The organism is Paracoccus sp. (in: a-proteobacteria) (assembly GCF_030536915.1).
GTDB lineage: Bacteria > Pseudomonadota > Alphaproteobacteria > Rhodobacterales > Rhodobacteraceae > Paracoccus.
Map to the genome: position 1 here is coordinate 1 of NZ_JAUNPC010000008.1, position 50,286 is coordinate 50,286.

At 68.0% G+C, this 50,286-nt stretch carries 52 protein-coding genes and 1 pseudogene; 25 read left to right on the forward strand and 28 right to left on the reverse strand.

All coding sequences use genetic code 11. The annotated features are described in order from the left end of the window. Window positions 1–36: 36 nt before the first annotated feature. From Q4F04_RS02740 to ilvC, 4 genes are all read left to right on the forward strand, one after another. On the forward strand, window positions 37–789 hold the full coding sequence (locus Q4F04_RS02740; RefSeq protein WP_303368301.1) for a pyrimidine 5'-nucleotidase: 753 nt from the start codon (window positions 37–39) through the stop codon (window positions 787–789). A 15-nt stretch (window positions 790–804) separates the two neighbouring features. Then, complete coding sequence (locus Q4F04_RS02745) at window positions 805–1,035, forward strand: hypothetical protein (RefSeq protein ID WP_303368302.1); 231 nt, start codon at window positions 805–807, stop codon at window positions 1,033–1,035. A gap of 8 nt (window positions 1,036–1,043) precedes the next feature. After that, a complete protein-coding gene (locus tag Q4F04_RS02750; RefSeq protein ID WP_303368303.1) occupies window positions 1,044–2,231 on the forward strand; it encodes a UbiH/UbiF family hydroxylase in 1,188 nt (395 codons plus the stop codon). A 126-nt stretch (window positions 2,232–2,357) separates the two neighbouring features. Continuing rightward, window positions 2,358–3,380 (forward strand): ketol-acid reductoisomerase, encoded by a 1,023-nt coding sequence (gene ilvC / locus Q4F04_RS02755; protein ID WP_303368304.1) that lies wholly within the window; start codon window positions 2,358–2,360, stop codon window positions 3,378–3,380. Window positions 3,381–3,494: 114 nt separating this feature from the next. Here ilvC and Q4F04_RS02760 read toward each other — a convergent pair whose 3' ends face one another. Together Q4F04_RS02760 and dnaE are read right to left on the reverse strand one after the other, a co-directional pair. After that, window positions 3,495–3,764 (reverse strand): DUF333 domain-containing protein, encoded by a 270-nt coding sequence (locus Q4F04_RS02760; RefSeq protein WP_303368305.1) that lies wholly within the window; start codon window positions 3,762–3,764, stop codon window positions 3,495–3,497. Window positions 3,765–3,842: 78 nt separating this feature from the next. Further along, on the reverse strand, window positions 3,843–7,316 hold the full coding sequence (dnaE, locus tag Q4F04_RS02765) for a DNA polymerase III subunit alpha (RefSeq protein WP_303368306.1): 3,474 nt from the start codon (window positions 7,314–7,316) through the stop codon (window positions 3,843–3,845). A gap of 177 nt (window positions 7,317–7,493) precedes the next feature. Between dnaE and Q4F04_RS02770 the strand changes: the two genes are divergently transcribed. From Q4F04_RS02770 to Q4F04_RS02785, 4 genes are read left to right on the forward strand one after another with little or no spacing between them, the layout of a single operon-like run. Further along, entirely contained in the window at window positions 7,494–9,017 is a 1,524-nt protein-coding gene (locus tag Q4F04_RS02770; protein ID WP_303368307.1) for an ABC transporter ATP-binding protein, read from the forward strand. Continuing rightward, on the forward strand, window positions 9,004–10,080 hold the full coding sequence (locus Q4F04_RS02775) for an ABC transporter permease (RefSeq protein WP_303368308.1): 1,077 nt from the start codon (window positions 9,004–9,006) through the stop codon (window positions 10,078–10,080). Before Q4F04_RS02770 ends, Q4F04_RS02775 begins: the two co-directional genes overlap by 14 nt. After that, window positions 10,077–10,958, forward strand: coding sequence for an ABC transporter permease (locus Q4F04_RS02780; RefSeq protein ID WP_303368309.1), 882 nt, complete (start codon window positions 10,077–10,079; stop codon window positions 10,956–10,958). Before Q4F04_RS02775 ends, Q4F04_RS02780 begins: the two co-directional genes overlap by 4 nt. 25 nt (window positions 10,959–10,983) lie before the next feature. After that, complete coding sequence (locus Q4F04_RS02785) at window positions 10,984–12,084, forward strand: BMP family ABC transporter substrate-binding protein (RefSeq protein ID WP_303368310.1); 1,101 nt, start codon at window positions 10,984–10,986, stop codon at window positions 12,082–12,084. A 178-nt stretch (window positions 12,085–12,262) separates the two neighbouring features. Here the strand turns inward: Q4F04_RS02785 and dps are convergent, their stop codons facing one another. From dps to fabD, 4 genes are all read right to left on the reverse strand, one after another. Continuing rightward, on the reverse strand, window positions 12,263–12,736 hold the full coding sequence (gene dps / locus Q4F04_RS02790; protein WP_303368311.1) for a DNA starvation/stationary phase protection protein Dps: 474 nt from the start codon (window positions 12,734–12,736) through the stop codon (window positions 12,263–12,265). A 143-nt stretch (window positions 12,737–12,879) separates the two neighbouring features. After that, window positions 12,880–13,119, reverse strand: coding sequence for an acyl carrier protein (locus tag Q4F04_RS02795; RefSeq protein ID WP_182790916.1), 240 nt, complete (start codon window positions 13,117–13,119; stop codon window positions 12,880–12,882). A gap of 136 nt (window positions 13,120–13,255) precedes the next feature. After that, on the reverse strand, window positions 13,256–13,993 hold the full coding sequence (gene fabG / locus Q4F04_RS02800; RefSeq protein ID WP_303368312.1) for a 3-oxoacyl-[acyl-carrier-protein] reductase: 738 nt from the start codon (window positions 13,991–13,993) through the stop codon (window positions 13,256–13,258). A 60-nt stretch (window positions 13,994–14,053) separates the two neighbouring features. After that, window positions 14,054–14,980 (reverse strand): ACP S-malonyltransferase, encoded by a 927-nt coding sequence (gene fabD, locus Q4F04_RS02805; RefSeq protein WP_303368313.1) that lies wholly within the window; start codon window positions 14,978–14,980, stop codon window positions 14,054–14,056. A 70-nt stretch (window positions 14,981–15,050) separates the two neighbouring features. Between fabD and Q4F04_RS02810 the strand changes: the two genes are divergently transcribed. Next, the gene (locus Q4F04_RS02810; RefSeq protein ID WP_303368314.1) at window positions 15,051–16,280 is read left to right on the forward strand and encodes a cytochrome b/b6 domain-containing protein; all 1,230 of its coding nucleotides are present in this window, start codon (window positions 15,051–15,053) and stop codon (window positions 16,278–16,280) included. A gap of 60 nt (window positions 16,281–16,340) precedes the next feature. Here the strand turns inward: Q4F04_RS02810 and ndk are convergent, their stop codons facing one another. Beyond that, window positions 16,341–16,763 (reverse strand): nucleoside-diphosphate kinase, encoded by a 423-nt coding sequence (ndk, locus tag Q4F04_RS02815; protein WP_303368315.1) that lies wholly within the window; start codon window positions 16,761–16,763, stop codon window positions 16,341–16,343. Window positions 16,764–16,910: 147 nt separating this feature from the next. After that, a complete protein-coding gene (locus tag Q4F04_RS02820; RefSeq protein ID WP_303368316.1) occupies window positions 16,911–17,117 on the reverse strand; it encodes a cold-shock protein in 207 nt (68 codons plus the stop codon). A gap of 199 nt (window positions 17,118–17,316) precedes the next feature. Between Q4F04_RS02820 and Q4F04_RS02825 the strand changes: the two genes are divergently transcribed. The 4 genes from Q4F04_RS02825 (at window position 17,317) to Q4F04_RS02840 (ending at window position 20,963) form a co-directional block, all read left to right on the forward strand. After that, window positions 17,317–19,164: an ABC-F family ATP-binding cassette domain-containing protein gene (locus Q4F04_RS02825; protein ID WP_303368349.1), complete on the forward strand. Its 1,848-nt coding sequence runs from the start codon at window positions 17,317–17,319 to the stop codon at window positions 19,162–19,164. Between the two features lie 59 nt (window positions 19,165–19,223). Continuing rightward, window positions 19,224–19,973 (forward strand): MipA/OmpV family protein, encoded by a 750-nt coding sequence (locus Q4F04_RS02830; RefSeq protein ID WP_303368317.1) that lies wholly within the window; start codon window positions 19,224–19,226, stop codon window positions 19,971–19,973. A 70-nt stretch (window positions 19,974–20,043) separates the two neighbouring features. Next, complete coding sequence (locus Q4F04_RS02835) at window positions 20,044–20,409, forward strand: SUF system Fe-S cluster assembly protein (protein ID WP_182803408.1); 366 nt, start codon at window positions 20,044–20,046, stop codon at window positions 20,407–20,409. Beyond that, the gene (locus tag Q4F04_RS02840; RefSeq protein WP_303368318.1) at window positions 20,409–20,963 is read left to right on the forward strand and encodes a sugar O-acetyltransferase; all 555 of its coding nucleotides are present in this window, start codon (window positions 20,409–20,411) and stop codon (window positions 20,961–20,963) included. The genes Q4F04_RS02835 and Q4F04_RS02840 overlap by 1 nt, the downstream gene beginning before the upstream one ends. Window positions 20,964–21,018: 55 nt before the next feature. Here the strand turns inward: Q4F04_RS02840 and Q4F04_RS02845 are convergent, their stop codons facing one another. Further along, on the reverse strand, window positions 21,019–21,705 hold the full coding sequence (locus Q4F04_RS02845) for a DUF1523 family protein (RefSeq protein ID WP_303368319.1): 687 nt from the start codon (window positions 21,703–21,705) through the stop codon (window positions 21,019–21,021). Window positions 21,706–21,849: 144 nt separating this feature from the next. Between Q4F04_RS02845 and Q4F04_RS02850 the strand changes: the two genes are divergently transcribed. The 4 genes from Q4F04_RS02850 (at window position 21,850) to Q4F04_RS02865 (ending at window position 26,073) form a co-directional block, all read left to right on the forward strand. Continuing rightward, on the forward strand, window positions 21,850–22,149 hold the full coding sequence (locus Q4F04_RS02850; protein WP_303368320.1) for a septum formation initiator family protein: 300 nt from the start codon (window positions 21,850–21,852) through the stop codon (window positions 22,147–22,149). Window positions 22,150–22,223: 74 nt separating this feature from the next. After that, window positions 22,224–23,267: a pyruvate dehydrogenase (acetyl-transferring) E1 component subunit alpha gene (gene pdhA / locus Q4F04_RS02855; protein WP_303368321.1), complete on the forward strand. Its 1,044-nt coding sequence runs from the start codon at window positions 22,224–22,226 to the stop codon at window positions 23,265–23,267. A 10-nt stretch (window positions 23,268–23,277) separates the two neighbouring features. Further along, a complete protein-coding gene (locus tag Q4F04_RS02860; RefSeq protein ID WP_303368322.1) occupies window positions 23,278–24,681 on the forward strand; it encodes a pyruvate dehydrogenase complex E1 component subunit beta in 1,404 nt (467 codons plus the stop codon). 12 nt (window positions 24,682–24,693) lie between these two features. Continuing rightward, window positions 24,694–26,073: a pyruvate dehydrogenase complex dihydrolipoamide acetyltransferase gene (locus tag Q4F04_RS02865; RefSeq protein WP_303368323.1), complete on the forward strand. Its 1,380-nt coding sequence runs from the start codon at window positions 24,694–24,696 to the stop codon at window positions 26,071–26,073. A gap of 90 nt (window positions 26,074–26,163) precedes the next feature. Here the strand turns inward: Q4F04_RS02865 and Q4F04_RS02870 are convergent, their stop codons facing one another. From Q4F04_RS02870 to ffh, 11 genes are all read right to left on the reverse strand, one after another. Then, complete coding sequence (locus Q4F04_RS02870; protein ID WP_303368324.1) at window positions 26,164–29,220, reverse strand: efflux RND transporter permease subunit; 3,057 nt, start codon at window positions 29,218–29,220, stop codon at window positions 26,164–26,166. After that, entirely contained in the window at window positions 29,217–30,476 is a 1,260-nt protein-coding gene (locus tag Q4F04_RS02875; protein WP_303368325.1) for an efflux RND transporter periplasmic adaptor subunit, read from the reverse strand. Before Q4F04_RS02875 ends, Q4F04_RS02870 begins: the two co-directional genes overlap by 4 nt. Before the next feature lie 87 nt (window positions 30,477–30,563). Then, on the reverse strand, window positions 30,564–31,340 hold the full coding sequence (locus tag Q4F04_RS02880; protein WP_303368326.1) for a division plane positioning ATPase MipZ: 777 nt from the start codon (window positions 31,338–31,340) through the stop codon (window positions 30,564–30,566). Window positions 31,341–31,817: 477 nt separating this feature from the next. Next, on the reverse strand, window positions 31,818–32,039 hold the full coding sequence (gene rpmE / locus Q4F04_RS02885; RefSeq protein ID WP_090752488.1) for a 50S ribosomal protein L31: 222 nt from the start codon (window positions 32,037–32,039) through the stop codon (window positions 31,818–31,820). Between the two features lie 11 nt (window positions 32,040–32,050). After that, window positions 32,051–32,449: a 50S ribosomal protein L19 gene (gene rplS, locus Q4F04_RS02890; protein WP_303368327.1), complete on the reverse strand. Its 399-nt coding sequence runs from the start codon at window positions 32,447–32,449 to the stop codon at window positions 32,051–32,053. A 13-nt stretch (window positions 32,450–32,462) separates the two neighbouring features. Continuing rightward, complete coding sequence (trmD, locus tag Q4F04_RS02895; protein WP_303368328.1) at window positions 32,463–33,311, reverse strand: tRNA (guanosine(37)-N1)-methyltransferase TrmD; 849 nt, start codon at window positions 33,309–33,311, stop codon at window positions 32,463–32,465. Then, complete coding sequence (locus Q4F04_RS02900) at window positions 33,304–33,657, reverse strand: hypothetical protein (protein WP_303368329.1); 354 nt, start codon at window positions 33,655–33,657, stop codon at window positions 33,304–33,306. Before Q4F04_RS02900 ends, trmD begins: the two co-directional genes overlap by 8 nt. Further along, window positions 33,650–34,156: a ribosome maturation factor RimM gene (rimM, locus tag Q4F04_RS02905; RefSeq protein WP_303368330.1), complete on the reverse strand. Its 507-nt coding sequence runs from the start codon at window positions 34,154–34,156 to the stop codon at window positions 33,650–33,652. The genes Q4F04_RS02900 and rimM overlap by 8 nt, the downstream gene beginning before the upstream one ends. Before the next feature lie 57 nt (window positions 34,157–34,213). Next, entirely contained in the window at window positions 34,214–34,639 is a 426-nt protein-coding gene (gene rpsP, locus Q4F04_RS02910) for a 30S ribosomal protein S16 (RefSeq protein WP_303368331.1), read from the reverse strand. A gap of 25 nt (window positions 34,640–34,664) precedes the next feature. Then, the gene (locus Q4F04_RS02915; RefSeq protein ID WP_303368332.1) at window positions 34,665–34,961 is read right to left on the reverse strand and encodes a chorismate mutase; all 297 of its coding nucleotides are present in this window, start codon (window positions 34,959–34,961) and stop codon (window positions 34,665–34,667) included. A 103-nt stretch (window positions 34,962–35,064) separates the two neighbouring features. Next, a complete protein-coding gene (gene ffh / locus Q4F04_RS02920) occupies window positions 35,065–36,561 on the reverse strand; it encodes a signal recognition particle protein (RefSeq protein ID WP_303368333.1) in 1,497 nt (498 codons plus the stop codon). Window positions 36,562–36,831: 270 nt separating this feature from the next. On the opposite strand from ffh, the gene Q4F04_RS02925 reads away from it, so the two are divergent. The 3 genes from Q4F04_RS02925 (at window position 36,832) to Q4F04_RS02935 (ending at window position 38,820) form a co-directional block, all read left to right on the forward strand. Further along, a complete protein-coding gene (locus tag Q4F04_RS02925) occupies window positions 36,832–37,533 on the forward strand; it encodes a hypothetical protein (protein ID WP_303368334.1) in 702 nt (233 codons plus the stop codon). Between the two features lie 62 nt (window positions 37,534–37,595). Then, a complete protein-coding gene (locus Q4F04_RS02930) occupies window positions 37,596–38,177 on the forward strand; it encodes a peroxidase-related enzyme (RefSeq protein ID WP_303368335.1) in 582 nt (193 codons plus the stop codon). Then, window positions 38,170–38,820 carry an HNH endonuclease gene (locus Q4F04_RS02935; protein WP_303368336.1) on the forward strand — a complete coding sequence of 217 codons (651 nt, stop codon included), beginning with the start codon at window positions 38,170–38,172 and terminating at the stop codon, window positions 38,818–38,820. The genes Q4F04_RS02930 and Q4F04_RS02935 overlap by 8 nt, the downstream gene beginning before the upstream one ends. 44 nt (window positions 38,821–38,864) lie before the next feature. Here the strand turns inward: Q4F04_RS02935 and Q4F04_RS02940 are convergent, their stop codons facing one another. Beyond that, a complete protein-coding gene (locus Q4F04_RS02940) occupies window positions 38,865–39,641 on the reverse strand; it encodes an HpcH/HpaI aldolase/citrate lyase family protein (protein WP_303368337.1) in 777 nt (258 codons plus the stop codon). Window positions 39,642–39,823: 182 nt separating this feature from the next. Between Q4F04_RS02940 and Q4F04_RS02945 the strand changes: the two genes are divergently transcribed. Continuing rightward, window positions 39,824–40,348 (forward strand): fasciclin domain-containing protein, encoded by a 525-nt coding sequence (locus tag Q4F04_RS02945; RefSeq protein WP_303368338.1) that lies wholly within the window; start codon window positions 39,824–39,826, stop codon window positions 40,346–40,348. 80 nt (window positions 40,349–40,428) lie between these two features. On the opposite strand, the gene Q4F04_RS02950 is transcribed toward Q4F04_RS02945, so the two are convergent. Further along, a complete protein-coding gene (locus Q4F04_RS02950) occupies window positions 40,429–42,405 on the reverse strand; it encodes a protein meaA (RefSeq protein ID WP_303368339.1) in 1,977 nt (658 codons plus the stop codon). A 219-nt stretch (window positions 42,406–42,624) separates the two neighbouring features. Here Q4F04_RS02950 and ccrA point away from each other — a divergent pair, with 219 nt between their 5' ends. Beyond that, window positions 42,625–43,917: a crotonyl-CoA carboxylase/reductase gene (ccrA, locus tag Q4F04_RS02955; RefSeq protein ID WP_303368340.1), complete on the forward strand. Its 1,293-nt coding sequence runs from the start codon at window positions 42,625–42,627 to the stop codon at window positions 43,915–43,917. 58 nt (window positions 43,918–43,975) lie between these two features. Here ccrA and Q4F04_RS02960 read toward each other — a convergent pair whose 3' ends face one another. Together Q4F04_RS02960 and Q4F04_RS02965 are read right to left on the reverse strand one after the other, a co-directional pair. Continuing rightward, entirely contained in the window at window positions 43,976–44,533 is a 558-nt protein-coding gene (locus tag Q4F04_RS02960) for a lipocalin family protein (RefSeq protein ID WP_303368341.1), read from the reverse strand. A gap of 71 nt (window positions 44,534–44,604) precedes the next feature. Beyond that, complete coding sequence (locus tag Q4F04_RS02965; RefSeq protein WP_303368342.1) at window positions 44,605–44,913, reverse strand: hypothetical protein; 309 nt, start codon at window positions 44,911–44,913, stop codon at window positions 44,605–44,607. 136 nt (window positions 44,914–45,049) lie between these two features. Between Q4F04_RS02965 and Q4F04_RS02970 the strand changes: the two genes are divergently transcribed. Next, a complete protein-coding gene (locus Q4F04_RS02970) occupies window positions 45,050–46,600 on the forward strand; it encodes an ATP-dependent RecD-like DNA helicase (RefSeq protein WP_303368343.1) in 1,551 nt (516 codons plus the stop codon). Window positions 46,601–46,654: 54 nt separating this feature from the next. Here the strand turns inward: Q4F04_RS02970 and Q4F04_RS02975 are convergent, their stop codons facing one another. Continuing rightward, a complete protein-coding gene (locus Q4F04_RS02975) occupies window positions 46,655–47,473 on the reverse strand; it encodes an EcsC family protein (protein ID WP_303368344.1) in 819 nt (272 codons plus the stop codon). 97 nt (window positions 47,474–47,570) lie between these two features. After that, a pseudogene (locus Q4F04_RS02980) lies at window positions 47,571–48,053 on the reverse strand (GNAT family N-acetyltransferase); the annotation flags it as partial. A 135-nt stretch (window positions 48,054–48,188) separates the two neighbouring features. On the opposite strand from Q4F04_RS02980, the gene Q4F04_RS02985 reads away from it, so the two are divergent. Beyond that, entirely contained in the window at window positions 48,189–48,788 is a 600-nt protein-coding gene (locus Q4F04_RS02985; protein WP_303368345.1) for a flavin reductase family protein, read from the forward strand. Beyond that, entirely contained in the window at window positions 48,785–49,324 is a 540-nt protein-coding gene (locus tag Q4F04_RS02990) for an adenine phosphoribosyltransferase (protein WP_303368346.1), read from the forward strand. The genes Q4F04_RS02985 and Q4F04_RS02990 overlap by 4 nt, the downstream gene beginning before the upstream one ends. Here Q4F04_RS02990 and Q4F04_RS02995 read toward each other — a convergent pair. After that, complete coding sequence (locus Q4F04_RS02995) at window positions 49,294–49,743, reverse strand: PACE efflux transporter (RefSeq protein ID WP_303368347.1); 450 nt, start codon at window positions 49,741–49,743, stop codon at window positions 49,294–49,296. The two genes, Q4F04_RS02990 and Q4F04_RS02995, sit on opposite strands and share 31 nt — an antisense overlap. Window positions 49,744–49,836: 93 nt before the next feature. After that, window positions 49,837–50,286, reverse strand: a 450-nt coding sequence (locus Q4F04_RS03000; RefSeq protein WP_303368348.1) for an FAD-binding oxidoreductase, incomplete at its 5' end; no start/stop codon positions are given.

Consider the following 50,286-nt stretch of genomic DNA (forward strand, 5'->3'; position numbering starts at 1 on the left):
ATTGCAAGGCCGCCCCGCCCGCGTTAGCCGTGGCGCATGGATAGGCCCCCTCGCCCCTTGCGCGACATCGACGCCCGTGCCCTGCAGGCGGATTTCACGGGCGTGGACGCCTGGATCTTCGACCTCGACAACACGCTCTATTCCCCCGACCTGCGGCTGTTTTCGCAGATCGAGGCGCGGATGACGGCTTATGTCCAGCGCCTGCTGGGCGTCGATGCCGCCGAGGCCGACCGCCTGCGCGCCCATTACTGGCGCGAGCACGGCACCACGCTGGCCGGGCTGATGGCCCATCACGGCATCGACCCCGAGGCCTATCTGGCCGAGGTCCATGACATCGACTTCACCGCGCTGACCCCCGAACCCGCGCTGGCGGATGCCATCCGGGCGCTGCCGGGGCTGAAGATCATCCACACCAATGCCGACGCGCCTTACGCGCGCCGGGTGCTGGCCCGCCGCGAACTGGACGTCTTCGACGCGGTTCACGGCATCGGAGAGGTCGGCTACCACCCGAAACCCGACCCGCGATCCTTTGCCGCAGTCCTCGACGCCCACGCGCTGGACCCTGCCCGTTGCGCCATGTTCGAGGACGATCCGCGCAACCTCGAAGTGCCCTTTTCCCTTGGAATGCGGACGATTCTGGTCGGCGCGGGCCGCCACGGCCCCGATGCGCTGGCCGAGGATCACAGCCACGGCACCCATGTCCTGTGGCACACCCATGACCTGCCCGGCTTCACCGCCGCGCTTGCCGCGGCCCTCGGCCCCGTGGCAGGTTCGCAGTCAAAGCCGTAACTGCCGAGGTTTCCCATGGCCCGCACCGAATCCTCCTCCGACGTCAGCGCGCTCAGCGGCGATGCCGAGCTGCAGACCCGCAGCGAACGCATCCTTGCCGCCCGCATCCTCGTCATCCTCGCCATGGTCGTGGTGCTGGTGATCGTGGTGGTGGCGCTCTTCGGCCTGCCCGCGCTGACCATGGTCGCGCTGCTGGCGACGGTCGTCGTCATGGGCCTGCTGATCGCCTACGCGGCCGGGTTCTAGGCCCGCCGATGCCGGATCGCGTGGATGTGCTGGTTTCCGGCGGCGGGGTCGCCGGGCTGACGGCGGCGGCCGGCTTCGGCGCGGCGGGCCTGAGCGTCCTCTGCGTGGACCCCGCCCCCCCGGTGACGGAAGAAGGCGGCGCGGGGGCCGACCTGCGGACCACGGCCTTCCTGCAGCCCTCGGTCGACCTGCTGGCCCGCATCGGCTTGTGGGACCGGCTGGCGCCCCATGCCACGCCGCTGCAGGTGATGCGCATCGTGGACGCGGGCGGGGCGGAACCCGCCGCGCGTCTGACCCGCGCCTTCGACGCCTCGGAAATCTCGGACCGGCCCTTCGGCTACAACCTGCCCAACTGGCTGCTGCGGCGCGAGATTTCCGCGCGGCTGGCAGAACTGCCCAATGTCGAGTTCCGCCCCGGCACCGGCACCGCCGGCCTGACCGTCCGCGACGACGCCGCGCTGGTGGACCTGTCCGACGGCAGCCGCATCCGCGCCCGGCTGGTGGTCGCCGCGGACGGCCGCAATTCCCCCGTGCGCGAGGCGCTGGGGATCGGCACCCGCACCATCCGCTACGGCCAGAAGGCGCTGGCCTTCGCGGTGACGCACGAGATCCCGCACGAGAACGTCTCGACCGAGATCCACCGCTGGGGCGGTCCTTTCACGCTGGTCCCCCTGCCCGACCGCGAGGGCAAGCCCTCCTCGGCGGTCGTCTGGCTGGAACGCGGGGCCGAGATCGCGCGGCTGCGCGGACTGTCGCGCGAGGCCTTCGAGGTCGAGCTGAACGCCCGTTCGGCGGGCATCCTCGGGCATCTGACGCAGGCCACCGGCTTGACCGAATGGCCGATCATCAGCCAGATCGCCGACCGCTACACCGGCCCCCGCACCGCCCTGATCGCCGAGGCCGCCCATGTCGTCCCGCCCATCGGCGCGCAGGGGCTGAACATGAGCCTCGCGGACCTCTCGGCGCTGCTGGACCTGATGGGCGCCGATCCGGGCGATCCCGCGGCACTCGACCGCTATGCCCGCGCCCGCCGCCCCGAGGCGCTGGTCCGCCTGATGGGCATCGACGCGCTGAACCGCGCCAGCATGCTGACCCCTCGTCCCCTGCGCGACCTGCGCGCGGCAGCGCTGGGCGGGCTTTATGCGCTTGCCCCCGTGCGGAGAACGATGATGCGGGCCGGACTGGGGATGCGCTGAGGGGGCCGATCCCGCTAGCGGAAAGCCCCGGTTTTCCCGAGATTGCGCAGGCCCGCGTTCTGGACACCCAAAGATGCGCGGTGTAGGCCCTTGCGCGAAACATCGGGAACCACGGGGGCAGAAAAGATGCGCGTGTATTATGATCGCGATTGCGACGTCAATCTGATCAAGGACAAGAAGATCGCGATCCTGGGCTATGGCAGCCAGGGCCATGCACATGCGCTGAACCTGCGCGATTCCGGCGCGAAGAACCTGGTCGTCGCGCTGCGCGAAGGCTCGCCGTCCGCCGCCAAGGCCGAAGGCGAGGGCCTCAAGGTCATGGGCATCGCCGAGGCCGCCGCCTGGGCCGACCTGATCATGTTCACCATGCCCGACGAGCTGCAGGCCGAGACTTATCGCAAATACGTCCACGACAACCTGCGCGACGGCGCGGCGATCGCCTTCGCCCACGGCCTGAACGTCCATTTCGGCCTGATCGAGCCGAAAAAGGGCGTCGACGTCATCATGATGGCGCCGAAAGGCCCCGGCCACACGGTGCGCGGCGAATACGTCAAGGGCGGCGGCGTCCCCTGCCTGGTCGCGGTGAACAACGACGCATCCGGCAAGGCGCTGGACCTCGCGCTCTCCTACTGCTCGGCCATCGGTGGCGGGCGTTCCGGCATCATCGAGACCGACTTCCGCGAGGAATGCGAGACCGACCTCTTCGGCGAGCAGGCGGTCCTGTGCGGCGGTCTGGTGGAACTCATCCGCATGGGCTTCGAGACGCTGGTCGAGGCGGGCTACGAGCCCGAGATGGCCTATTTCGAGTGCCTGCACGAGGTGAAGCTGATCGTGGACCTGATCTACGAAGGCGGCATCGCCAACATGAACTACTCGATCTCGAACACCGCCGAATACGGCGAGTATGTCTCGGGTCCGCGCATCTTGCCCTACGACGAAACCAAGGCCCGGATGAAAGCGGTGCTGCGCGACATCCAGACCGGCAAGTTCGTCCGCGACTTCATGCAGGAAAACGCCGTCGGCCAGCCGTCCTTCAAGGCGACCCGCCGCATCAACGACGAGCACCAGATCGAGCAGGTCGGCGCCAAGCTGCGCGAGATGATGCCCTGGATTTCCAAGGGCAAGATGGTGGACCGTGCCCGGAACTGATCGCCCGAAGCCGGGGGCTTCGCGCCTCCGGACTGTTTTCCGGGCGCTCGGAAGCCCGCGGGATATTTGAACGAAGAAGAACGAGGGGCGCCCTGCTGGGGCGCCCCTTTCCCGTTACAGGTCGTTGTGGCTGTTCAGCAGATCGGCGGCGCGGACGGTGCGGCCGTCCGGCATCCGGCACAGATCGGCGCGGCGCCCGCCTGCGGTCGCGGGAATGACCGTCCCTCCGGTGCCCGCGCAATAAAGCGCCGCCGGGTCCACCAGCGCCGCGGCGGGCTGCCCGCCACCTGCCTGCCGGGCGGACGGGGGGCTGCCGCAGGCGGCCAGCAGCAGAAGGCTCGTCGGCAGGGCAATGGCCAAGGCGGGGGACAGGCGTCGGATCATGCGCGGCGCTCCTGTTGCGGCATGGGCAGAGATCCGCCTACCCTGCCAAGCGCGCGCCGCCGGGGCAACCATGCAGCGTCACTCTTCGGTCACGTCGATCACGCCCTCGACCGCCCTCAGGGCCTGCCGCATCCGGGGCGTCACGGGCACGTCGGGCGCAACCTCGACGTCATAGACGGTATTGCCGTCCCGCACCCGCATCAGCAGGGGGCCGCGGCCCTTGGCCGAGACCGCGATCTCGGCGCTGGTCTCGCGCAGGCGGTCCAGCACCGCGACGGCGGTGCGCGCATCCGCGACCTCGACCGCCAGCAGGCCCGAGCCGGCATCGGCCACGGCGTTTTCCAGCGCCTCGACCGACCGCGCGAGCATCTTGACCTGATCGCCCGAGGGTTCCGCGTTGACCGTCAGCAGGACGTTCATGCCGGGTTCCAGAAGCGGACGGTGGGCGTCCAGCACGTCGGAAAAGACCGTGGCCTCGTAAAGCCCGGTCGGGTCGGACAGGGTGACAAAGGCATAGCGCGTGCCCTTGGCCGATTTCTTCTCCGCCCGCGCCGCGACCGTGCCTGCGATCTGCGCGACCATCGGCCCATCGGCGCAGGCGGCCTGCACCTCGGCCAGCGTCATCGCGCCCTTGCGCTTCAGCGCCGGAACATAGTCGTCCAGCGGGTGGCCAGAGAGATAGAAGCCGATGGCCGTGCGCTCCTCGGCCAGCTTCTCGGCGGGCATCCAGACCGAGGCCAGCGCGGGACGCGGGGGCGGCAGGTCCTCGCCGCCCCCGAACAGAGAGGACTGGCTGGACTGCGCAGCCTCCTGCACCGCCGTTGACCATGCGACCAGCGGGTCGAGCGACTTCAGCACCCGTGCCCGATTGTTGTCGAGTTCATCAAAAGCCCCTGCCCGCGCCAGCATCTCCAGCGCACGCTTGCCGATCTGGCGCATGGGGACGCGGCGGGCGAAGTCGGTCAGGTCGCGGAAGGGCCTGTCGCCTCGGGCGGCCACCAGCGTCCTCATCGCCTCGACGCCCACGTTCTTCAGCGCGCCCAGCGCATAGGAAATGCGGCCATTGTCCACGCTGAAGCGGGGCTGGCTGCGGTTGACGCAAGGCGGGATCACCTCGATCCCCATGCGGTCCACCTCGCGCCGATAGACCGCCAGCTTGTCGGTCAGGTGGATGTCGCAGTTCATCACCGCGGCCATGAACTCGACCGGGTGGTTCGCCTTCAGCCAGGCGGTCTGGTAGCTGACGACCGCATAGGCCGCCGCGTGCGACTTGTTGAAGCCGTAGTTGGCGAATTTCTCCAGCAGGTCGAAGACCTCGCCCGCCTTCTTCTCGTCCACCCCGTGCGTCTTGCAGCCCTCGACGAACTTGGGGCGCTCCTTCGCCATCTCCTCGGCGATCTTCTTGCCCATCGCCCGGCGCAGCAGGTCGGCGCCGCCGAGGCTGTAGCCCGCCATGACCTGCGCGATCTCCATGACCTGTTCCTGGTAGACGATGATGCCCTGCGTCTCGGCAAGGATATGGTCGATGGTCGGGTGGATCGATTCAAGCGGCCGGACGCCGTTCTTGACGTCGCAATAGACCGGGATGTTCTCCATCGGCCCCGGACGATAGAGCGCGACGAGGGCCACGATGTCCTCGATGCAGGTGGGCCGCATCCGCCGCAGCGCGTCCATCATGCCCGAGCTTTCGACCTGGAACACCGCGACCGTGCGGGCGCTGGCGAACAGGCGATAGGTTTCGGGGTCGTCCAGCGGGATCAGGTTGATCTCGTCCACCGCGCCCGGCGGAGGGTCGTAAAGCTGGCGCCCATCGGCCGCGATATGCAGGTGCCGCCCGCCCGCGCGGATCAGGTCCACGGCGTTCTGGATCACCGTCAGGGTCTTGAGGCCGAGGAAGTCGAACTTCACCAGCCCGGCCTGTTCCACCCATTTCATGTTGTATTGCGTGGCCGGCATGTCGGACGCCGGGTCGCGGTAAAGCGGCACAAGCTGGTCCAGCGGCCGGTCCCCGATCACCACCCCTGCCGCGTGGGTGGATGCGTTGCGGTAAAGCCCCTCCACCTGCGCCGCATAGTCGAGCATCCGCTTGACGTTTTCCTCGGCTGCCGCCGCTTCCCGCAGGCGCGGCTCGTCAGCCAAGGCCTTGGTGATCGAGACGGGCTTCACGCCTTCGACCGGGATCATCTTCGACAGCCGGTCGCGCTGGGGAAAGCCCATGCCGAGCACCCGGCCCACATCATGGACGGCGGCCTTGGACAGCAGCGCGCCGAAGGTGATGATCTGTCCGACCTTCTCTCGTCCGTATTTCTGGCAGACGTAGTCGATGACTTCCTCGCGCCGGTCCATGCAGAAGTCGATGTCGAAGTCCGGCATCGAGACGCGCTCGGGGTTCAGGAACCGCTCGAACAGCAGCGAATAGCGCAGGGGGTCGAGGTCGGTGATCGTCAGCGCATAGGCCACGAGGCTACCGGCGCCCGAGCCCCGCCCCGGCCCGACGGGGATGCCGTTCTGCTTGGCCCATTTGATGAAGTCGGCCACGATCAGGAAATAGCCGGGGAAGCCCATCTGCTCGATGATGCCGAGTTCAAAGTCGAGCCGGGCGTTATATTCCTCGACGCTGACGGCATGGGGGATGACCGCGAGACGGGCCGCCAGCCCCTCGCGGGCCTGCCGGCGCAGTTCCTCGACCTCGTCATCGGCAAAGCGCGGCAGGATCGGCTTGTGCTTGCTGACCGCAAAGGCGCAGCGTTGGGCGATTTCCACCGTGTTGGCAGTGGCTTCGGGCAGGTCGGCAAAGAGGACCAGCATATCCGCTTCGGACTTGAAGTCGTGGTTGGCGGTCAGCCGGCGGCGCGGGGTGGACTGGTCCACCATCGCGCGCTCGCGGATGCAGATCAGCGCGTCATGGGCGCCGAACATCTCGGGTTTCGGAAAATAGACGTCGTTCGTCGCCACCAGCGGCAGGTTCAGCGCATAGGCGAGGTCGATCATGCCGCCTTCGCTTGCCAGTTCCGCCGGCATCAACTGGCCATTGTCCTGCATATGACGCTGCAGTTCCACATACAGCCGGTCGCCGAAGATCCCCGCCAGATCGCGCAGGTGCGCTTCGGCGTCCGCCATCTTGCCCGCAGCCACCATCAGCCCCAGCGGACCGCAGGCGCCGCCGGTCAGGCAGATCAGCCCCTCGGCATGCTTGCCCAGTTCGGCCATGGTGATGTGGGGAAACTCGCGCGGCGGCGTCACGTAAAGGCAGGTGGACAGCGCCATCAGGTTCATCCAGCCTTGGCTGTTCTGCACCAGCAGCACCACGGGGCCGCACATCGGGCCTGCGTCCAGCACCATCTGGCAGCCGACGATGGGCTGGACGCCCTCGTCCATGGCCTTCACCGAGAACTCCAGCGCCGCGAACAGCGCGTTGGTGTCGGTCAGCGCGACGGCGGGCATTCCCGCCTTTGCCGCAAGGCCCGGCAGCTTCTTGACGGGGATCGCGCCCTCCAGAAGCGAGTGTTCCGAATGGCAGCGCAGGTGGATGAATCGGGGTTGGTCGGTCATGGGGCGTTGCTAGCACCTGCCGGGACGGTGCAGAAGGCGTCCGGCGACCCGTCCGGTCCGATTGCCGCGGGGTTCACGAAGACAGCCTAAACCGCCACCGCTATAATCGGCGGCCTCAAGAATGATTGTGCGGGGGCGGTTTCGGGCTAACCTGCCAAAAACAAAGACGGGGATGGCGTGACGCAAGCCGAATTGTTCCGGGCCGACGGCCTGTCGAAATCCTATCCGGGCGTGCGCGCCAACGATGATGTGTCCTTCTCCGTCGCACCGGGCGAGATCCACGCGCTGCTGGGGGAAAACGGCGCGGGCAAGTCCACGCTGGTCAAGATGATCTACGGCCTCGTGCGCCCCGATCAGGGCCGGATGGCCTTGGGCGGCCAGCCTCATGCACCGGCGGACCCCCGTGCCGCGCGGGCAGCGGGCGTCGGCATGGTGTTCCAGCATTTCAGCCTGTTCGACGCGCTGACTGTGGCGGAAAACATCGCGCTGGGGATGGACTCGCCCCCGCCCCGCGCCGACCTGTCGCGCCGCATCACCGAGGTCAGCACGGCCTATGGCCTGCCGCTGAACCCCGCCCGCCGCATCGCCTCACTTTCGGCGGGCGAGCGGCAGCGGGTCGAGATCGTGCGATGCCTTCTGGGCAATCCGCGCCTTCTCATCATGGACGAGCCGACCAGCGTCCTGACCCCGCAGGAGGCGGAAATCCTGTTTGCCACCCTGCGCCAGTTGGCCGCGCAGGGCACGGCGATCCTTTATATCAGCCACAAGCTGGACGAGATCCGCACCCATTGCGACCGCGCCACGATCCTGCGGCAAGGGCGCGTCGTCGGCACCGTGAACCCGCGCGACCACTCGGCGCGAGAGCTTGCGGCGATGATGGTCGGGGCCGAGATGCGGCTGGTGGACCGTTCCGGCCGTCAGGCGGGCGAGGTCGTGCTGACCGTCGCCAGCCTGACCTCGGCCGCGGGGCTGGAAGGAACGGCGCTGAAGAACGTGGGCTTCCAGGTCCGCGCAGGCGAGATCCTTGGCATCGGCGGCGTCGCCGGAAACGGGCAGGAGGAGTTGATCGCCGCGCTGTCCGGCGAAACCACCGGCAAGCCCGGCACCGTGGCGCTAGACGGCCGCGACCTGTCGGGCGAAGGCCCCGAGGCGCGCCGCCGCGCGGGCCTGCTCGCCGCCCCCGAGGACCGGCTGGGCCATGCCGCCGTCCCCGAGATGAGCCTGACCGAGAACGCCATCCTGACCGGCGCAACCCGGCAGGGGCTGGAAAGGAACGGCATCCTCGACCACCGCGCCGCCCGCAGCTTTGCCGAGAAGATCATCGCGGCCTTCGACGTGCGGACTCCGGGACCGGGGACGGCGGCGGGGGCGCTGTCGGGCGGCAACCTGCAGAAATTCGTGATCGGCCGGGAAATCCTGCAAGAGCCCCGCGCGCTGGTCGTGAACCAGCCGACATGGGGCGTGGATGCAGGAGCCGCCGCCGCGATCCGGCAGGCGCTTCTGGACCTTGCCGGACGGGGTGCCGCGGTCATCGTCATCAGCCAGGACCTCGACGAGTTGCTGGAGCTTTCCGACCGCTTCGCCGCGCTGAACAACGGCGTGCTGTCCCCACCCGTCCCGACCGAGGGGCTGACTCTGGAACAGGTCGGCCTGATGCTGGGCGGCGCGCATGGGATGGAGGTCGCCCATGTTGCGGCTTGAGCCCCGGCCCGCCGCCCCTTGGTGGCTGGGCGTCGCCTCACCCGTCGTGGCGGTGATCGCCACGATGATCGCAGGCGGATTGCTCTTCGCGCTGATGGGCTTCGATCCCGTGGCCGCGATCCGCACGATCTTCTGGGACCCGCTGTTCGGGCCTGCTGCGGGCTATTCGCGCCCGCAGCTTCTGGTCAAGGCCGGGCCGCTGATCCTGATCGCCTCGGGCCTCGCCATCGGCTTCCGGGCCGGCATCTGGAACATCGGGGCGGAAGGCCAATACATCATCGGTGGCATCTGCGGCGCGGCCGTGGCCTTGGCCGCCTATCCTGCCGAAGGCTTCTGGATCTTCCCGGCGATGGTGCTGGCAGGCGCGGCCGGGGGCTGGGCCTGGGGGATGATCCCCGCGACCCTGCGGAACTGGACCGGAGCGTCGGAGATCCTCGTCTCGCTGATGCTGGTCTATGTCGCCCAAAGGGTCGCCGCCTGGATGGCCTTCGGCCCGATGCGGAACCCGGAGGGCTTCGGGATGCCCGGCTCGCGCAACCTGCAGCAATATCCGTCGGCCTCGAACCCGGAACTGATCGCCGGGACCGGCATCCACTGGGGCGTGGTCGCGGCCGCCGTGGCGGTGCTGGCGACCTGGTTCCTGATGAGCCGCCATATCCGAGGCTTCCGCATCCGGGTGGCAGGCCTCGCCCCCCGCGCCGCGCGCTTTGCCGGTGTCAGGCCGGAAACCTTGGTCGCCTTCTGCCTCGGCCTCTCCGGTGCTCTGGCGGGCATGGCCGGGCTGTTCGAGGCCGCCGGCCCCGGCGGGCAGATCACCGACAGCTTCGGTTCGGGCTATGGCTTCACGGCGATCATCGTGGCTTTCCTCGGGCGGCTGCACCCCTTGGGCATCCTGCTTGCCGGGCTGCTGCTGGCGCTGACCTATATCGGCGGCGAACTCGCCCAACTGATGCTGTCCCTGCCCGCCGCCACGGTGCAGGTGTTCCAGGGGATGCTGCTGTTCTTCCTGTTGGCCTTCGACACGCTGACCCGATACCGCCTGCGCTGGGGGACCAAGCGATGATCGAATGGACGACCTTCCTGCTGCTGCTATCCGCCGCGACCCCGATCCTGTTCGCGGCACTGGGAGAGGCTATCGCCGAACGATCCGGCGTGCTGAACCTGGGCGTCGAGGGGATGATGATCACCGGCGCGCTGGCGGGCTTCGCCGCCGCCCATGCGACCGGCTCGCCCACCGTGGGCTTTATCGCCGGTGCCCTCGCAGGGGCCGTAATCTCGCTGATCTTCGGGGCGCTGACGCAATACCTGCTGACCAACCAGGTCGCCACCGGCCTCGCGCTGACCATGTTCGGCCTAGGGCTGACGGCGATGTTCGGAAAGCCCTATGAAGGCGTCAAGTCGCCTTCGATGCCCGGCGGCCCCTTGGGCATCAACTGGGTGATCTGGTTCGGCCTGATCCTCGTTCCCGTCATCTGGCTGGTCCTGAACCGCACCCGTCCCGGCCTGATCCTGCGCGGGGTGGGGGAAAACCACGACGCCGCACACGCCCTTGGCTACAAGGTGCGCGGCACCCGCATGATCGCCATCGCCATCGGCGGCGCCATGGCGGGGATCGGCGGCGCTTACATCTCGATCGCCACCGTCCTGCAATGGACCGAAGGCATGACCGCCGGCGCGGGCTGGATCGCGCTCGCCATCGTCGTCTTCGCGGGGTGGAGCCCGTGGGGCGTCCTCGCCGGCGCCTGGCTTTTCGGCGGCGTGACCGTTCTGCAACTGCGGCTGCAGGCGGCGGGGGTGGCAGTGCCGGTGCAACTGCTCAGCATGGCCCCCTATCTTGCCACGATCATCGTTCTGGTGATCATATCGGCGCGCCACAAATACGCAGGCGGCGGCGGCACCGCGCCCGGTTCACTGGGCCGGAACTTCCACGCGCTGCGATAACAAGAACCCGACAGAGGAGAGACACATGAACCGCAGAACCCTTCTGGCCTCGGCCGCAGCGCTCGCGCTGGTTGCCCTGTTGCCGCCCCTGCCCGCAGCGGCACAGACCCCGATCCCCGAGGGCGAAAAGCTGAAGGTCGGCTTCATCTACGTCGGCCCCGTTGGCGACGGCGGCTGGACCTACCAGCACGACCTCGGCCGGCAGGCCATCGAGGCCGAATACGGCGACCGCGTCGAGACCACCTTCATCGAAAGCGTCCCCGAGGGTGCCGATGCCGAGCGCGCCCTGACCCAGCTTGCCCTGTCCGGCTGCAAGCTGATCTTCGCGACCAGCTTCGGCTTCATGGACGCGGTCATCAACGTCGCCGCCAAGTTCCCCGACATCAGGTTCGAGCACGCGACGGGCTACAAGCGCGCCGACAATGTGGCGACCTATGACGCCCGCTTCTACGAGGGCCGCGCCGTTCTTGGCACCATCGCCGGCCGCATGACCAAGACGAACAAGATCGGCTATATCGGGTCCTTCCCGATCCCCGAGGTGATCCAGGGGATGAACTCGACCTTCATCCACGCCCGCAAGGTGAACCCGGATGTCGAGCTGCGCATCGTCTGGGCCTACACCTGGTTCGACCCGGCCAAGGAAGCCGACGCGGCATCCGCCCTGCTGGCCGAGGGCGTGGACGTGATCCTGCAGCACACCGATTCCACCGCGCCGCTGGCCAAGCTGCAGGAACGCGGCGGCATCGGCTTCGGCCAGGCGTCCGACATGGCCGCCTTCAAGCCGACCCCGCGCGTGAGTTCCATCATCGACAACTGGAACCCCTACTACATCCGCCGCGTGGGCGAGGTGCTGGACGGGACGTGGCAATCGCATGGCGTCTGGCTGGGGATCGGCGATGGCGAGGTCGGGATCGGCGAGATCACCGAGGCCGTGCCTGCCGAGGTCAAGGCCGAGGCCGAGGCCCTGCGCGACCAGATCGGCTCGGGCGCCCACCATCCCTTCACCGGGCCGCTGAACAAGCAGGACGGCTCGGCATGGCTGGCCGAGGGGCAGACCGCCACGGATGAGGAACTGGCGTCGATGGACTTCTTCGTGGAAGGCATCTCGGCGCAGATCCCGCGCTGAACGGTCAACAGGATGCACGAAGGGCGGGCCACAAGGTCCGCCCTTTCCTTTTGGCGCGCGGCCCTCACGCACCCTTTGCATCTGCATCACCTGTGCATGACCTGTGCATGGTTCGTGCATCGGATACACGCCGCGGACCGGCCGGACGCGGACGCCCGCAATCGGTCCTGCGCCTGCGTCAGCCGCGATGCGACTCGATGAACCATAGGTCCTTGTCGGCCTGCTTCGAGGCTTCGGTCAGGATGTCGGCGCTGTCGGCGTCGCCCGCCTCATCCACCGTGTCGATCCCCTTCCGCACCCGCTCGCCATAGGCGCGCAGCCGGTCGGCGACCTCGCGCAGATGGTCCTCGGTCGCGGCCAGGTCGGTCGGATAGGGCGGCAGCGCGGTCGCGCGGGCCACCTCCTCGACAGTGCCGACGGCCATGCCGTCAAGCTGCTGGATGCGCTCGGCCATGTCGTCGATGTTGGGGTCGAGCCGCGCCTTGATCCCGTCCAGCAACTCGTGGACGGCGATGAAGTTCGGCCCCTTGAGGTTCCAATGCGCCTGCTTCAGCGCGAGCGACAGCGACAGCCCGTCGCTCAGGCAGGCTTGCAGTTCCGAGATCGCGGTCTTGCGGGCATTGTCCTCCAGCCCCTGCAGGTTCACAGGCATGGTGTTCTCCTGATGTTGTTGATTTCTGGATCAACGAACCGCCACAGGCCGGGGTTCCCATGCCGCGGCCTTCCGCCGCAGCCGCAAAAGGAAACGGCGCCCCGGATGGAACGCCGTTCACAAGATGCCAGGATCGGCCGCGATCAGGCGGCTGTGGCCTGGTCGATGAACTTGACCGCGTCGCCGAAGGTCTGGATGGTCTCGGCGGCGTCGTCGGGGATCTCGATGCCGAATTCTTCCTCGAAGGCCATGACCAGCTCGACGGTGTCGAGCGAATCCGCGCCCAGGTCGTCGATGAACGAGGCGGTCTCGGTGACCTTGTCCTCTTCGACGCCCAGATGCTCGACGACGATCTTCTTCACGCGATCAGCAGTGTCGCTCATGTCTCGTTCCTTAGTTACGGGCACTCCGCCCGGATGCAACCGGGGCGCACCCGGCAACAAGCCGCGGGCGGGTCCCTGCGGCCTTGATGCCGGGATATAGCAACGCCAACGTGATCCGCAACCGCTTTCGCCGCCCTCAAACCATGGCCATGCCGCCGTTGACATGCAGGGTTGCGCCGGTGACGTAGCCTGCTTCGGGACTGGCCAGATACAGGACGGCGGCCGCGATCTCATCGGCCTTGCCCATGCGTCCGGCGGGGATCTGGGTCAGGATGCGCCCCTTCTGGTCATCGTTCAGCTTGCCCGTCATCGCCGTCTCGATGAAGCCCGGCGCCACGCAGTTGACCGTGATCCCGCGAGAGGCGACCTCGTAGGCGAGGCTTTTCGACATCCCCACCAGCCCCGCCTTGGCGGCGGCATAGTTGCCTTGCCCCGGATTGCCCGTGGTCCCCACGACCGAGGTGATGCTGACGATCCGCCCCCAGCGCGCCTTCATCATGCCGCGCAGCACGCCCCGCGCCAGACGGAAGGACGAGGTCAGGTTCACGTCCAGCACCTGCGCCCATTCCTCGTCCGACATCCGCATGAACAGGTTGTCGCGCGTGATGCCTGCGTTGTTGACGAGGATGTCCACGGACCCCATCGCCTCGGCCGCCTGCTTCGGCAGCGCCTCGACCGCCGCCGGATCGCCCAGGTTCGCCGTCACCACATGCGCCCGCTCGCCCAAGCTGGCAGCCAGTTCCTGCAAGGGCGCCTCGCGCGTCCCCGACAGGGTCACTGCCGCCCCCGCCGCGTGCAGCGCCGCCGCCACGGCCCCACCGATGCCACCCGAAGCGCCGGTGATCAGAGCGTTCTTTCCGGTCAGGTCGAACATCGCTGTGTCTTTCTTCTTTGCACAAATATCCCGGGGTCCGGGGCAGCGCCCCGGTCCGGCCTAGCCTTCGATCGCCGCGATATCCTCGGGCGACCCGACGGCCCGCGTCTCGACCCCCGGCGCGATGCGCTTGATCATGCCCGACAGGGCCTTGCCTGCGCCGATCTCCCAGAACTCGGTCACGCCCTGATCAGCCATGAACTGGACCGACTCGCGCCAGCGGACGGACCCCGTGACCTGCTCGACCAGAAACTGCCGGATCGCGCCGGGCATCGTCACGGGTTCCGCCCGCACATTGGCGATCAGCGGCACGGCGGGCTCTTGAATGTCCACGCCCGCCAGTGCGTCGGCCATCACGGTGGCAGCGGGCTGCATCAGCGCGCAGTGGAAGGGGGCCGAGACCGGCAGCATCAGCGCCCGCTTGGCGCCGCGCGCCTTGGCCAGCGCCGCGGCCCGTTCCACCGCCTCCTTGTGCCCCGAGATCACCACCTGCGCCGGGTCGTTGTCGTTCGCGGCCTGGCAGACCTCGTCCTCGGCGGCCTCTCGCGCGATCTCGTCCACCGTCGCAAAGTCCAGCCCAAGGATCGCGGCCATGGCGCCGACGCCGACCGGCACCGCCTCCTGCATCGCGGTCCCGCGGATGCACAGAAGCCGCGCCGTGTCCGACAGGCTGATCGCCCCCGCCGCGCAGAGCGCCGAATATTCCCCCAGCGAGTGCCCCGCGACGAAAGCCGCATCCGTCACCGCGAAGCCTTCCGCCTCCAGCGCCCGCATGGCTGCGACCGAGGTCGCCATCAGCGCCGGCTGGGCGTTGCGGGTCAGGGTCAGCGTCTCGATGTCGCCGCCCCAGATCAGCGCGGAAAGGTTCTCGCCCAGCGCCTCGTCCACTTCCTGAAACACCGCGCGGGCGGCGGGATAGGCGTCGGCCAGCGCGCGGCCCATGCCGATGGTCTGGGCGCCCTGGCCGGGAAAGACGAATGCGCGCATCTTGAGCTTCCTCCATGCTTTGGGTTGGGATAGCCCGAGGACAGCGATCCCGCAACGGCAGGAGAGAGCCATGCCCGCAGCCAACACGTCCCGCGCCTATGGCAGCGTCCACCGTTTCCTGCATTGGACCATCGCCGTCCTGATCCTGTCGGCCATCGGGCTTGGCCTTTACGCCGAAAGCTTCCGCGCGGGCGGGGCGGCAACGCTGGCGCGGATGGTCGAGGTCTTCTCGATCCACAAGACCGTGGGCATCGCGGTGCTGTTCCTGGCGCTGGCCCGCATCCTCTGGGTGCTGGTGCAGGACCACCCGAGGCCGCTGCATCCCGAGCGCAAGGTGGAAACCTTTGTGGCCTCGGCGGTCCACTGGGCGCTTTACGGCGGCATGGTGCTGATGCCGCTGGCGGGCTGGCTGTTGCATACGGCGGCACCTGGGGCAGGTTTTGCGGATATCCTCTGGCCATTCGGCCAGCGCCTGCCGGGCGTGCCGCAGGATGCGGACCTGTCCGAACGCTTCACCGCCTTCCACGTCAACGGCTGGTGGCTTCTGGCGGTGCTGATCCTGCTGCATGTCGGCGGCGCGTTGAAGCACACGGTTATCGACCGCGACGCCACGCTGGCCCGCATGGCGGGGAACGCCACAAAAGTGCCCGAGCCGCCACGCGACCCGCGCCCGAACCGCTGGGCGCCGCCGCTGGTGGCGCTGGCGCTGTGGGGCGGGCTGGCGCTATGGGCTGCCACGACCGAACGGCCACAGGACGCGACCCCGCAGGAAATTGCCGGCCAAGCTGCCGCGCCTGCTGTGACAGCGGCGCAGTCCGGATCTGTCTGGACGGTGCAATCCGGCACGCTGGGGCTATCGGTCACGCAGGCGGGCGCCCCGGTCGAGGGCCAGTTCGGGACATGGACTGCCGCCATCACCTATGACGAGGCGACCGGCACGGGCGAGGTCGTGGCCGAGGCCAATATCGCCTCGCTGACCCTCGGCGCGGTCAGCGGCATGGCGACCGGGCCGGACTTTTTGAACGTGAGCGCCTTCCCGACCGCCCGCTTCGAGGGGGCGATCACCCGCGCGCCCGAGGGGGGGACCGCGCATCAGGCCACCGGCACCCTGACACTCGCGGGGCAGTCGCAACCCGCCACCCTGCCCTTCGACCTGACCATCGACGGCGATCAGGCGACCGCGACGGGAACCCTGACGCTCGACCGCCGCGACTTCGGCGTGGGGGCGAACTACGCGGACGAAAGCATGGTCTCGTTCCCCGTGGCCGTCACCGTCGATCTGACCGCGACCCGCAGCTAGGCCAGCCACGAAAAAGGGCCGCCCCGAAAGGCGGCCCTCGTCATTCCTGCGGCGGATGGATCAGCCGACCAGTTCCAGCCCCGAGAAGAAGAAGGCGATCTCCTCCTTCGCCGTTTCCGGCGCGTCCGAGCCGTGGACCGAGTTCTCGCCCACCGACAGCGCGAATTCCTTGCGGACGGTGCCCTCGTCGGCATTGGCGGGGTTGGTCGCGCCCATCACCTCGCGGTTCTTGGCAATCGCGTTCTCGCCTTCCAGTACCTGCACGACGACCGGTTCCGAGGCCATGAACTCGACCAGCTCGCCATAGAAGGGACGGTCCTTGTGGACCGCGTAGAACTGGCCCGCCTGCTGGGGCGACAGGTGGATGCGCTTCTGCGCGACGATGCGCAGGCCCGCGTCCTCGAACTTGGCGTTGATCTTGCCGGTCAGGTTGCGGCGGGTGGCGTCGGGCTTGATGATGGAAAGCGTGCGTTCGGTGGCCATGATGTCCTCGGGGTCCGGGGTTGTCTGATCGGCCGGGCGGCTAGCACGAGGCTTGCGCGAAGGAAACCCCGCCCCGACAACCACGCGCAAACGGAAAAAGGCGGACCCGCAGGCCCGCCCCTTCCGATTCACGTCGCTGGAATGCGATCAGGCGAAACGGATGTTGATCGCCGATTCGCGGCCGTCGCGGCCTTTTTCCAGGTCATAGCTGACCTTCTGGCCGTCGGCGGGGGCCTGCAGCCCGGCGCGCTCAAGGGCCGAGATGTGCAGGAACACGTCGCGGTTGCCGTCTTCCGGCTGGATGAAGCCGAAGCCTTTGGTCGAGTTGAACCATTTCACGGTGCCGTTGGCCATCGTGAGATCTCCTGTCATGTCGCCATCCGCGGAAATGCGATGGCCCGGCGCAGTCAGTCATAGCAGCATACTGAAGCCGGTAGACGGAGACAGAGAGCAGTAGAAAAACGTTGCCAAGTCCATATAGCCCGGATCGATCCTCCCGGCAAGGGCAATAGCCGCGTTGACGCCGCCGCGCGGCTGCTGCAATCCCGCGCCCATGCTGCGGATCGACGACATCTCTTATTCCATCGCGGGCAGGCCGCTGTTCGACCATGCCTCGGCGGTGATCCCGACAGGCCACAAGGTCGGCCTTGTCGGCCCGAACGGGGCGGGCAAGACGACGCTGTTCCGGCTGATCCGGGGCGAACTGGCGCTGGACGGCGGCGCGATCGGCCTGCCCGCCCGCGCCCGCATCGGCGGCGTCGCGCAGGAATCGCCTGCGACGGATGTTTCCGTGCTGGACACGGTGCTGGCCGCCGACACCGAACGCCACGCGCTCATGGCCGAAGCCGAGACTGCCGCCGACCCCCACCGCATTGCCGAGATCCAGACCCGGCTGGCCGACATCGACGCCTGGTCGGCGGAAGGCCGCGCCGCCTCGATCCTGCAGGGCCTCGGCTTTTCCACCGAGGACCAGGCGCGGCCCACGGGCGATTTCTCGGGCGGTTGGCGGATGCGGATGGCGCTGGCGGGGGTGCTGTTCGCGCAGCCGGACCTGCTGCTGCTGGACGAGCCGACGAACTACCTCGACCTCGAAGGGGCGCTGTGGCTGGAAGGCTATCTCGCCCGCTATCCCCACACGGTCATCGTCATCAGCCACGACCGGGGACTGCTGAACCGGGCTGTCGGCTCGATCCTGCATCTGGAAGACCGCAAGCTGAACCTCTACGCGGGCGGCTACGACAGCTTCGCCCGCATCAGGGCGGAACGCCGCGCCCTGCAGGCGGCGGAAGCAAAGAAGCAGGAAGCCCGCCGCGCCCATCTGCAAAGCTTCGTGGACCGCTTTCGCGCCAAGGCCACCAAGGCCGCACAGGCGCAATCCCGCCTCAAGGCGCTGGCGAAGATGGAACCGATCACCGCGCCTGGCGAGGCAAAGTTCCACCGCTTCACCTTCCCCCAGCCCGACCAGTTGTCGCCGCCGATCCTCGCGCTGGACAATGTCTCGGTGGGCTATGGCGACCGGGCGGTGCTGAAACGGTTGAACCTGCGGATCGACCAGGATGACCGCATCGCGCTGCTGGGCCGCAACGGTCAGGGCAAGTCCACGCTGTCGAAGCTGCTGGCCGACCGCCTGCCCGCGATGGACGGCAAACTCGCGCGGTCGTCCAGGCTGCGCGTCGGGTACTTCGCCCAGCATCAGGTGGACGAACTGCATCTGGACGAAACGCCTCTGGACCACGTCCGCCGCCTGCGCCCGGACGAGGCCCCCGCCCGCCTGCGCGCCCGCCTTGCGGGATTCGGGCTGATGGAGGCGCAGGCCGAAACGAAGGTCCGCGCCCTTTCCGGCGGTCAGAAGGCGCGGCTGTCGCTGCTGCTGGCAACCATCGACGCACCGCATCTGCTGGTGCTGGACGAGCCGACCAACCATCTGGACATCGAATCGCGCGAGGCGCTGACTGAGGCGCTGAACGACTATACCGGCGCCGTGGTGCTGGTCAGCCACGACATGCACCTGCTGGAACTGGTGGCCGAGCGGCTGTGGCTGGTGGCCGGCGGCGCGGTCTCGCCCTATGCGGATGATCTGGAAACCTACCGCAAGTCGCTGCTGACGACCGAGGAACCCGAGCGCCCGAAGGAAGCCCCGAAGCCCGCGCCGAAGAAGACCAGCCGCGACGAGATCCTGGACCTGCGGGCCGAGGTGCGGCGCGGCGAGGAACGGGTCGGGAAACTGACCGCCATGATGGAAAAGATCAGCGAGAAGATGGCCGACCCCGCGCTTTACGACGATCCGGCCGAGGCCGAGAAATGGGGCCGCAAGCATGCCGAGGCGGCCGAGGCCCTGCCCCGCGCCGAGGCCCTGTGGCTGGACGCGCTGGAACGGCTGGAAGCGGCCGAGCGCAACTGATCGCCCTTGCGCGGAAGCCCGCGCCGGCAAATGCTTGTTCTGAACACCGGAGACATCCCATGCGCGCCAGCCTGCCCCTGCTTCTCGCCGCCCTCGCCCTGCCGCTGGCCGCCCATGCCCAGGACGGCTGGGGCCTTGCCGCCGACATCGGCCTTGGCGCCGAGGTCGAGCCGGACTGGCTCGGCTCGGGCGACATGGAGACGTCGCCCTGGGTGATCTTCCGCAACCTCGACGTGATGGCGCCGGGACAGCCCGCGACGCGGGACGGGTCGTCCGACGGTCTGCGGGTGGTGCCGACGATCAACTGGCGCAGCGGGCGGGACGCGGATGATTCGGACGCGCTGGCCGGGCTTGACGACATCGACCGCACGATCGAGGCGGGCGTCCGCTTCCGCTATACCCAGGGGCCTGCCAGCGGCTATCTGGTGGTCCGCAAGGGCTTCGACGGGCATGAAGGGCTGGTGGGCGCGGTCGGCGCGAAATACCGCATTACCCCGAACGACCGCCTGACCATCTGGCCGGGAATCGAGGGCAAGTTCGGCGGCGACCGCTTCACCCGCGCCTTCTTCGGCGTGACCGGGGACGAAGCGCTGCGCAGCGGCTATGCGGCCTATCGCCCCGACGGCGGCTTCTACGCGGTCGGCGCCAGCATCGAGGCGCGCTATGCCCTGACCCCGACCCTCGCCGTGGTGGGCGAGGCGGAATATTCGCGCCTGACGGGCGATGCCGCCGACGCCCCGTTCATCGAGGAAAAGGACCAGCCCGCCCTGCGGATCGGCCTCGTCAACCGCTTCAGCCTGCGCTTCTGATCCCTCCGGCCTTCCGTCCCGGGCACAAAGCCCCTATATCCGCCCGGAACCTGAGACGGAGGCCGACGCCATGTATCAGCCGCAGACGCAGCCGGGCGAGGGCGAGCCGCTGATCGCGCCCTCGACCACCGACCACCCGCTTTACGACGGGGTCGTGGAAGCCTGCCGGTCGGTCTACGACCCGGAAATCCCGGTCAACATCTATGACCTCGGGCTGATCTACACGATCGCCATCGACGACACGAACGCGGTCCGCATCCTGATGACCCTGACCGCACCAGGCTGCCCCGTCGCGGGCGAGATGCCCGGCTGGGTGGCCGATGCCGTCAGCGCCTTGCCCGGCGTGCGGCAGGTGGACGTGGACATGGTGTTCCAGCCCCCTTGGGGGATGGAGATGATGTCGGACGAAGCGCGACTGGAGCTCGGCTTCATCTGATGCCCTCCGAGCTGCAGAAGATGCTGGCGGGGCAATCCTACGACCCCGCCGACCCCGAGCTTGCCGCCATGCGGACCCGTGCTCAGACCCTGATGCGCGAGTTCAACCGCACCATCGAGGGCGAGGATGCCGAGGTCCTGCCCCAGCTTCTGGGCACGTGGAACGGCGCCGTGATCCGGCCGCCCTTCTACGTCGATTACGGCAGCCACATCCATTTCGGCCCTGGCTGCTTCCTGAACTACGGTTGCGTCTTCCTGGACATCACCGAGATCCGCCTGGGCGCCCGCGTCCAGATCGGCCCCATGGTGCAGGTCCTGACCGCCGACCACCCGCGCGAGGCCCATCGCCGCGCCGCATGCGAGGAATGGGGCCGCCCCATCACGATCGGCGACGATGTCTGGATCGGCGCGGGCGCCCTCATCCTGCCCGGCGTCACCATCGGCGCGGGCGCCATCATCGGCGCGGGCGCCGTCGTCACCCGCGACGTGGCCCCCGGCGCGACCGTCGCCGGCAACCCCGCGCGTCCTGTCGGAAACCCGCGCCCTCTTTCATAATCTCTGGCCCAAGCTTCTTTCTGGCCCAAATACCCATGCAGCCGCGCCGAACGCCTCAGCGCCGGGGCGGCCGCCAGCTTTGCGTCCAGCTTCTGAAACGTCCCTGCCTCTCGGGGGTGCCCGCGGGCGGCTGCCCCTCGCCCCCCGCCTCTGCGCTGACGCGCCGGCGGTGGACGCGCCGCACGGCCGCGTCGATGCGCCGGTCGCGAAGCCGGTTCCAGAACCGCCAGAACAGCGCCAGCAGCACCCCCAGGATGCCCAGGATCACCAGCGCCGGCCAGTTCAGCGGCCGCTCGGCCGGGCCGGCGACCGGGGTGATCGAGATCGCGTTCGGAAAGATCGTCAGCAGGTCGTTGCGCCAGCCATAGGAGGTCACGCTGACCCAGCGCGGATTGTCCGCCGTGGACCGCAGGTCGCCGGCGATCGCATGCAGGTTCGAGCTGTCATACTTGAAATAGGGCGGCCAGATCAGCCCCGTGTCCTCGTTGCGGTAAACCAGCGGCTTGCCGTTCGGGCGCACCGTGTCGATGAATCGGACATCGCGCGACCCCTGGGCATTCTCGACGGTGCCGGTCCGGGCCGAGGCATAGAAGATCCGGTTGCTCCAGTTCAGGTCGGTCAGCTTGTTGTAGGTGTTGGTGATCCGCACCGTTTCGCGCGAGGGCAGCGCGTAATCCAGAAACAGGAACATCGCCACGCCGAACAGCACCCCCAGAACGACCTGGACGTTACGCATGAACATGGGACTCTCCTGAGGCTGCGGCGGCTGGGATCATAGACGGGACCATGGGCGGGGAAAACGCCCGTTCCGCATGAAACGGCGGCGCGGCGCACACCGTTCCGCTTTGCGCGCCGCCATGCGATAGGAACGCAAAGACATGGGGCCATGACCGTGACCAGGAACCTGCCGATCGCGTCGCTGATCTACTTCCTCGCGACGCTGCTTTTGTCGCTGTATTTCGCCTTCGCCGCCGTGCAGGGGCCATCCGGCATCCTGCGCCGCGTGCAACTGGAAGCCGAAACCGCCGATCTGATCGCCGAACGTGACCGGCTGACGGCCGAGGTGGACCGGATGCGCAACCTGACCCGGCGCCTGTCCGACCAGTATCTGGACCTTGAGCTTCTGGACCAACGCGCCCGCGATGTCCTGGGCCTTGTCCGCGCCGACGAACTGATCGTCCGCTGAATCGGCTTGCGCCTGCGGAACCCGCCGCCGTAACGTTGGTTCAACGCTGAACTATCCTGTGCCGGAGGATGCAGATGGCCAGAAAGCCGACCGAGACAGCCGAGCCCGCGACGCCCGCCAATGTCTCGCGCGACGAATTGCTGAAATATTACCGCGACATGCTGCTGATCCGGCGGTTCGAGGAAAAGGCAGGCCAGCTTTACGGCATGGGCCTGATCGGCGGCTTCTGCCACCTGTATATCGGCCAGGAGGCCGTCGTCGTCGGGCTGGAGGCCAGCGCCAAGGAAGGCGACAAGCGCATCACCAGCTACCGCGACCACGGCCACATGCTCGCATCCGGGATGGAGGCGCGGGGCGTCATGGCGGAACTGACCGGACGCATCGGCGGCTATTCCAAGGGGAAAGGCGGCTCGATGCACATGTTCAGCCGCGAAAAGCACTTCTACGGCGGTCACGGCATCGTCGGCGCGCAGGTGCCGCTGGGGGCGGGGCTGGCGTTCTCGGACAAGTACAAGGGCAACGACAACGTCACCTTCACCTATTTCGGCGATGGCGCGGCCAACCAGGGCCAGGTCTACGAGACCTACAACATGGCCGAGCTGTGGTCCCTGCCGGTCGTCTTCGTGATCGAGAACAACCAGTATGCCATGGGGATGAGCGTCCAGCGATCCACCAAGTCCACGACCTTCTACGGTCGGGGCGAGGCCTTCGGCATCCCCGGCGAGCAGGTGGACGGCATGGACGTGCTGGCGGTGAAAGCTGCCGGGGAAAAGGCCGTCGCCCACTGCCGCGCCGGGAACGGGCCGTATATCCTCGAGGTGATGACCTACCGCTACCGCGGCCACTCGATGTCCGACCCGGCCAAGTACCGGACCCGCGAGGAGGTCCAGAAGATGCGCGAGGAACGTGACGCCATCGAGCATGTCCGCCAGCTTCTGCTGCAGGGCGGCCATGCCTCGGAAGACGATCTCAAGTCCATCGACAAGGAGATCAAGGACATCGTCAATGACTCTGCCGACTTCGCCCGCGAAAGCCCCGAGCCGCCGGTCGAGGAGCTTTGGACCGACATCTATGCCGACGACGTGCCGCAGAAGACGGCCGAAGACGTGAACGTGTGAGGGCTGACGCATGGCAACCGAGATCCTGATGCCCGCCCTGTCCCCGACGATGGAGGAAGGGACGCTGGCCAAGTGGCTGGTCAAGGAAGGCGACACGGTGAAATCCGGCGACATCCTGGCCGAGATCGAGACCGACAAGGCCACGATGGAGTTCGAGGCGGTCGATGAGGGCACCGTCGGAAAGCTGCTGGTGTCCGAGGGCACGCAGGGCGTGAAGGTGAACACCCCCATCGCCGTCCTCGTGGCCGAGGGCGAATCTGCCGACGCAGTCTCCGCCCCTGCCCAGCCCCCGGCCCAGCCCGGCAAGGGGGAAGCCAGCAAGGACGAGACCGGCGAGGCCCCTGAACGCGCGCCCGCCGCCGCGAAATCCGCCGTTGAGGCGGTGAACACCCCCGAGCCCGACGAATCCCCCGACTGGCCCGAAGGCACCGCCGTCAAGCAGATGACTGTCCGCGAGGCGCTGCGCGAGGCCATGGCCGAGGAGATGGAGCGCGACGAGGCCGTCTTCCTGATGGGCGAGGAGGTGGGCGAATACCAGGGCGCCTACAAGATCAGCCAGGGTCTTCTGGACCGCTTCGGGCCGCGCCGGGTCGTTGACACGCCGATCTCGGAAATGGGCTTCGCCGGCATCGGCGTGGGCGCGGCCTTCGGGGGCCTGCGCCCCATCGTCGAGTTCATGACCTTCAACTTCGCCATGCAGGCGATGGACCAGATCATCAACTCGGCGGCGAAGACCCTGTATATGTCGGGGGGCCAGATGGGCTGTCCCATCGTCTTCCGCGGCCCGAACGGTGCTGCCGCCCGCGTGGCGGCCCAGCATTCGCAGGACTTCGCCGCCTGGTATGCGGCCATTCCCGGCCTCAAGGTCGTCCAGCCCTATACGGCCGCCGACGCCAAGGGGTTGCTGAAGACCGCGATCCGCGACCCGAACCCGGTGATCTTCCTAGAAAACGAGATCCTCTACGGCCGCAGCTTCGACGTGCCGCAGATGGACGATTTCACCGTCCCCTTCGGCAAGGCCCGCGTCGCCCGCAAGGGCCGGGACGTCACCCTCATCAGCTTCGGCATCGGCATGGCTCATTCCTTGGAAGCGGCCGAAAAGCTGGCCGGTGACGGCATCGACGCCGAGGTGATCGACCTCCGGACCCTGCGCCCCATCGACTACCCGGCGATCCTCAAGTCGGTGCAGAAGACGAACCGCGTGGTGACGGTCGAGGAAGGTTTCCCCGTGGGGTCCATCGGCAACCACCTGTCGGCCTGGATCATGGAAAACGCCTTCGACTGGCTGGACGCGCCCGTGATCAACTGCACCGGCAAGGACGTGCCCATGCCCTATGCGGCGAACCTTGAACGCCTTGCGCTGATCACGGCGGACGAGGTGGTCGAGGCCGTCCGCAAGGTCACTTACCGTTAAGGGGGAACGACGATGGCAACGCAGATCCTGATGCCCGCCCTGTCCCCCACGATGGAGGAAGGGACGCTGGCCAAGTGGCTGGTTAAAGAAGGCGACGAGGTGAAATCCGGCGACATCCTCGCCGAGATCGAGACCGACAAGGCCACGATGGAGTTCGAGGCGGTGGACGAGGGCGTGATCGGCAAGATCATGGTCGCCGAGGGCACGCAGGGGGTGAAGGTCAACACCCCCATCGCCGTGCTGGTCGAGGACGGCGAAAGCGTCGATGACGCGGCGGGTGCCTCGGCCTCTGCCGCCTCCGGCGCCGAGGCCAAGGCACCGGCAGCAGAAGAAAAGGCCGCCGCCGAAAAGGGCTATGGCGGGCCGATCGGTGCCCCGGTCGCAGGCGACGGCGGCTCAGGCAGCGCCGGGCAGGCTGCGGCCCCGGCGAGGGACAAGGGCAGCCGCGTCTTCGCCTCGCCCCTTGCCCGCCGGATCGCGGCGGAACGGGGCCTCGACCTGTCGGGCATCACGGGCAGCGGCCCCAAGGGCCGGATCGTCAAGGCGGATGTGGAGAAGGCCCAGCCCGGTGCGGCCAAGCCCGCCGCCCAGCCCGCAGCCGCGCAGGCCGCCGCGCAACCTGCCGCCGAGGCGCCCAAGCCGGCCGCTGCCACGGCCCCGCAGGGCATGGGCTACGAGACCGTCAGGAAGATGCTGGACGGCCGCGAGACCGAGGAGGTCGCGCTGGACGGCATGCGCCGCACCATCGCCGCGCGGCTGTCCGAGGCCAAGCAGACCATCCCGCATTTCTACCTGCGCCGCAGCGCAAAGCTCGACGCGCTGATGGAGTTCCGGGGCACTCTGAACAGCCAGCTTCAGGCGCGCGGGGTGAAGCTGTCGGTCAACGACTTCATCATCAAGGCCTGCGCGCTGGCGCTGCAACAGGTGCCGGATGCCAATGCCGTCTGGGCGGGCGACCGGATCATCAAGCTCAAGCCCTCGGACGTGGCGGTGGCCGTTGCCATCGAGGGCGGGCTGTTCACCCCGGTCCTCAAGGACGCCGACAAGAAGACGCTTTCTGCGCTGTCGGCGGAGATGAAGGACCTCGCCAGCCGCGCCAGGACGAGGAAGCTTGCCCCGCATGAATACCAGGGCGGCAGCTTCGCCATCTCGAACCTCGGGATGTTCGGGATCGAGAACTTCGACGCCGTCATCAACCCGCCGCACGGCGCGATCCTGGCGGTGGGCGCAGGCATCCAGACCCCGGTTGTGGAAGACGGGGAAATCGTCGTCCGCAACGTCATGTCGATGACACTGTCGGTGGATCACCGGGTCATCGACGGGGCGCTGGGGGCGCAGCTTCTGCAGGCCATCGTCGAGCATCTGGAAAACCCGATCGGGATGCTCGCCTGAGCCACCCGGCAGCCGCATCGGAAAAGGGCGCCCCGACCAGGCGCCCTTCTTCTTTCTGGCTCAAATACCACCGGGAAAGGCCGCAGTCCCCTACTCCGCCGCCGCAGGCCCGGCCCGGTTCAGTCCCAGCCGCCGCTGCAACCAGCCGCCGATCCGTTCCTGCCCGCCATGCAGCAGCGAGAACAGCGAGGGCACGAACAGCATCGACAGCAGGGTGGACAGCAGCAGCCCCCCGATCACCGCAACCGCCATGGGCGAGCGGAACTCGGACCCTTCCGCCGAGGACAGCGCCGATGGCAGCATCCCCGCCGCCATGGCGATGGTGGTCATGATGATCGGCCGGGCCCGCTTGTGGACGGCGTCAAGGATCGCCTCGCGCTTGGGCGCCCCCCGCTCCATCGCCTGGATGGCGAACTCGACCAGCATGATCGCGTTCTTGGTCACGATCCCCATCAGCATCAGGAAGCCGATGACCACCGCCATGCCGATGGCATTGCCGGTGACGAACAGCGCGAGGATTGCCCCGCCGATGGCCAGCGGCAGCGACAGAAGGATGCTGATCGGGGTCGCGAAGTTCTGGAACAGCAGCACCAGCACCACATAGACGAACAGCACCCCCGAGCCCATGGCGAAGCCGAAGGCGCCGAAGACCTCGCCCATGATCTCGGCATCGCCCGAGGTCTGGAACTCGGTCCCCGGCGGCAACGCGATCTGGCCTTGCACCGCCTGCACCTGCGCCGCGACCGGTCCCAGCACCGCGCCATCGGCAAGGTTCGCCGACACGGTCGTGCGATAGCGCTGGTCATAGCGCGCGATCTGCGTGGCCCCCGCCGACAGCGAGACATCGGCGACCGCCCCCAGCGGCACCTGCCCGACCGAGGAGGGCACGCGCAGGTTCCGCAACTGCATCAGGTCCTCGCGCGCGGCTTCGTTCAGGCGGACCATGATCGGCACCTGCTCGTCGCCGGCGTTGAACTTGGGCAGGTTCGCCTCGGCGTCCCCCAGCGTCGCCACCAGCAGCGTCTGCGCCATGGCGGCAGTGGACACGCCAAGCTGCGCCGCGATGTCGGGGCGCGGCGTGATCTGGATCTCGGGCCGCTGCAGGGCCGAGGACGAGGTGACGCTTTCCAGTTCCGCCATCCCCCGCATCTCGGCCACCAGCAGGTCGGCGGCATGGGCCGCGCCCGCCTCGGTGTCGCCCAGCACGCTGATGGTCAGGTCGTTGGCCCCGGCCTCGTTCTGGAAGTTCAGGCGCACGTCGGGCGTGTCGGCCAGCAGCGTCTTCAACTGCTCCTCGATCTCGAACTGCGTGCGCTCGCGGCTGGCCTTGTTGCCGTAGTTGATCATCAGCCGCGACTTGGTCGGCTCGGATGTCCCACCCATGACGAAGACCGACTGCACCTCGGGGATGACACCGACGCGGGCGGTCAGGGCGCGCGTGATGCCTTCGTTCTGGTCCACGGTCGATCCGGGGGGCAGCTCGACCTCGATCTGGCTGCGGCCCACGTCCGAGGCCGCGATGAACTCGGTCGGCAGCAGCGTGGCCGACCAGATGGAACCTGCGAAGACGCCGAAGCCCAGCAGCAGCGTCAGCCAGCGGTGGCGCATGGTCCAGCCCAGCACCCGCATCAGCCCGCGCATGGCGCGGCCGTCGCGCGGCTCTTCGGTATGGCCGGTGCCGCGCATGAAATAGGCCGACAGCATCGGCGTGATGATCCGCGCCACAAGCAGCGAGAACAGGACGGATACCGCCACCGTCAGGCCGAACTGCTTGAAATACTGCCCCGCGATCCCGCCCATGAAGGCCACCGGCGCAAAGACCGCGACGATGGAAAAGCTGATCGCGATCACGGTGGTGCCGATCTCGCTCGCCGCCTCTTCCGAGGCCTGGTAGGGCGACGAGCCCATGTGCATGTGCCGGACGATGTTCTCGATCTCGACGATGGCGTCGTCCACCAGGATGCCCGTCACCAGCGTGATCGCCAGCAGGCTGATCCCGTTCAGGGTGAAGCCGAGCCACTGCATGACGAAGAAGGTCGGGATCACCGACAGCGGCAGCGCGATGGCCGCGATCACAGTCGCCCGCCAGTTGCGCAAAAACAGCAACACCACGATCACCGCCAGCGCCGCGCCCTCGTAAAGCGTGTGCATGGCGGTTTCATAGGACTGCTCGGTATAGGTCGTGGTGTCATCGACCAGCGTGATCGTCAGGTTCGGATAGCGTTCGGCCATCTCGGCCAGCCGCTCCTTGGCATTGTCGCCGGCCATCAGGTCGGATTCGCCGGTCGCACGATAGACGCCGAAGGCCACCACGGGCTTGCCGTCCAGCAGCGCAAAGCTGCGCTCGTCGCTGGGGCCATCGGTCACGGTGCCAAGCTGGTCCAGCCGCACGGTCTTGCCGCCGGCGATGGAGATCGGCGTGGCCGCAAGCTGCGCCACCGTGTCGGCGGACCCCAGCGTGCGGATGGAATATTCCGTTCCCGCCAGATCGCCGCGCCCGCCGCCCGCATTGAGGTTCTGCGCCCGCAGCGCGTTCGAGACCTCGGCCGCCGTCAGCCCGTGGGCCAGCAGCCGGTCGGGGTCCAGCGCGACCTCGATCTGGCGGTCGGCGCCGCCGATGCGGCTGACCTGGCCGATGCCCCGCAGGGTCGTCAATTCGCGGGCGATCACGTCGTCCACGAACTTGGACAGGCCCTCGATGGACCGGGTCGGGTCGCCCACCGCATAGGTCAGGATCGGCATCCCCGTCACGTCGAGGCGGCGGACCAGCGGCTCGGTGATCGACTGCGGCAGGTCGGCCCGCACGCTTGCCACCGCGTCCTTGACGTCATTCAGCGCCCGGTCGCTATCGGTCTCCAGCTCGAACTCGACGGTCAGGCTGGCCGCGCCGTCAGACGCCGTCGAGGTCACATGGCGCATCCCCTGGATGTTCGAGATCTGGTCCTCGATGGGCCGGACGACCTGCGAGATCAGCTCGGTCGGCGCGGCGCCCGGCTGGCCGACCGTGACCTGGATGATCGGCAGGTCGATGTTCGGCATCGCCGTGACCGGCAGCCGCATGAAGCTGACCAGCCCCAAGACCAGCAGCACGAGGAAGACCGCGATGGGCGGAACCGGGTGGCGGATCGACCAGGTGGAAAGGTTCATGGCTGCGCCCCGGCGGATGCCGCCGTTCCCGCCTCGGCATCGGGCGGAACGGCCACGGCCAGTGCCACCGTGGGCGGCGCATCGAGGCTGTCGGTCGTGACATTGACCCGGTCGCCGGTGGTGAAGAAGGCGCCGGCGCGGGCGATCACCGTCTCGCCGGCGGCCACACCCTCGCGGATCTCGCGCCGGTCCTGCCACAGAAGGCCCGCGTCCACCGCGCGGGTTTCCACGATGCCGTCGGCGACAACCTGAACCCGTTCGCCCGAGGCATCGGCAAGGATGGCCGAGGCGGGCACCGTCACCGCCTCGCGCCGTTCGGTGACGATGTCGCCGCTGGCGAAAAGCCCGGTCAGCAGGCGGTCGTCGGTATCCAGCGCCACCCGGACAAGGCCCAGCCGCGTGGTCGGGTCGACCGCCGCCGGCAACTGGCGCACCCGGCCGTCCACGCGGCCCACGCCCGCGACCTCAAGCTCAACCGGCTGGCCCGGCTGCAGCAGGGGCAGGTCGGTCTCGATCACCTCGCCCTCGAACTCGATCGAGCCATCCGCGATCAGGGTGAACATCGGCCCCGCCGCCGCCGAGGCGATGGTGCCCAGTTCGGCATTGCGGCTGGCGACGCGGCCCTCGACGGGCGACATGATGCGGGTGCGGTCCAGGTTCAGTTGCGCGATCTCGCGCGCGGCCCGCGCCTGTGCCTCGACCGCCTGGGCGACGGCCAGCCCTTCGCGGACGCTGGCTGCCGCCGCGCGGGCCGAGGCTTCCGCCACCACCGCCTGATCCAGCGCGGCCTGCGTGCCGCTGCCGCTTTGCCGCAGCGATTGCGCCCGTTCCAGCGCCGTGACCGCCTGCGCCAGCGCCGCCTCGGTCGAGGAAATCTGGCTCTGCGCTTGGGCGACGCTGGCGACGGCCCGCTGCAACTCGGCATCGGCCTGCGCCAGTTGCGCCCGCAGGGTGGTGTCGGACAAGCGGGCGAGTTCCTGCCCGGCCCCGATCCGGTCGCCCGGCTCGGCGCCGAGCGAGACGATTTCCAGCCCCTCGACCTGCGGATAGACTTGCACCTGCGCGCGGGCGACCAGCGTGCCGGACAGCGGCACCCGCCGCTGCACCTCGGCCGGGGCGGCGGCTGCGACCGTCACCGTTGGCAGGGCGGCCTGCGCGGGTTCGGCCGGGACCTTGTCCGGCGGGGCGCCCCCCATCGGCAGCGCCGCGCCGGGGGCCAGCAGGAACAGGGCTGCGATAAGGGAAAGGCGCCGCATGGGTGATGTCTCTCTGGTGCCGGTGGCACATAGGCGCGAGCATATCCTGCGGCAATGGCGGCGTCTGCGGTGACGGCGCGGCGGTGCCTAGATGTTGACCTTGACGCCCGGCAGCCGCAGTTCGGTCAGCAGGTCGCGCAATTCCTGCCGGGCGGCGATGTTGGACATCGACAGCGCCTGGGTGCCGACGTCGCGCAGGTCCAGCAGGGTCAACCCGCGCGGGAACAGTTCGCGGAAGATCACCCGCTCGGCAAAGCCCGCCGCGACGCGGAAGCCAATGCGGCGGGACAGACGGGTCAGGGCCTCGCCGACTTTGCGCTTGTTGTGCATTTCCGTGGTGCCGAGGCGGTTGCGCAGCACCACCCAGTCGATCGGCCCGGCCCCCGCTTGGCCCCGCAACTGCCGCGCGGACCACACCATCTCGGCATAGATCGACGGTCCCAGCACCTCGCCCTGCGGCGAGATGCGCGCCAGCAGGTCGAAGTCGATGAAGCTGTCGTTCATCGGCGTGACCAGCGTGTCGGCAAGGGTATGCGCCATCTGGCTGAGCTTGGTGTGAGAACCGGGGCAGTCGATCACAATGAAGTCATGGTCCGCGTCCAGCGCTGCCACGGCCGGGGACAGCGGGTCCGTCCCATCGTCGCGCGACAACTCGCCCAGCGTGGGACCGGGCAGGTCCAGCCCCTCGCCTTCGACAAAGGCGCGGCGGTTTTCCAGATAGCGGCCGAAGCTGCGCTGGCGCACGTCAAGGTCCAGCGCGCCAACCCTGTGCCCCATCCGAGCCAGCGCCGTTGCCACATGCATCGAGGTCGTGGACTTGCCCGAACCGCCCTTTTCGTTGCCCACGACAATGATATGCGCCACGAATCGCCCCGTTCCAAACCGGCAGAAAGTTAGCGGGAGAGTTCCCGCAAGTCATGGTGGCTGCAAAAGCCACCCATCGGGGCAGGATTCAATCAGCGGCTCGCCGCCGACGCAACCGGCAAGCCGATCTGCACGCAGGACGGGAACGATCCCGCACTGGTAAAGTTAGGCATCGGTTAACGAGTATCATGGTAGGCTGATTCATGTTCAATCATGCTGATCAAGGGGTCCCAGGACCCTCGTCCCGAATCGCCGCCGTATCCTGCGGTCGCGGTGGAACCATCCAGGGCCGGATCGTCGCCCGATCAGCGGACGGAAGCGTGACGTTGCTGACGCCGCAGGGCTGGGTGACGGGACGCCCGGTTTCACCCGAGAACACAAGCCCCAAGGGCTTCATCGGGTCGATCTTCCGCCGTTGAACCGTGAATAAAAATGCCGCCCCGACCGGGGCGGCATCTTCTGATGCAGCGGCCGGGATCAGAAGCCCAGGCCGGCGTATTTGTTCTTGAACCGGGACACGCGGCCCCCGGTGTCCATCAGCTTGGCCGAGCCGCCGGTCCAGGCCGGGTGCGAGGTCGGGTCGATGTCCAGAGACATCGTGTCGCCCTCTTTCCCCCAGGTGGACCGGGTCTGGTAGGTCGTGCCATCCGTCATCTTGACGGTGATCATGTGGTATTCGGGATGGGTATCGGCTTTCATCGCGCGCGACCTCAGGCGTTCTGGTTGGCGTCGGCCTTGGCGGCCTTCGGCTTGTAGTTGGAGACTTCGGCGATACGGGCGGATTTGCCGCGGCGATCGCGCAGGTAATACAGCTTGGCGCGGCGGACGCGGCCACGGCGCACGACCTCGATCGAATCGACGTTGGTCGAATACAGCGGGAACACGCGCTCGACCCCCTCGCCGAAGGAGATCTTGCGGACGGTGAAGGACGCGGCCAGCGTGTCGCCGCCCCTGCGGCTGATGCAGACGCCTTCGTACATCTGCACGCGGGTGCGGGTGCCTTCCGTCACCTTGTAGCCGACGCGGACGGTGTCGCCGGCCTTGAAGTCGGGAATGGTCTTGCCAAGCGAGGCGATCTGCTCGGCTTCCAGTTGGGCGATCAGGTTCATCGCGGGTTCCTTGTCATGGCTCGGGGTGGTCCCCCGATTGGTCTGATGCGCCCGAGAGCTGCGTCCTTCGGTTCGGGTCCATACCGTCACGGTATGCCCGCCACAGGTCGGGGCGGCGTTCCTTTGTCAGCCTTTCGGCTTCCTCCTGCCGCCAACGCGAAATTGCCGCGTGGTTGCCCGACAGAAGAACATCGGGGATCGCGCGGGTTTCCCATTCGGCGGGCTTCGTGTACTGCGGATGCTCAAGCAGGCCGTGGGAAAAGGACTCCTCGGCCAGAGATTCCTGATTCCCCAGCACGCGCGGTATAAGGCGGACCGTCGCGTCGATCAAGACCTGAGCGGCGATCTCCCCTCCGGTCAGGACATAATCGCCGATGGAGATTTCCGTGACGTCAAAGGCGTCCAGCACCCGCTGGTCCACGCCCTCGAACCGCCCGCAGATGAGGGTGACGCCGGGGCCTTGCGCCAGACGCCGCGCGATGGCTTGCGTCAGCGGGCGGCCGCGGGGGGAGAGATAGACCACCGGCAGGCCAGGGGCGGCAGCTTTCGCCTCCCGCAGGGCGGCGGCCATGACGTCGGGCCGGATGACCATGCCCGCGCCGCCGCCGGCGGGCGTGTCGTCCACGTTGCGGTGCTTGCCGATGCCGTGGTCGCGCAACTGGATCGTGCGCAGCGTCCACAAGCCTTCGGTCAGCGCGCGGCCCGTCAGCGACAGGCCCAGCGTGCCCGGGAAGGCTTCGGGGAACAGGGTGATGACCTGCGCGGTCCATGCGCCCGCGAGTTCCGGCGGCGCCATCAGGTCGCGCGGCCGCAGCGTCGGGCGCACGGCAACCCGACCATGAGAGCGGGAGGGTTCAGCCATCGCGGCCCCCGACCGGGAACCAGCCGGTTCCTGCCAGCACCGCGCCCGCGGCGGACAAGGCCAGAGGACCCAGGCCGCCCCAGTTGGCGGACCAGCCGAGGTTGCGGGTGACTGCATCGGTGCCAAAATAAAGTGCCGCGCAACCCACGGCCGCCGCTGCCGTGGCCCCTGCGAGATGGAAGGGCGAACGCCAGGTTTCCGCAGGCGCCGCCAGCACCAGCCCGAAGACGGCGAGCAGGGCAAACAGCCCGACCGACCAGCCCCCCACTCGGCCGAACCCCGCCAATATCGGCCCGGCGAAGATCAGCGCCCGGCCGATCCACTGGCGCGAGGAGGTCCTATTCATCCGACCCCGGCGGGTCCGCGACGATCCGTTTGGCGGCCAGATCCACGGTCGGAACCGCCCCTTTCGTAAACGGAATCAACAGGATACCAGAGGCTCCGTAGACCTCAAGAATGTCGCCCGCGCCGTGGTCGTAGATGGCGCGGACGCGGCCGAGGCTCGCGCCGCCCGTGTCCATCACCTCCAACCCGATCAGATCGGCGTGATAGAATTCGTCGTCGGGCAGCGATGGCAGCGCCGCCCGGTCGACCCACAGCGTCACGCCCTTGAGCGCGTCGGCCTGTTCCTTGGTCTCCACCCCCGACAGCCGGGCGCCGAGGCCACCGTTGACGGGACGGGTCAGCTTGACCGTGAAGCGGCGCTTGCCGTCCTCGCTGGTCAGTTCGCCATAGGTAGCGATGTCCTCGGCCACGGCGCAGAAGCTTTTCAGCCGCACCTCGCCGCGCACGCCGAAGGCGCCGGCGATGGCGCCGACGCAGGTGCGGTTGGACGGATCAGCCATGCGGTTGCCCCCTGCCGAAAGGCGGGCGCGAGGCTGCGCCCGCCGATGATCCGTGGATCAGGGCGACTCGGTGCCGCTGGTCGATTCCGAGGCGTCCAGCGCGGTCTCGTCGGTCGCGGCAGGGGCGTTGGCGGCCTCGGCGGCGGCGGCTTCGCGGGCGGCGCGCTTCTCGGCGCGGTCCTTCGCGGCCTTGCCCGGCTCGCCCTTTTTCAGGTTGGCGCGCTCGGTCTTTTCCTTCACGCCGGCGGCTTCCAGGAAGCGGGCCACGCGGTCGGTCGGCTGGGCACCCTTGGACAGCCAATGCTGCACGCGCTCGACGTCCATCTTGATCCGCTCTTCCGAATCCTTGGGCAGCAGCGGGTTGTAAGTGCCCAGCTTTTCCAGGAAGCGGCCGTCGCGCGGCATGCGCGAGTCGGTCGCCACGATGGCGTAATGGGGACGCTTCTTGGACCCGCCGCGGGCGAGCCGGATCTTCATGGCCATAGGTTCATCTCCTTGATATGGCGTTTTATTTCTGGAACTGCTCGTGATGCCGGATGACCTCCGAGATCACGAAATTGAGGAACTTGCGGGCGAAGGCGGGGTCCAGATCCGCCTCGGCCGCCAGCCGTTCGAGCCGGGCGATCTGGGCGGATTCGCGCGCGGGGTCCGAGGGCGGCAGGTCGTGCTGGGCCTTGAGCCGGCCGACGGACTGGGTGTGCTTGAACCGCTCGGCCAGGGTGAAGACCAGCACGGCGTCCAGCCGGTCGATGCTGGCGCGATGGTCGGCCAGCAGTTCGGCGGCGCGGGCGGCAGGGTCGGTCATCGGGCGAATCCGGGCTGTGCAGGGGATGCACGGTCCATGCACAGGCGATGCACGGACGGTATGAACCGCCTAGCCCCTGTTACCGGGATGCCGGTCAGCACCGTCATTTCTTGCCGAACAGCCCCGAAAGCCCGCCGGGCAGGTTCATCCCGCCAAGCTGGCCGCCCAAGCCCTTCTGGTCCTGCAGCATCCGCGTCGCCTCGGCCATCTTCGCGGGATCGACGTCGCCCAGATCGGGCAACCCGCCGCCCTTGCCGGACATGGCGCGCATGGCCTGCTTCATCATCGCGCCCTTGCCCATCTTGCTGACCTTCTTCATCGTGTCGGCCATCTGACGCTGCATCTTCAGCAGCTTGTTCAGTTCCGCCACCTCCATCCCCGCGCCCGCGGCGATCCGCTTCTTGCGGCTGGCCTGCAGAAGCTCGGGGTTGGCGCGTTCCTTCCTGGTCATCGAATTGATCAGCGCGACCTGGCGGCGGATCATCCTGTCGTCGATGCCCGCGGATTCGGCCTGCTTGGCCATCTTCCCCATGCCCGGCATCATGCCCATGATGGACTGCATCCCGCCCATCTTCTGCATCTGCTCAAGCTGGTTCCTCAGGTCGTTCATGTTGAACAACCCCTTGGCAAAGCGCTTCATCATGCGCTCGGCCTGCTCGACCTCAAGCACCTGCTGGGCCTTTTCGACCAGCGCCACGATGTCGCCCATGCCGAGGATGCGGCCCGCGACCCGTTCCGCGTCGAAGCTTTCCAGCGCGTCCATCTTTTCGCCGACGCCGACGAAGCGGATGGGCTTGCCGGTGATCTGGCGCATCGACAGCGCAGCACCGCCGCGCCCGTCGCCGTCCATCCGGGTCAGGACCACGCCCGAGACGCCGAGCTTGGCGTCGAACTCGGTCGCGACGTTCACGGCGTCCTGGCCGGTCAGGCCGTCGACGACCAGCAGCGTCTCGCGCGGGTTCGCCACGTCGCGGACGGCCTGCACCTCGTCCATCAGCACGTCGTCGATGTGCAGACGGCCCGCGGTGTCGAGCATGTAGACGTCATAGCCGCCCAGCGTCGCCTGCTGCTTGGCGCGACGGGCGATCTGGACCGCGTTCTCGCCCTTGACGATCGGCAGGGTATCGACGCCGACCTGCTGGCCGAGGATCGCAAGCTGCTCCATCGCCGCAGGACGGTTGGTGTCGAGCGAGGCCATCAGGACGCGCTTCTTCTCGCGGTCCTTGAGGCGCTTGGCCAGCTTCGCGGTGGTGGTGGTCTTGCCGGAACCCTGAAGGCCGACCATCAGGATCGGCGCGGGTGGCGTGTCGATCTTGAGCGTCTCGGGCGCGTCCTCGCCCTGCAGGGTGCGGATCAGCTCGTCATGGACGATCTTGACGACCTGCTGACCCGGCGAAACCGACTTGGTGACAGCCGCGCCCGTGGCCTTCTGCGTGACGGCGCGGACGAAGCTGCGGACGACCGGCAGCGACACGTCGGCGTCCAGCAGCGCCTGGCGCACCTCGCGCATGGCGGCGGTGACGTCATCCTCGGTCAGCGCGCCCTGCCTGGTCAGGCGGTCGAAGACTCCGCCGAGGCGGTCTGACAGGCTTTCGAACATCGGCGGCCTCCGTGGCAGCGGCGAAAACAGGACAGCCCCCGTGGGCGCAACGCGCTGACGGAGGTCGATCCCCGCGCAAGATCGGGGACCGGAAGGCAGACCTTCCGGGTGTGGAATCCCGTTACGCCAGACACGCGCCCGAGTCAACCGCCGGGCCGGAAAGCCGACCGGCAGCACCTTGCCGATGCGGCGCTTCCTCGTGCGACAGAATCATGACAGTCTGTTAACGATAAAATGTTTGTTCTGTTAACGATGGGATCGGGTTTGCACATGGCGTGGCCGAATGTGACTGTGAATGGCGCCGCGGCTTGGGGGGCCGGTTCGTCACGGCTCCATGCGCCCCTGCTGACGGCGGCCTATGGGGTCTGGGCGGTGCTTCTGTGCCTGCACCTGCTGCAGACGCTGTCCGGTCCCTGGCCCGCGCCCCTGCCCCGCCTTCTGGACCCGAACGAGGAAAGCAGCCTTTACACCTGGTTCTCGGTGCTGGCGCTGGGGGTGGCGGGGCTGCTGATGCTGGACCTCGGGCAGCGCAGCCCGCCTTCGGAACGCATCCTGCGCTGGGGCTGGATCGGCGTCGGGCTGGCGGTGCTGGCGGTGTCGGCCGACGAGCTGCTGATGATCCACGAGGCCATCGCCGTGCGGCTGCATGACCATTTCCAATGGGGCGGTTTTCTCAGGTTCGCCTGGGTGGTACCGGCGCTGGCGGTGGTCGGCCTGGGCGGGTTGCTGGTGCTGCCGTTCCTTGGACGGCTGCCCGCATCGACCCGCCGGTGGATGATCGCCGCAGGCCTCGTCTTTGTCGCGGGCGCGGTCGGGATCGAGATGATCGGCGGCAAGCTGTGGGACGAAGGGCTTGAGGACAGCATCTTCTACGCGCTGGTCAGCGGCACCGAGGAGGCGCTGGAGGGTCTGGGCGTCCTGATCCTGCTGGGCGGGATTCTGCGATACCGGCAGATCACCGGGGGCTCCTGACCCGCGGCTTTTGCCCACAGGGGCGGTCATGGTAAGCCCGGACGAACATCAAGGGACCGACCATGACCCAGCCCATCAGCCGCTTCGACATCCCCAACCTGCGCAGCCTGCCGCCCGACATCCAGGAGATGATCCGCGCCGTGCAGGAAAAGTCGGGCTTCGTGCCCAACATCTTCCTGGCGCTGGCCCATCGCCCGGCCGAGTTCCGCGCCTTCTTCGCCTATCACGACGCGCTGATGGAAAAGGACGAGGGGCTGTCCAAGGCCGAGCGCGAGATGATCGTGGTCGCCACCTCGGGCCTGAACCGCTGCCAGTATTGCGTGGTGGCCCACGGGGCGATCCTGCGCATCCGGGCGAAGGACCCGCTGATCGCGGACAAGGTGGCGATCAACTGGCGCAAGGCGGGCCTGAGCGAGCGGCATTACGCCATGCTGTATTATGCCGAGCTGGTGGCGACGGATGCCGACAACATCACCCAGGACGATTACGAGGACATGATCGACGCGGGCTTCACCCCCGACGAGATCTGGGACATCGGCGCGATCGCGGCCTTCTTCGGGATGTCGAACCGGCTGGTGAACATGGCCGACATCCCGCCGAACGACGAGTTCTTCCTGCTAGGAAGGGTGCCGAAAAATGCGTGAAAAAGCTTTTGCTGCATACCTGAGGTCGGACCCGTCCATCAAGGAAAGCACAGTCCGCACTTATCTCAGCGATCTGCGACGCATCGAAACCTGCTATAAAGAGCGCTATGGGGAGGTAACCACACTTTATAACTTGGATCGACTTGAGGAAGTTGAACGCTCTCTGCGCTTAGATCCTTCGGCACCTGATCCTCTTCCAGTTACGGAAAAGCGATCGAGCATCCCCGTTTATGCGACGGTGATAAAGAAGTACCGCAACTTTCTGATACAGAGGTTCATGGTCAGCGATGCAGACGCACCTGCGGAAGTTCAGGAGATCCCCAAGGCGCCTGCCTACGCCGAAGGCGTTGAAGGCATCTTGCGCGAAGCGCGCTATCTCACACGCTCTCGCAACCGTGCCCTGGTCAATGCTGCTCGAACAAGGGATGGCTGCCGCTGCCAAGCATGTGGCTATCTAAATTTCATCGACAACCGCTATATTATCGAGGTGCACCACCTGAACCCGCTGGGTGCCGCTGAAACCGTGGTTGTCACACGCTTGGAAGACCTTGTCTGTCTCTGCCCCAATTGTCACCGCAGCGCACATACCAAGCGAGCGGCGCCCCTGACATTAGCCGAACTGCGCGACTTGGCTGCAGCGTAAACCACGCAAGGTTTCGGCAGATAATACCATATTACAACTGAAGCCTATACCTTCAGCGCCAGCCCCCGTGCCGCCGCGTCGCGGATCGCGGCGGCATAGGTGATGACGTCGATGGCGGTCGCGACGAAGCGGGCGCCGTCGGCCACGGCGTTCCGGGCATTCGCCTCGTCGGTCCAGAGGATGCCCGCGGCCTTGCCCGAGGCGGCGATCGCCCGGATCGCGGCGCGGACCGCCTGCTGCACCTGCGCGTGGTCCAGCTCGCCCGGAAAGCCCATGTCGGCGGCAAGGTCCGAGGGGCCGATGAAGACGCCGTCCACGCCCTCGACCGCCAAGATCCCGTCCAGGGCGGCCAGGCCCGCGCGGGTTTCGACCTGCAGGCCCAGCCAGATCCGCGCGTCCGCGGTGGCAAGGTAGTCGGGGATCGCCGAAAAGCCCGAGGCCCGCGCCAGCGCCGCCCCCACCCCGCGGTTGCCGTTCGGCGCATAGCGGGTGGCGCGGACCAGTTGCACGGCCTGTGCCGCGCTTTCGACCATCGGGATCAGCAGGGACTGCGCGCCGATGTCCAGCGCCTGCTTGATCGCCCAGGTTTCTCCCATCGGCAGGCGGACCACGGGGGCGCTGCCCGATGCCTCGACCACCCGCAGTTGCGCAAGGATCGAGCGGAGGTCGTTCGGCGCATGTTCCCCGTCGATCAGCAGCCAGTCGAAGCCAGCGGTTGCCGTGATCTCGGCGGCATAGGCGTCGGCCAGCCCGACCCAGGCGCCGATCAGGGTCTCTCCGGCCGCAAGGCGGGATTTGAAGCGGTTCTCGGGGGCGGGCATGGGCAGGCTCCGGTCTGTGCGGGGGCAGAGTGGGGAAGGCGCGGCGCTTGTGCAAGCGGGTGGCCGGGGCGGCCGGGCGGCGCCGGGTTCACGCGCAAGTGATGGCAACAAATGTAAGCGCGCAGAGTTGGTCGGGCACTATCCTGTAACACCTGTAACAATCTATCTCAGGAGACAGCCCGATGACCTTCGCAAGAACTTCCGCCGCTGCCGCCCTTTTCGCACTTGGCGCGGGCGCGGCCTTTGCCCAGACCGCCCCGGCGACCGTTGTCGATGTCGCGGTGGGGTCGCCCGACCACACCACGCTGGTGCAGGCCGTGACCGCCGCGGGCTTGGCCGAGACGCTGCAGGGCGCCGGTCCCTTCACCGTCTTCGCGCCGACGAACGCGGCTTTCGCGGCGCTGCCGGCGGGGGCGCTGGATGACCTGCTGAAGCCCGAGAACAAGGACCAGTTGGTTGCCGTGCTGGGCTGCCACGTGGTCGAGGCCAAGGCGATGGCCGCCGACGTGGCGCAGATGATCGCCGACGGGAATGGCACGGCCACGATCCCGGCGATGGGCGGCTGCAGCCTGACGGCCACGGAATCGGGCGGCACCGTGACGATCGCCAGCCCCGGCGGCACTTCGGCCACCGTGGCGACGGCCGACCTCGAGGCCGGGAACGGCGTCGTCCATGTCATCGACGGGGTGCTGCTGCCGGCCTCGTGACCGGAACTTCCGCTGTCCGGGAAGCCTGCCGACCCGGCAACTTGGGGGGCGCGTGTTGCGCCCCCTTTTTTTCATGGCGGTCAGGCCGCCTGCGCGGCGGGGTCCACCAGCGCGACCAGGTCCATCATGATCCGGTTCAGCTCGAAATCCTTGGGGGTGTAGACGCGGGTCACGCCCATCTCGGCCAGCCGCCTGGCGTCGTCGTCGGGGATGATGCCGCCGACGATCACCGGGACGTGGCTTAGGCCCGCCGCCCGCATCCGGTCCATCACGTCGCGGACCAGCGGCAGATGGCTGCCCGACAGGATCGAGAGGCCGACGACATGGGCGTCCTGCTCGCGCGCCGCGGCCACGATCTGTTCCGGCGTCAGGCGGATGCCGTCATAGGTAATGTCGATGCCGCAATCGCGGGCGCGGAAGGCGATCTGCTCGGCCCCGTTGGAATGGCCGTCGAGGCCGGGCTTGCCCACCACGAACTTCATCCGGCGTCCGAGGCGGGTGCTGACGGCGTCCACCGCCTCGCGGATCGGCTCCAGCCCCTCGGTGCGGTTCGAGGGGTTCGGGGAGACGCCTGTCGGGCCGCGGTATTCGCCATGGACCTGCCGCATGACGCCCGCCCATTCGCCGGTCGTGGCCCCTGCCTTGGCGGCGGCGATCGAGGCGGGCATGATGTTGCGCCCCTCCTGCGCGTCAGCGCGCAGGCGCGTGAGCGCCGCCTCGACGGCCGCGTTGTCGCGGGTCTGGCGCCACTGGTTCAGGCGGGCGATCTGGTCCTGTTCCACCGCCGGATCGACGACCATGATGCCGCCGTCGCCTGCGGTCAGCGGCGACGGCTCGCCCTGCTGCCAGCGGTTCACGCCGACGACGACCGTCTCGCCGTCCTCGACCCGGTTCAGCCGGGCGGCGTTCGATTCGACCAGCCGCGACTTCATGTAGTCGATGGCGGCGATTGCGCCGCCCATCTCGTCCAGCAGCTTCAGTTCCGCCCGCGCGCCGTCCTTGAGTTCCTCGACCTTGGCCGCGACGGCCGGGTTGCCGTCAAAGAGGTCGCCGTATTCCAGCAGGTCGGTTTCATAGGCCATGATCTGCTGCATCCGCAGTGACCACTGCTGGTCCCAGGGGCGCGGCAGTCCCAGCGCCTCGTTCCACGCCGGAAGCTGGACCGCGCGGGCGCGGGCGTTCTTGGACAGCGTCACCGCCAACATCTCGATCAGGATGCGGTAGACGTTGTTTTCCGGCTGCTGTTCCGTCAGGCCCAGCGAGTTCACCTGCACGCCATAGCGGAAGCGGCGGTATTTCTCGTCCTCGATGCCGTAGCGGTCGCGGCAGATCTCGTCCCACAACTCGGTGAAGGCACGCATCTTGCAGAGTTCGGTGACGAAGCGGATGCCTGCGTTCACGAAGAAGCTGATGCGCCCGACCATGGCCGGGAAGTCCTCGGGCGCGACCTTGCCTTTCAGATCGTCCAGCACCGCAATGCCCGTCGCCAGTGCATAGGCGAGTTCCTGTTCCGGCGTCGCCCCCGCTTCCTGCAGGTGATAGGAACAGACGTTCATCGGGTTCCACTTGGGCAGGTGCCGCGCCGTGTAGGCCGCAACGTCCGTGATCATCCGCAGGCTGGGCTTCGGCGGGCAGATATAGGTGCCGCGCGACAGGTATTCCTTGATGATGTCGTTCTGGACGGTCCCCTGAAGCCTGGACACGTCCGCCCCCTGCTCCTCGGCGACCGCGACATAAAGCGACAGCAGCCAGGGCGCGGTGGCGTTGATCGTCATCGAGGTGTTCATCTGTTCCAGCGGGATGGCGTCGAACAGCGCCCGCATGTCGCCCAGGTGGCCGACGGGGACGCCGACCTTGCCGACCTCTCCCCGCGCCAGGACGTGGTCGCTGTCATAGCCCGTCTGGGTGGGCAGGTCGAAGGCCACGCTGAGGCCGGTCTGCCCCTTGGACAGGTTGGTGCGGTAAAGCTCGTTCGACTTGGCGGCGGTGGAATGGCCGGCATAGGTGCGGAACAGCCAAGGTTTGTCCTTCTGGGCCATGCGGCGCCCCTTTCGCAAGAATCTGTCGCTTGGGCCGAGTTAAGGGACAGGATGCTGCGCCGTCAACTCGCCGCAGTGCGGCACAACGGCAACGCGGCGCTTGTAACATTGTTTCGTGCCTTCGACATATTGTTGCGTCCGGTTTTGCGCACATATTGCAATGTTGCGCGGTGCCGCATAGCACTCGACTCATGAGCCACGGCTTCTGCGCTGCGGCATGAACGCAAGGAGATCATCATGGCCCTCGACGCCCCATCCTCGATCGCCCCCTATGACGCGCCGATCAAGGACCTGTATGAAATCGGGGAAATGCCGCCCCTCGGCCATGTGCCCAAGCAGATGTATGCCTGGGCGATCCGGCGCGAGCGCCAGGGCGAACCCGACCAGGCCATGCAGGTCGAGGTCGTGGACACCTGGGAGATCGACAGCAACGAGGTGCTGGTCCTGGTGATGGCGGCGGGCGTCAACTACAACGGCATCTGGGCGGGCCTGGGCATTCCGATCAGCATGTTCGACGTCCACAAGCAGCCCTATCACATCGCGGGATCGGACGCCTCGGGGATCGTCTGGGCCGTGGGCGACAAGGTCCGCAACTGGAAGGTCGGCGACGAGGTCGTGATCCACTGCAACCAGGACGACGGCAACGACGAGGAATGCAACGGCGGCGACCCGATGTTCTCGCCGACCCAGCGCATCTGGGGCTACGAGACGCCGGACGGCAGCTTCGCCCAGTTCACCCGCGTTCAGGCGCAGCAGTTGATGCCGCGCCCCAAGCACCTGACCTGGGAAGAGGCCGCCTGCTACACGCTGACTCTGGCCACCGCTTATCGGATGCTGTTCGGGCACGAGCCGCATGAGTTGAAGCCGGGCATGAACGTGCTGGTCTGGGGGGCCTCGGGGGGCCTCGGGTCCTACGCGATCCAGTTGATCAACGCGGCGGGGGCGAATGCCATCGGCGTGATCTCGGACGAGGACAAGCGCGAGTTCGTCATGGGCCTGGGGGCCAAGGGCGTCCTGAACCGCAAGGACTTCAACTGCTGGGGCGCGCTGCCGAAGGTCGGGTCCGAGGAATACAAGGACTGGTTCAACGAGGTCCGCAAGTTCGGCAAGGCCATCTGGGACATCACCGGCAAGGGCCAGAACGTCGACATCGTCTTTGAACACCCCGGCGAATCGACCTTCCCGGTGTCGGTCTTCGTCTGCAAGAAGGGCGGCATGGTGGTGATCTGCGCGGGCACCACCGGCTTCAACTGCACCTTTGACGTGCGCTACATGTGGATGCACCAGAAGCGCCTGCAGGGATCGCATTTCGCCCATCTCAAGCAGGCGGCGGCGGCCAACCGGCTGATGCTGGAACGCCGGCTCGACCCCTGCATGTCCGAGGTCTTCCCCTGGGCCGAGATCCCGCAGGCGCATGTGAAGATGCTGCGCAACGAACACAAGCCGGGGAACATGGCCGTGCTGGTGCAGGCCCCGCGCACGGGCCTGCGGACCTTCGAGGACGCGCTGGAAGCCGGCCCGCGCGGCTGAGTTTTTGACAAGGGAAGGGCAGGCGCTGATGCGCCGGCCTTTTTCGTTTCCGGCCCGCTTACTGGCCGGGCTGGTAGCTTTGCGGCGGCTGGGCGGTGTCGGTCAGTTGCGACACGTCGATCCCGGCCTCGGTCAGCGCGGCCTCGGCCTGGCTGCGGGTCTCGGCGTCGATCTGCGGCGCGCGGGCCAGAATCCAGCCGATCGGGCCTTCGGGCGACTGGACAGCGGCCCACTGGTATTGCCCGTCCTCGATGTCGCCGGCGCCGGCCACGACATAGTTGACGCCCTGGCTTTCCTGGCCGACAGCGAACTCGACGTTCAGGGTGTTGAAGTTGTTGTTCACCACCTCGGCCTCGCCGGTGATGCCCTGCGTCTCGCCGCCCTCGGCATCGCAGCGGTTCGTCACCTTGACCGTCGCCTCGTCGATCAGTTCATAGGTCGCGGTCACGCCGCCCGCGCACATTTCCTGAAAGGGCGCGGGGGTGCGGGCGATCTCGTACCAGGTGCCGATATAGGCCTGCGGGTCGATCTCGGTCGCGGCGGTGGTGCCGGCGTCCTGCGCGAGGGCGGGGGCGGTCATCAGCAGCGATGCGGCAAGGCCGAGGGTGAATCTCATCTGGGGTCTCCTGTGTGGTGTGGCGGGACAACGCGGGCGGTCCCGCATCGTTCGGTCACGCGGTCTCACGATCAGTAGTTGCCGGGCGGGTCGCTGGCAGGGAAGGATTCGTCCAACTGCTCGTCCACGCGGTCCCAGCCGCGGCGCGGGCGGTCGCGCATCGATTCCGGTCCCGCATCGCGGACGAATCCGGGGGCGCAGAGTTCGTCGGTGCCTTCCGCCACCTTGGGGTGGATGGCCGCCATGCCATGGGGGACGCGCCTGGACGACGAACCGCGCGGCCGGGTGTCGCGCAGGAACGAGAAGGCCAGCGCGGCGATCCCCGCCACCGCCAGCAGCGGCAGCAGCGGGTCGGAACGGTGATGATGCCGGTATCTCATGGAATGTCCTTTCCTGTTGGTGGCGGCACGCGGGGCCGTCTTCAGCCGCTCAACGCCCTGACCCGGCGCTGGGTCCGTCGCGGCGAAAATTGCCGCCGGGCGTGGCGGCGCGCCGCCGGTCCGGCTAGGATGCGGCATGGAACTTTCCCCGACCTCGCCCGCCCTGCCCGCCTTCTCGCCTGACCAAGCGGAGGCATGGGACGCGCTGTCCGGGGCACTGGCCGGCGCGGGCATCGACCTTCTGTCCGAGGAAATCGCACCCGCCCAAGGCAGCAAGGGCCGGGTCATGGCCGTGCTGGGCAAGGCGGGATCGGGCAAGACGCTGCTGCTGGCGGAACTGACCCGCGCGCTGGCGACGCTGGGCGTGCAGGTGGTCAGCGGGGATTACGAGGGCAGGCGCAAGAAGGACGCCCGCACGGTGGCGGTGCTGGCGCCGACGAACAAGGCGGCCTTCGTGCTGCGCACCCGCGGCGTGCCTGCGACGACGATCCACCGCATCCTTTATACTCCGGTCTATGACCCGGAATACGAACGCCTGGCCGAGTGGCTGACCGGCACCGGCGACCGCCCCCGGATCGAGGGACTGACCGACGAGGCGCTGGACCGGGCGCTGCTGTTCTTCCAGCAGCACGCGTCCATCCCCGGCGCGCTGGCGACGGCGGGGCTGCGGGGCTCGGATTTCATCCAGGGCTGGAAGCGGCGCGAGGACCCGCTGGACGTGGGGCTGATCGACGAGGCGTCCATGCTGGACGAGCGCCAGTTCGACGACCTGCGCGAGATCTTTCCGCTGCTGGTCCTGTTCGGCGATCCGGCGCAGTTGGCCCCCGTGGGGCAGTCGGGCGAGATGGTCTTCGACCGGCTGGCGGCCTCGCAGAAGCTGGAGCTGCACCGCATCCACCGGCAGGCGGATGACAGCCCGATCCTCGATCTGGCACACGCGCTGTCGGACCCTGCGGTGGACTTTGCTGGTTTCGAGCGGCTGGTGCGCGAGGCCGCCGCGAATGATCCGCGCGTCGTCTGGGCGGAACGGATGGATGCTGACCTGATGGCGCGCAGCCCGGCGCTGGTCTGGCGCAACGCGACGCGGGTGCGGCTGATCACCGCCTTCCGCGCCGCGCATGGGGCGCCGGGCGACCTGCTGCTGCCCGGCGAGCCGCTGGTCTGCGACGGGATCGAGCTGCCGCTGAAGCATCGCAAGAAGCGCATCGACCTTGAGGCGCGGGGGCTGATCAAGGGCGCGCAGGTGATCTACCTGGGGCCGGGAAAGAAGCCCGGCTTTTCCCGCCTGCATGTCATCGGCACGCCCGAGCCGCGGCTGTCGGCGGCCAGCATCGTCAAGATCGAGACGCCGGATGTGGAAGAACCCTTCATCCCCTTTGCCGCCCGCATGGGCGCGACCTTCCTGCACGGCGCGGCGGTGACGATCCACAAGGCGCAAGGGTCGCAATGGCCCGAGGTGCAGGTTTTCGGCCCAGACCTGTCGGCCGCCGCATGGTCGAACCGGACCGAGGCCGGGCTGCCCCTGTGGAAGCGGCTGGCCTATGTCGCCATCACCCGCGCGCAGGAGCGGCTGTTCTGGGTGACGCGGGCGGCGCTGGCGCGGCCCAAGGCGGGACTGTCGGTGGACGACTTGACGGTCGAGGCGGCGCCGTTGGAACTGTCAGCGCCCGAATCCGAAGCGGAGTGACAGGTGGCAGCGCCGGAGCCTCCGGCGGGGATATTTAGGGCCGAAAGACGCGGCTTATGGTCCCGCCTTACGGGCCTTGGTGCCGCGATCGGTCTGAAGCTGCTCGATGCGGTCCCGAAGGGCCTCGGTCAGCGCCTCGCGCGGCAGGCCGGTTTCCTGCGCCAGACGCAGCACGCCGAAATGGACGCGGGCGATTTCCTGATAATAGCCCGCGAAGGCGAAGTTGATCGAGGCGCCCGCCATCGCGCCGAAGACGGGCGTGGCCTGGGCGGCGAGCTTCTGGCCCAGCACCAAGGACAGGCGCGGCGCGATGCGGGCGATGATGCCCTGCACGGTCTGGCCGGTGATCGACAGTTTTGCCGCCAGCAGGCCGAGGTCGGTGCCGTCGTCCTCGGACATCGGCCCGGCGGCGGCGAAGACGCGCAGCGCCTCCATCCGCACCTCGTCGCTGTCGGGGTCGAGGCCATGCTCGGCGGCGATCTCGAGGATCGCGCGCAGCAGCATCGTCACTGTCAGCGGCAGTTCGACCACAGCGCCGGGCAGGCCCGCCATGCCGCCCGCCGCCCCCGACACGGTCGAGGCCAGCCGGTTGAACCAGTCGCCCCGGTCGCGGACATAGCGGCGCGACCGGGTGGCCGCGTCAAAGGCGCGGTTCAGCGCCGCCAGCGTGATCCGGTCCATCCGCTTGCGGACAAAGCCCGGCAGGCGGTCGATCAGCCCCTGCGCGCTGCCGCCCACCGAGGCGAGGATCTCCATGACCAAGCCGCCCGCCTCGACATAGCGGCGGGCCAGCTTGTCGATCTGGACATGGACCGAGGGGTCATCGATCGGCGGCAGAATGGCTTGGCGCGAGGTGATGCTGGGCGCGGGCATGGGGGTCGTCCTTCGTAACCTCAACCTCGGAACAGGAGGAGAGCAGATCGGGGTCGTCGATTTCCGCAAGCCCCGCCAGCACCTCGGGCCGGGTCTCGCGCGTCACCGCGCCCCGCACACCAACCCATGCGCCGGGGCGGAGTTCCAGACCCAGCACCCGGTCGGGGTTGGTGGGGGGCGGCATCTCCACGTGATCGAGCCGGGTAAAGCCAAAGCGGCCGTAATAGGGCGCGTCGCCCACCAGCATCACCCGTTCCCAGCCCATCGCGGCGGCGCGGGACAGGCTTTCGCGCATCAGGAAGGCGCCCAACCCTTCGCCCTGCGCGGTCGGGTGGACGGCGACCGGGCCGAGCAGCAGGACCGGGCGGCCCCCCACGCGGACAGGCCAGTAGCGGATGGCGGCGACCATCGTTTCATCCGCATCGCCTGCGCGCATGGTCAGGCAAAGCTCGGGGACCGGGGGCACGCCATCGCGCAGCCGGTAGGACGACAGCGCCGTGCGGCCCGGCGCGAAACACAGGTCCATCAGCGTCTCGACCTCGGGGGTGTCGGCGTCGGTTTCGGGGCACAGCGTGTACATCGGACCTCATCGCCGCCAGTCGGCGCGGCCTTAGCACCGACCCGCGGGGGGTGAAAGAAACAATGCCGTGCAAGCGGTTGCCCCGGACGGCGCGCGTGTTCATATGGCCTCGCCACAGCAGCAAAGGCCCGGCCCATGTTCTATCGACCCGAGGCGGGCCACGGCCTGCCGCACAATCCCTGGAACGCCATCATCGCACCGCGGCCCATCGGCTGGATTTCCACCCGCGGGCGGGCGGGCGACAACCTCGCGCCCTATTCCTTCTTCAACGCCACGGCTTATGTCCCGCCGCAGGTGATGTTCGCCTCGACCGGGGCCAAGGGGGACCGACCGGGGACAAAGGACAGCGTGGCGCAGATCGCCGAGGCCCATGTCTTCTGCGTCAACATCGCCGACGCGCCGTTGAAGGACGCGATGAACGCCAGCTCGGCGTCGCTGCCGGCGGGCGCCAACGAGTTCGAGGCGGCGGGCCTGACCGCCGTCCCCTGCGAGACCATCGACTGCCCGCGCGTGGCGGAAGCGGCGGCGAGCCTTGAATGCCGGGCCACGCGGATCATCCGGCTGGCGGGCGAGGCCAACCACATGGTCCTTGGCGTCGTCACCGGCATCCACCTGCGCGACGACTGCCTGGTGGACGGGCGCTTCGACCTGCGCCGCTCGGGCTGGCTTTCGCGGATGGGCTACCGCGATTATGCGGTCGTCACCGAGTTGTTCGAGATGGAGCGTCCGGCATGAACCGGCAGAAAAGCGTCAAAGACTACATCCGCACCATCGTGGATTTCCCGCATGAAGGCATCCTGTTCCGCGACGTGACCACGCTGTTCGCCGACGCCCGCGGCTTCCGCATCTGCGTGGACCAGCTTTTGTCCCCTTACGCTGGCATCCCCATCGACAAGGTCGTGGGGCTCGAAGCGCGCGGCTTCATCCTGGGCGGCGCGGTGGCGTACCAACTGACCACCGGCTTCGTGCCGATCCGGAAAAAGGGCAAGCTGCCCGGCGCCGTCATCAGCCAAGCCTATGCGCTGGAATACGGCGAGGCAGTGATGGAGATCCACGACGACGCCCTGCGCGCGGGCGAGCGGGTGCTGATCGTGGACGACCTGCTGGCCACCGGCGGCACCGCCAGCGCCGCCATCGAACTGTGCCGCCGCCTCGGCGCCGAGGTCGTGGGCGCGGCCTTCGTCATCGACCTGCCGGAACTGGGCGGACGGCAGGCGATCGAGGCCATGGGCGTCGAGGTTCACGCCCTTTGCGAGTTCGAGGGGGCGTAGCCCCGCGCCTCGGGCATCGGGAAGATGCGGTCGTAGGCCCAGTTATAGGCGTAGCCGTAGACGATGTAGAAGACCGCGATGGCAAGGTCGAAGAGGAAGGCCTGCCACAGCGAGACACCCAGCATCCAAGCCACGAAGGGCAGCAGCAGGACCAGCAGCCCGCCCTCGAACAGCAGGGCGTGCAGAGCGCGGATGGGGTGGGTCTTGAGGACGCTGCCCCGCAGCCGCAGCATCGCGCGGTCGAACATCAGGTTGTAGACATAGTTCCAGGCCGTCGCGATCAGCGAGGACACCACGCCGATGACGCCCAGCGCATGGACGTCGAAGCCGGTCAGGATCGTGCCGCCGCCGATCAGGAAGATTAGCCCGATCAGTTCGAACAGGATGGCGTGGCGGATACGGTCGGTGGTGGTGCGCATGGGTCACGGTTCCTTTGCGGGCCGTCCCGACTGCTGCCCATGAGGGGGAAGGTCATCCTTCGCCGCCCGATATAGGCCGGGCGGCACCGGGGATCAACTCAGCACCGCGCCGGGGTTCATGATGCCTTGGGGGTCCAATGCCGCCTTGATCGCCCGCATGGCCGACAGCTTCACCGGGTCGCCCCAGCGTTCGAGGTCCGCGACCTTGAGCCGCCCGACGCCGTGTTCGGCCGAGAACGATCCGCCGCGTTCCACGACCATCTGATAGATCGCCTCGGGCAGACGAAAGCGCAGGTCGGCGTAATCGGCGCGCGAGCGGCCGGGACCGGGGAAGACGTTGTAATGCAGGTTGCCGTCGCCCAGGTGGCCGAAGCAGTTGATCCGCATATCCCCCATCGCAGCAATCATCGCGCCGGCGTCCTGGATGAAGCGCGGAATTTCCGACAGGGGCAGGCTGATGTCGTGGGACGAGATCGCGCCGATGCGGCGGTTCGCCTCGGGCAGATGCTCGCGCAGGTTCCAGAACTCGGCGGCCTGCTGGCC

Coding starts and splice junctions, on each gene's coding strand:
- Q4F04_RS02740 (WP_303368301.1), top strand. CDS start 37: ATGGATAGGCCCCCTCGCCCCTTGCGCGACATCGACGCCCGTGCCCTG.
- Q4F04_RS02745 (WP_303368302.1), top strand. CDS start 805: ATGGCCCGCACCGAATCCTCCTCCGACGTCAGCGCGCTCAGCGGCGAT.
- Q4F04_RS02750 (WP_303368303.1), top strand. CDS start 1,044: ATGCCGGATCGCGTGGATGTGCTGGTTTCCGGCGGCGGGGTCGCCGGG.
- ilvC (WP_303368304.1), top strand. CDS start 2,358: ATGCGCGTGTATTATGATCGCGATTGCGACGTCAATCTGATCAAGGAC.
- Q4F04_RS02760 (WP_303368305.1), bottom strand. CDS start 3,764: ATGATCCGACGCCTGTCCCCCGCCTTGGCCATTGCCCTGCCGACGAGC.
- dnaE (WP_303368306.1), bottom strand. CDS start 7,316: ATGACCGACCAACCCCGATTCATCCACCTGCGCTGCCATTCGGAACAC.
- Q4F04_RS02775 (WP_303368308.1), top strand. CDS start 9,004: ATGTTGCGGCTTGAGCCCCGGCCCGCCGCCCCTTGGTGGCTGGGCGTC.
- Q4F04_RS02780 (WP_303368309.1), top strand. CDS start 10,077: ATGATCGAATGGACGACCTTCCTGCTGCTGCTATCCGCCGCGACCCCG.
- Q4F04_RS02785 (WP_303368310.1), top strand. CDS start 10,984: ATGAACCGCAGAACCCTTCTGGCCTCGGCCGCAGCGCTCGCGCTGGTT.
- dps (WP_303368311.1), bottom strand. CDS start 12,736: ATGCCTGTGAACCTGCAGGGGCTGGAGGACAATGCCCGCAAGACCGCG.
- Q4F04_RS02795 (WP_182790916.1), bottom strand. CDS start 13,119: ATGAGCGACACTGCTGATCGCGTGAAGAAGATCGTCGTCGAGCATCTG.
- fabG (WP_303368312.1), bottom strand. CDS start 13,993: ATGTTCGACCTGACCGGAAAGAACGCTCTGATCACCGGCGCTTCGGGT.
- fabD (WP_303368313.1), bottom strand. CDS start 14,980: ATGCGCGCATTCGTCTTTCCCGGCCAGGGCGCCCAGACCATCGGCATG.
- Q4F04_RS02810 (WP_303368314.1), top strand. CDS start 15,051: ATGCCCGCAGCCAACACGTCCCGCGCCTATGGCAGCGTCCACCGTTTC.
- ndk (WP_303368315.1), bottom strand. CDS start 16,763: ATGGCCACCGAACGCACGCTTTCCATCATCAAGCCCGACGCCACCCGC.
- Q4F04_RS02820 (WP_303368316.1), bottom strand. CDS start 17,117: ATGGCCAACGGCACCGTGAAATGGTTCAACTCGACCAAAGGCTTCGGC.
- Q4F04_RS02825 (WP_303368349.1), top strand. CDS start 17,317: ATGCTGCGGATCGACGACATCTCTTATTCCATCGCGGGCAGGCCGCTG.
- Q4F04_RS02830 (WP_303368317.1), top strand. CDS start 19,224: ATGCGCGCCAGCCTGCCCCTGCTTCTCGCCGCCCTCGCCCTGCCGCTG.
- Q4F04_RS02835 (WP_182803408.1), top strand. CDS start 20,044: ATGTATCAGCCGCAGACGCAGCCGGGCGAGGGCGAGCCGCTGATCGCG.
- Q4F04_RS02840 (WP_303368318.1), top strand. CDS start 20,409: ATGCCCTCCGAGCTGCAGAAGATGCTGGCGGGGCAATCCTACGACCCC.
- Q4F04_RS02845 (WP_303368319.1), bottom strand. CDS start 21,705: ATGTTCATGCGTAACGTCCAGGTCGTTCTGGGGGTGCTGTTCGGCGTG.
- Q4F04_RS02850 (WP_303368320.1), top strand. CDS start 21,850: ATGACCGTGACCAGGAACCTGCCGATCGCGTCGCTGATCTACTTCCTC.
- pdhA (WP_303368321.1), top strand. CDS start 22,224: ATGGCCAGAAAGCCGACCGAGACAGCCGAGCCCGCGACGCCCGCCAAT.
- Q4F04_RS02860 (WP_303368322.1), top strand. CDS start 23,278: ATGGCAACCGAGATCCTGATGCCCGCCCTGTCCCCGACGATGGAGGAA.
- Q4F04_RS02865 (WP_303368323.1), top strand. CDS start 24,694: ATGGCAACGCAGATCCTGATGCCCGCCCTGTCCCCCACGATGGAGGAA.
- Q4F04_RS02870 (WP_303368324.1), bottom strand. CDS start 29,220: ATGAACCTTTCCACCTGGTCGATCCGCCACCCGGTTCCGCCCATCGCG.
- Q4F04_RS02875 (WP_303368325.1), bottom strand. CDS start 30,476: ATGCGGCGCCTTTCCCTTATCGCAGCCCTGTTCCTGCTGGCCCCCGGC.
- rpmE (WP_090752488.1), bottom strand. CDS start 32,039: ATGAAAGCCGATACCCATCCCGAATACCACATGATCACCGTCAAGATG.
- rplS (WP_303368327.1), bottom strand. CDS start 32,449: ATGAACCTGATCGCCCAACTGGAAGCCGAGCAGATCGCCTCGCTTGGC.
- trmD (WP_303368328.1), bottom strand. CDS start 33,311: ATGGCTGAACCCTCCCGCTCTCATGGTCGGGTTGCCGTGCGCCCGACG.
- Q4F04_RS02900 (WP_303368329.1), bottom strand. CDS start 33,657: ATGAATAGGACCTCCTCGCGCCAGTGGATCGGCCGGGCGCTGATCTTC.
- rimM (WP_303368330.1), bottom strand. CDS start 34,156: ATGGCTGATCCGTCCAACCGCACCTGCGTCGGCGCCATCGCCGGCGCC.
- rpsP (WP_303368331.1), bottom strand. CDS start 34,639: ATGGCCATGAAGATCCGGCTCGCCCGCGGCGGGTCCAAGAAGCGTCCC.
- Q4F04_RS02915 (WP_303368332.1), bottom strand. CDS start 34,961: ATGACCGACCCTGCCGCCCGCGCCGCCGAACTGCTGGCCGACCATCGC.
- ffh (WP_303368333.1), bottom strand. CDS start 36,561: ATGTTCGAAAGCCTGTCAGACCGCCTCGGCGGAGTCTTCGACCGCCTG.
- Q4F04_RS02925 (WP_303368334.1), top strand. CDS start 36,832: ATGGCGTGGCCGAATGTGACTGTGAATGGCGCCGCGGCTTGGGGGGCC.
- Q4F04_RS02930 (WP_303368335.1), top strand. CDS start 37,596: ATGACCCAGCCCATCAGCCGCTTCGACATCCCCAACCTGCGCAGCCTG.
- Q4F04_RS02935 (WP_303368336.1), top strand. CDS start 38,170: ATGCGTGAAAAAGCTTTTGCTGCATACCTGAGGTCGGACCCGTCCATC.
- Q4F04_RS02940 (WP_303368337.1), bottom strand. CDS start 39,641: ATGCCCGCCCCCGAGAACCGCTTCAAATCCCGCCTTGCGGCCGGAGAG.
- Q4F04_RS02945 (WP_303368338.1), top strand. CDS start 39,824: ATGACCTTCGCAAGAACTTCCGCCGCTGCCGCCCTTTTCGCACTTGGC.
- ccrA (WP_303368340.1), top strand. CDS start 42,625: ATGGCCCTCGACGCCCCATCCTCGATCGCCCCCTATGACGCGCCGATC.
- Q4F04_RS02960 (WP_303368341.1), bottom strand. CDS start 44,533: ATGAGATTCACCCTCGGCCTTGCCGCATCGCTGCTGATGACCGCCCCC.
- Q4F04_RS02965 (WP_303368342.1), bottom strand. CDS start 44,913: ATGAGATACCGGCATCATCACCGTTCCGACCCGCTGCTGCCGCTGCTG.
- Q4F04_RS02970 (WP_303368343.1), top strand. CDS start 45,050: ATGGAACTTTCCCCGACCTCGCCCGCCCTGCCCGCCTTCTCGCCTGAC.
- Q4F04_RS02975 (WP_303368344.1), bottom strand. CDS start 47,473: ATGCCCGCGCCCAGCATCACCTCGCGCCAAGCCATTCTGCCGCCGATC.
- Q4F04_RS02985 (WP_303368345.1), top strand. CDS start 48,189: ATGTTCTATCGACCCGAGGCGGGCCACGGCCTGCCGCACAATCCCTGG.
- Q4F04_RS02990 (WP_303368346.1), top strand. CDS start 48,785: ATGAACCGGCAGAAAAGCGTCAAAGACTACATCCGCACCATCGTGGAT.
- Q4F04_RS02995 (WP_303368347.1), bottom strand. CDS start 49,743: ATGCGCACCACCACCGACCGTATCCGCCACGCCATCCTGTTCGAACTG.